The sequence below is a fragment of the Hymenobacter sp. FMD4 genome, from assembly GCF_058932745.1.
Map to the genome: position 1 here is coordinate 285682 of NZ_JBZYWH010000003.1, position 56961 is coordinate 342642.

The 56961-nt window shown below is 58.0% G+C and carries 54 protein-coding genes and 1 pseudogene (2 of these 55 cut by a window edge); 29 read left to right on the forward strand and 26 right to left on the reverse strand.

Features of this window, described 5'->3' with window-relative positions:
• Positions 1-314, reverse strand: partial view of a hypothetical protein gene (locus AC5FXY_RS05085; protein ID WP_493555554.1) — the 5' portion only. It extends 244 nt beyond the left edge of the window; only the first 314 of its 558 coding nucleotides appear in the window; the start codon lies at positions 312-314; the stop codon falls past the left edge of the window.
• Positions 315-423: 109 nt separating this feature from the next.
• Positions 424-999: a hypothetical protein gene (locus tag AC5FXY_RS05090; protein ID WP_493555555.1), complete on the reverse strand. Its 576-nt coding sequence runs from the start codon at positions 997-999 to the stop codon at positions 424-426.
• 190 nt (positions 1000-1189) lie between these two features.
• Between AC5FXY_RS05090 and AC5FXY_RS05095 the strand changes: the two genes are divergently transcribed.
• Positions 1190-3919 (forward strand): hypothetical protein, encoded by a 2730-nt coding sequence (locus tag AC5FXY_RS05095; RefSeq protein ID WP_493555556.1) that lies wholly within the window; start codon positions 1190-1192, stop codon positions 3917-3919.
• Between the two features lie 90 nt (positions 3920-4009).
• The gene (locus AC5FXY_RS05100) at positions 4010-4453 is read left to right on the forward strand and encodes an AAA family ATPase (RefSeq protein WP_493555557.1); all 444 of its coding nucleotides are present in this window, start codon (positions 4010-4012) and stop codon (positions 4451-4453) included.
• Between the two features lie 11 nt (positions 4454-4464).
• Here AC5FXY_RS05100 and corA read toward each other — a convergent pair whose 3' ends face one another.
• On the reverse strand, positions 4465-5694 hold the full coding sequence (gene corA / locus AC5FXY_RS05105; RefSeq protein WP_493555558.1) for a magnesium/cobalt transporter CorA: 1230 nt from the start codon (positions 5692-5694) through the stop codon (positions 4465-4467).
• 170 nt (positions 5695-5864) lie between these two features.
• Between corA and AC5FXY_RS05110 the strand changes: the two genes are divergently transcribed.
• Genes AC5FXY_RS05110 through AC5FXY_RS05120 form a run of 3 tightly spaced genes read left to right on the forward strand, consistent with a single transcriptional unit; the run spans position 5865 to position 9201 of the window.
• Entirely contained in the window at positions 5865-6887 is a 1023-nt protein-coding gene (locus AC5FXY_RS05110) for a GNAT family N-acetyltransferase (protein ID WP_493555559.1), read from the forward strand.
• A gap of 58 nt (positions 6888-6945) precedes the next feature.
• Positions 6946-8250, forward strand: a complete 1305-nt coding sequence (locus tag AC5FXY_RS05115; protein WP_493555560.1) for an MATE family efflux transporter — start codon at positions 6946-6948, stop codon at positions 8248-8250.
• Positions 8251-9201, forward strand: coding sequence for a glycosyltransferase family 2 protein (locus tag AC5FXY_RS05120; RefSeq protein ID WP_493555561.1), 951 nt, complete (start codon positions 8251-8253; stop codon positions 9199-9201). It abuts the gene before it with no gap.
• A 78-nt stretch (positions 9202-9279) separates the two neighbouring features.
• Here the strand turns inward: AC5FXY_RS05120 and AC5FXY_RS05125 are convergent, their stop codons facing one another.
• Positions 9280-10929 carry a glycosyltransferase family 39 protein gene (locus tag AC5FXY_RS05125; RefSeq protein ID WP_493555562.1) on the reverse strand — a complete coding sequence of 550 codons (1650 nt, stop codon included), beginning with the start codon at positions 10927-10929 and terminating at the stop codon, positions 9280-9282.
• A gap of 62 nt (positions 10930-10991) precedes the next feature.
• Here AC5FXY_RS05125 and AC5FXY_RS05130 point away from each other — a divergent pair, with 62 nt between their 5' ends.
• A complete protein-coding gene (locus AC5FXY_RS05130) occupies positions 10992-12623 on the forward strand; it encodes a hypothetical protein (RefSeq protein ID WP_493555563.1) in 1632 nt (543 codons plus the stop codon).
• Positions 12624-12750: 127 nt separating this feature from the next.
• On the forward strand, positions 12751-13728 hold the full coding sequence (locus tag AC5FXY_RS05135) for an acyl-ACP desaturase (protein WP_493555564.1): 978 nt from the start codon (positions 12751-12753) through the stop codon (positions 13726-13728).
• Between the two features lie 192 nt (positions 13729-13920).
• On the opposite strand, the gene AC5FXY_RS05140 is transcribed toward AC5FXY_RS05135, so the two are convergent.
• The 3 genes from AC5FXY_RS05140 to AC5FXY_RS05150 all read right to left on the reverse strand — a co-directional run bounded on the left by AC5FXY_RS05140 (position 13921) and on the right by AC5FXY_RS05150 (position 15730).
• Positions 13921-14550, reverse strand: coding sequence for a hypothetical protein (locus AC5FXY_RS05140; protein WP_493555565.1), 630 nt, complete (start codon positions 14548-14550; stop codon positions 13921-13923).
• A gap of 169 nt (positions 14551-14719) precedes the next feature.
• Entirely contained in the window at positions 14720-15361 is a 642-nt protein-coding gene (locus AC5FXY_RS05145; RefSeq protein ID WP_493555566.1) for a hypothetical protein, read from the reverse strand.
• Between the two features lie 87 nt (positions 15362-15448).
• Complete coding sequence (locus tag AC5FXY_RS05150; protein WP_493555567.1) at positions 15449-15730, reverse strand: DUF427 domain-containing protein; 282 nt, start codon at positions 15728-15730, stop codon at positions 15449-15451.
• A gap of 138 nt (positions 15731-15868) precedes the next feature.
• On the opposite strand from AC5FXY_RS05150, the gene AC5FXY_RS05155 reads away from it, so the two are divergent.
• Positions 15869-16972, forward strand: a complete 1104-nt coding sequence (locus AC5FXY_RS05155) for a vWA domain-containing protein (RefSeq protein ID WP_493555568.1) — start codon at positions 15869-15871, stop codon at positions 16970-16972.
• Positions 16973-17052: 80 nt separating this feature from the next.
• On the opposite strand, the gene AC5FXY_RS05160 is transcribed toward AC5FXY_RS05155, so the two are convergent.
• The gene (locus AC5FXY_RS05160) at positions 17053-18030 is read right to left on the reverse strand and encodes a c-type cytochrome (RefSeq protein WP_493555569.1); all 978 of its coding nucleotides are present in this window, start codon (positions 18028-18030) and stop codon (positions 17053-17055) included.
• 341 nt (positions 18031-18371) lie between these two features.
• Between AC5FXY_RS05160 and AC5FXY_RS05165 the strand changes: the two genes are divergently transcribed.
• Positions 18372-19901, forward strand: a complete 1530-nt coding sequence (locus AC5FXY_RS05165; RefSeq protein ID WP_493555570.1) for a sigma 54-interacting transcriptional regulator — start codon at positions 18372-18374, stop codon at positions 19899-19901.
• A 204-nt stretch (positions 19902-20105) separates the two neighbouring features.
• On the opposite strand, the gene AC5FXY_RS05170 is transcribed toward AC5FXY_RS05165, so the two are convergent.
• A complete protein-coding gene (locus AC5FXY_RS05170; RefSeq protein ID WP_493555571.1) occupies positions 20106-20564 on the reverse strand; it encodes a peptidylprolyl isomerase in 459 nt (152 codons plus the stop codon).
• Positions 20565-20936: 372 nt separating this feature from the next.
• Here AC5FXY_RS05170 and AC5FXY_RS05175 point away from each other — a divergent pair.
• Together AC5FXY_RS05175 and AC5FXY_RS05180 are read left to right on the forward strand one after the other, a co-directional pair.
• Positions 20937-21381, forward strand: a pseudogene (locus tag AC5FXY_RS05175) (fasciclin domain-containing protein).
• A 181-nt stretch (positions 21382-21562) separates the two neighbouring features.
• The gene (locus tag AC5FXY_RS05180) at positions 21563-22177 is read left to right on the forward strand and encodes a fasciclin domain-containing protein (protein ID WP_493555572.1); all 615 of its coding nucleotides are present in this window, start codon (positions 21563-21565) and stop codon (positions 22175-22177) included.
• Between the two features lie 13 nt (positions 22178-22190).
• Here the strand turns inward: AC5FXY_RS05180 and AC5FXY_RS05185 are convergent, their stop codons facing one another.
• The 6 genes from AC5FXY_RS05185 to AC5FXY_RS05210 all read right to left on the reverse strand — a co-directional run bounded on the left by AC5FXY_RS05185 (position 22191) and on the right by AC5FXY_RS05210 (position 28274).
• Complete coding sequence (locus AC5FXY_RS05185) at positions 22191-23084, reverse strand: NAD(P)-dependent oxidoreductase (RefSeq protein WP_493555573.1); 894 nt, start codon at positions 23082-23084, stop codon at positions 22191-22193.
• Between the two features lie 74 nt (positions 23085-23158).
• Positions 23159-24088: a ribosome small subunit-dependent GTPase A gene (gene rsgA / locus AC5FXY_RS05190; RefSeq protein ID WP_493555574.1), complete on the reverse strand. Its 930-nt coding sequence runs from the start codon at positions 24086-24088 to the stop codon at positions 23159-23161.
• A gap of 61 nt (positions 24089-24149) precedes the next feature.
• Positions 24150-25391, reverse strand: a complete 1242-nt coding sequence (locus AC5FXY_RS05195) for a 3-deoxy-D-manno-octulosonic acid transferase (RefSeq protein ID WP_493555575.1) — start codon at positions 25389-25391, stop codon at positions 24150-24152.
• A gap of 156 nt (positions 25392-25547) precedes the next feature.
• Positions 25548-26192, reverse strand: coding sequence for a peroxiredoxin (locus AC5FXY_RS05200; protein ID WP_493555576.1), 645 nt, complete (start codon positions 26190-26192; stop codon positions 25548-25550).
• Between the two features lie 94 nt (positions 26193-26286).
• The gene (locus AC5FXY_RS05205) at positions 26287-26745 is read right to left on the reverse strand and encodes a Fur family transcriptional regulator (protein WP_493555577.1); all 459 of its coding nucleotides are present in this window, start codon (positions 26743-26745) and stop codon (positions 26287-26289) included.
• A 224-nt stretch (positions 26746-26969) separates the two neighbouring features.
• A complete protein-coding gene (locus tag AC5FXY_RS05210; RefSeq protein ID WP_493555578.1) occupies positions 26970-28274 on the reverse strand; it encodes an aspartate kinase in 1305 nt (434 codons plus the stop codon).
• Positions 28275-28367: 93 nt separating this feature from the next.
• Between AC5FXY_RS05210 and fbp the strand changes: the two genes are divergently transcribed.
• Entirely contained in the window at positions 28368-29402 is a 1035-nt protein-coding gene (gene fbp / locus AC5FXY_RS05215; protein ID WP_493555579.1) for a class 1 fructose-bisphosphatase, read from the forward strand.
• Between the two features lie 72 nt (positions 29403-29474).
• Here fbp and AC5FXY_RS05220 read toward each other — a convergent pair whose 3' ends face one another.
• The 3 genes from AC5FXY_RS05220 to yihA form a co-directional block, all read right to left on the reverse strand.
• Positions 29475-30038 carry a DUF5606 family protein gene (locus tag AC5FXY_RS05220; RefSeq protein WP_493555580.1) on the reverse strand — a complete coding sequence of 188 codons (564 nt, stop codon included), beginning with the start codon at positions 30036-30038 and terminating at the stop codon, positions 29475-29477.
• Between the two features lie 33 nt (positions 30039-30071).
• Positions 30072-30554 carry an energy transducer TonB gene (locus AC5FXY_RS05225; RefSeq protein WP_493555581.1) on the reverse strand — a complete coding sequence of 161 codons (483 nt, stop codon included), beginning with the start codon at positions 30552-30554 and terminating at the stop codon, positions 30072-30074.
• A 74-nt stretch (positions 30555-30628) separates the two neighbouring features.
• Entirely contained in the window at positions 30629-31258 is a 630-nt protein-coding gene (yihA, locus tag AC5FXY_RS05230) for a ribosome biogenesis GTP-binding protein YihA/YsxC (protein ID WP_493555582.1), read from the reverse strand.
• Positions 31259-31780: 522 nt separating this feature from the next.
• Between yihA and AC5FXY_RS05235 the strand changes: the two genes are divergently transcribed.
• From AC5FXY_RS05235 to AC5FXY_RS05250, 4 genes are all read left to right on the forward strand, one after another.
• Positions 31781-34048, forward strand: coding sequence for an OmpA family protein (locus AC5FXY_RS05235; RefSeq protein WP_493555583.1), 2268 nt, complete (start codon positions 31781-31783; stop codon positions 34046-34048).
• A gap of 127 nt (positions 34049-34175) precedes the next feature.
• Entirely contained in the window at positions 34176-34901 is a 726-nt protein-coding gene (ubiE, locus tag AC5FXY_RS05240) for a bifunctional demethylmenaquinone methyltransferase/2-methoxy-6-polyprenyl-1,4-benzoquinol methylase UbiE (RefSeq protein WP_493555584.1), read from the forward strand.
• A 17-nt stretch (positions 34902-34918) separates the two neighbouring features.
• Positions 34919-35644 carry a type IX secretion/gliding motility protein PorT/SprT gene (gene porT, locus AC5FXY_RS05245; RefSeq protein ID WP_493555585.1) on the forward strand — a complete coding sequence of 242 codons (726 nt, stop codon included), beginning with the start codon at positions 34919-34921 and terminating at the stop codon, positions 35642-35644.
• A gap of 99 nt (positions 35645-35743) precedes the next feature.
• On the forward strand, positions 35744-36499 hold the full coding sequence (locus AC5FXY_RS05250) for an SDR family NAD(P)-dependent oxidoreductase (RefSeq protein WP_493555586.1): 756 nt from the start codon (positions 35744-35746) through the stop codon (positions 36497-36499).
• Between the two features lie 18 nt (positions 36500-36517).
• On the opposite strand, the gene AC5FXY_RS05255 is transcribed toward AC5FXY_RS05250, so the two are convergent.
• On the reverse strand, positions 36518-37180 hold the full coding sequence (locus AC5FXY_RS05255) for an alpha/beta hydrolase (protein WP_493555587.1): 663 nt from the start codon (positions 37178-37180) through the stop codon (positions 36518-36520).
• A 20-nt stretch (positions 37181-37200) separates the two neighbouring features.
• The gene (locus AC5FXY_RS05260) at positions 37201-37689 is read right to left on the reverse strand and encodes a cytidine deaminase (protein WP_493555588.1); all 489 of its coding nucleotides are present in this window, start codon (positions 37687-37689) and stop codon (positions 37201-37203) included.
• A 195-nt stretch (positions 37690-37884) separates the two neighbouring features.
• On the opposite strand from AC5FXY_RS05260, the gene AC5FXY_RS05265 reads away from it, so the two are divergent.
• Together AC5FXY_RS05265 and AC5FXY_RS05270 are read left to right on the forward strand one after the other, a co-directional pair.
• Positions 37885-39234, forward strand: a complete 1350-nt coding sequence (locus AC5FXY_RS05265; protein ID WP_493555589.1) for a saccharopine dehydrogenase family protein — start codon at positions 37885-37887, stop codon at positions 39232-39234.
• Positions 39235-39262: 28 nt separating this feature from the next.
• Positions 39263-39472: a hypothetical protein gene (locus AC5FXY_RS05270; protein ID WP_493555590.1), complete on the forward strand. Its 210-nt coding sequence runs from the start codon at positions 39263-39265 to the stop codon at positions 39470-39472.
• Between the two features lie 71 nt (positions 39473-39543).
• Here the strand turns inward: AC5FXY_RS05270 and AC5FXY_RS05275 are convergent, their stop codons facing one another.
• The 5 genes from AC5FXY_RS05275 to AC5FXY_RS05295 all read right to left on the reverse strand — a co-directional run bounded on the left by AC5FXY_RS05275 (position 39544) and on the right by AC5FXY_RS05295 (position 43191).
• The gene (locus tag AC5FXY_RS05275; RefSeq protein WP_493555591.1) at positions 39544-40266 is read right to left on the reverse strand and encodes a tRNA1(Val) (adenine(37)-N6)-methyltransferase; all 723 of its coding nucleotides are present in this window, start codon (positions 40264-40266) and stop codon (positions 39544-39546) included.
• Positions 40267-40283: 17 nt separating this feature from the next.
• Positions 40284-40754: a ribonuclease HI gene (rnhA, locus tag AC5FXY_RS05280; RefSeq protein WP_493555592.1), complete on the reverse strand. Its 471-nt coding sequence runs from the start codon at positions 40752-40754 to the stop codon at positions 40284-40286.
• 81 nt (positions 40755-40835) lie between these two features.
• The gene (locus tag AC5FXY_RS05285; RefSeq protein WP_493555612.1) at positions 40836-41399 is read right to left on the reverse strand and encodes a MarC family protein; all 564 of its coding nucleotides are present in this window, start codon (positions 41397-41399) and stop codon (positions 40836-40838) included.
• A gap of 114 nt (positions 41400-41513) precedes the next feature.
• Positions 41514-42584 (reverse strand): aminotransferase class V-fold PLP-dependent enzyme, encoded by a 1071-nt coding sequence (locus AC5FXY_RS05290; protein ID WP_493555593.1) that lies wholly within the window; start codon positions 42582-42584, stop codon positions 41514-41516.
• Positions 42585-42741: 157 nt separating this feature from the next.
• Positions 42742-43191, reverse strand: a complete 450-nt coding sequence (locus tag AC5FXY_RS05295) for a type II 3-dehydroquinate dehydratase (protein WP_493555594.1) — start codon at positions 43189-43191, stop codon at positions 42742-42744.
• Positions 43192-43262: 71 nt separating this feature from the next.
• Here AC5FXY_RS05295 and AC5FXY_RS05300 point away from each other — a divergent pair, with 71 nt between their 5' ends.
• From AC5FXY_RS05300 to AC5FXY_RS05350, 11 genes are all read left to right on the forward strand, one after another.
• Positions 43263-43847 (forward strand): Riean_0653 family protein, encoded by a 585-nt coding sequence (locus AC5FXY_RS05300; protein ID WP_493555595.1) that lies wholly within the window; start codon positions 43263-43265, stop codon positions 43845-43847.
• A gap of 9 nt (positions 43848-43856) precedes the next feature.
• Entirely contained in the window at positions 43857-44756 is a 900-nt protein-coding gene (gene xerD / locus AC5FXY_RS05305; RefSeq protein ID WP_493555613.1) for a site-specific tyrosine recombinase XerD, read from the forward strand.
• Positions 44757-44901: 145 nt separating this feature from the next.
• On the forward strand, positions 44902-46650 hold the full coding sequence (locus AC5FXY_RS05310) for a DUF6044 family protein (RefSeq protein ID WP_493555596.1): 1749 nt from the start codon (positions 44902-44904) through the stop codon (positions 46648-46650).
• A 71-nt stretch (positions 46651-46721) separates the two neighbouring features.
• Positions 46722-49691 (forward strand): FtsK/SpoIIIE family DNA translocase, encoded by a 2970-nt coding sequence (locus AC5FXY_RS05315; protein WP_493555597.1) that lies wholly within the window; start codon positions 46722-46724, stop codon positions 49689-49691.
• 113 nt (positions 49692-49804) lie between these two features.
• Positions 49805-50449 (forward strand): outer membrane lipoprotein periplasmic chaperone LolA1, encoded by a 645-nt coding sequence (gene lolA1 / locus AC5FXY_RS05320; RefSeq protein WP_493555598.1) that lies wholly within the window; start codon positions 49805-49807, stop codon positions 50447-50449.
• Between the two features lie 112 nt (positions 50450-50561).
• The gene (locus tag AC5FXY_RS05325; RefSeq protein ID WP_493555599.1) at positions 50562-51104 is read left to right on the forward strand and encodes a hypothetical protein; all 543 of its coding nucleotides are present in this window, start codon (positions 50562-50564) and stop codon (positions 51102-51104) included.
• Between the two features lie 28 nt (positions 51105-51132).
• On the forward strand, positions 51133-52437 hold the full coding sequence (locus AC5FXY_RS05330) for a DUF2851 family protein (protein ID WP_493555600.1): 1305 nt from the start codon (positions 51133-51135) through the stop codon (positions 52435-52437).
• Positions 52434-53708, forward strand: coding sequence for a hypothetical protein (locus AC5FXY_RS05335; RefSeq protein WP_493555601.1), 1275 nt, complete (start codon positions 52434-52436; stop codon positions 53706-53708). Before AC5FXY_RS05330 ends, AC5FXY_RS05335 begins: the two co-directional genes overlap by 4 nt.
• A gap of 153 nt (positions 53709-53861) precedes the next feature.
• Positions 53862-54494: a NeuD/PglB/VioB family sugar acetyltransferase gene (locus AC5FXY_RS05340; protein ID WP_493555602.1), complete on the forward strand. Its 633-nt coding sequence runs from the start codon at positions 53862-53864 to the stop codon at positions 54492-54494.
• A 101-nt stretch (positions 54495-54595) separates the two neighbouring features.
• Positions 54596-55552 carry an oxygen-dependent tRNA uridine(34) hydroxylase TrhO gene (gene trhO / locus AC5FXY_RS05345; RefSeq protein ID WP_493555603.1) on the forward strand — a complete coding sequence of 319 codons (957 nt, stop codon included), beginning with the start codon at positions 54596-54598 and terminating at the stop codon, positions 55550-55552.
• A gap of 159 nt (positions 55553-55711) precedes the next feature.
• Positions 55712-56584, forward strand: a complete 873-nt coding sequence (locus AC5FXY_RS05350; RefSeq protein WP_493555604.1) for a nucleoside phosphorylase — start codon at positions 55712-55714, stop codon at positions 56582-56584.
• Between the two features lie 104 nt (positions 56585-56688).
• On the opposite strand, the gene AC5FXY_RS05355 is transcribed toward AC5FXY_RS05350, so the two are convergent.
• A protein-coding gene (locus AC5FXY_RS05355; protein WP_493555605.1) for a hypothetical protein crosses the window boundary here: on the reverse strand, positions 56689-56961 show its 3' portion. Its footprint extends 27 nt past the window's final position; only the last 273 of its 300 coding nucleotides appear in the window; its start codon lies beyond the right edge, outside the window — the gene reads right to left on this strand; its stop codon occupies positions 56689-56691.

Genomic DNA, 56961 nt, shown 5'->3' on the forward strand with positions numbered 1-56961 from the left:
GTCACGTCCACGTCGCGGTTCCAGGAGCGGTCGGCGTTGGCCGCGAAGTCGCGGTAAGTGAAGGTGAAGCGGCGGTTGAGCAGTTGCCCGTAGAGCGTGGAGTCGCGCAGCTGATACGAGGCCCGGAACCGGTCGAAGAAGCCGCGCACCGTTACAGGGTTGCCCAGCAGCTGATCGGGGCTAGCCATTTCATCGTCGAGGCCCGGGGCAAATGGATTGCAAGCCGAAACCATGAGCACGGCGCCAAGGGCCCAATAACGGCGGCTGCGGGCAAGTGCGGCTTGGGCGAGCGGCGAAGTAACCAAACGGCTCATGATGAAGCGGATATCAACCGGGGCAAGCTAAGAAGTAGCCCGGTGCAGTGCAAATGCTCCGAACTGATGAGCTGAACAACGGGAGAGAATCGATTTTGTTAGCCCGCGGCTAGTTGCGAATGAAATATTTTTTGGCCTCGGTCCAGACCGGTCTGGTGGAGGTACCCAGGTCGCGCCAGGCAGCTATCTGCCACTCGTTGTTGCGGCGGCGTAACAGCAGGCGGATGTTGCCTTCGAGGGTCCGGAACCTGAAAGCCGTGTCCTGCTGCGCCAGCGTGAGCAAGTACTGCGCCGACACCTCAGCCGAATCGGGGCCAAAGAGTTGGTCGCGGCGGGCGGTGAGCAGTAGCTGATTTTGGGCCGCAGCGGGCGTGCGCTGCCGCAGCCGGTTAAAGTAATCCAGCTCCTCCCGGATGCCCCAGTTCGCAAACAGCGCCGCGTTGGTAGAGCCGGCGGCCGTCGGGTCGGGGTAGAAGCGGTAGCGGCTGGGCACGAAGCAGCGTTCATAGTTAGCTGCGTTCAGGCGCTGCACTGCCGTGGTAAAGTTGGTCAGCAACAGGTCAATGCTGGTGGGCGAAATCCACTCGCTTGATAGGGTAGAGGGCTCTGGTTCGCGCAGCTCAAAGCAACTTGGCAGCAGCAGGCACAGGGGAAGCAAAAGCGCAAAACGAAATCGAGCGACCATAGCAGGCTGAAAGTAAGCAATCAGCATGGATCTACCCGCAGGACGCAGGCTGCAAGACGCGCTGAGGGCCAAGCGGGCACCTATGTAAGTGGCGCAAGCCTAAAAAAGTCCGAACGGAGGTGTTCGGCGCCTGCGCTGCCGAGCCCGTATAGCTACCTTTGCCGACGTTTCTCCCGCTCGCCGCTCCTGCATGTCGCAACGTCTACTGGTACTGCTTACGGGTTTGTTGCTGCTTTCGGCGCTGGTATCGTACGTGTACTACCGGCGGGCCGTGGCCAGTGCCCCCGTTGATCCGTGGGCGCTGGTGCCGGAAGATGCTGTGCTGGTGGCTGCCACCCGCGACCATCCCACGCTGGTGCGGCATCTAAAGGAAATTCAGCTCTGGGACAACCTGGCCACGTTGCGCTACTTCCAGCAAGTGGAAGAGCACCTGACGCTGGCCGACAGCATCGGCAGTGCGCAGCACACCATGCTGGACTTCTTGGGCACCAAAACGGTGCTGACTTCGGTGCACGTTACAAGTCCGCGCTCCTTCGATCTGTTGTTTATCGTGCCAGTGGCCAGCGTGCGGGAACACCGCCAACTCCGGACCCTGGTGGAAGCGCTGGGCCGCGATGCGCGCTACCAAGTAAGCCAGCGCGACTACCAAGGGGAGTTGCTCACTACCATCAGCGAGAGTAGCTCCCAACTGGGCCTGACGTTTTACAACTACCGTAATACGTTGGTGATGAGCGCCAACCCGGCGCTGGTGGAAGCTGTGGCCAGGCGCATGGACGGGCCCGCGCAGCCTTCCATTGCGGCGGAATTTGGCGACACAGATTATTTGAAAATCAAGGACGTAGATGCTACGTTGCTCATAAACTACCGGCAACTGCCACCGTTTCTGGGCATGTTCTTTCAGCCGGCGTTACGGCCCGACTTGGAGTACCTAGCCAGCCTCTGCGATAAAGGCCTGCTGGAAATGAAGCTTTCCAGCAACCGCGTGTTGTTCAACGGCTTTTCTAACCCCGAGCGCGCCCGCGGCTCGCTGCATCAGCTGCTGCGTGGGCAGCACGCCGAACGCCTGCGCATGGCCGACGTCATCAGCAACCGTACGGCCCTGCTTGTGCACCTGGCCACCAGCCCCAGTATCCTGCGCAAATCAGCCGCTGCTCCCGACACGGTACACGCTGCCCTTGTCGACAGTGTGGCGGCTTCGCTGGCTCCGGAGGCGGCGCTTTGTTACCTAGCCGCGCCATCGGCGCGAGTGGTACCAGGCCGCTTGGCCCTAATCAGAAGCTCCAATCCAGCCCGAACTACGCAACTGCTAGGTCGCTTGCGCCGGGCATCGGGCACCAGCCCCAGTTTTGAGCGCGTTGGCAACTATCAGTTGCACCAGATAGGAGTGCCGCGCCTGGCCCAGCGAATCATGGGGCCGCTTTTTGAGCCGATTACCGCCGGTGTCACTGGTGGGGCCACGGCCATGGTGGGAGAGTACCTGGTACTGGCCGATGATGCAGCGGCCCTGCGTGCTTATTTGCTGGATGTCAGCTCCGAAGCCGTCTGGAGCCGCTCGCCTACACAGGTGGCTTTTCTACAAGAGACGACCCCCCTGGCCCGGGTAAGCATTGTGATAGACGCCCGCAACAGCTGGAACGTGCTGCTGCGGGCACTGGTAGAAGACCGCCGGGCCGGACTGCTGCGCAACGAAACCTTGTTCAAGCGCTTCCCGCAAGTGGCCTTGCAATGGGCGCCTGCGGATAATGGACAGTATTACACGCAATTGGTATTGAGGCATCCGCCCGTGGGGCCAGCCGTTGCCAGCCTGCAGAGCAGGGCCGGAATGGGAAGCACGCTTAGCTTTCAGGCTGGGCTGGAAAACCTGGGCCCCACGCTGGTACCGGCCAGTGGAAGTAAAACTCCTGCGGCCTTGGTACAGGATCGGCGCGGTACTGTGCATTACGTTACGCCCGATAACGCGGTGGGCTGGTCCGACTCGCTGGGTGGTCCGCTAATTGCGCCGCCGGCTCCGCTGCCGGGTATTTTTGGGCAAAACCAAGGCTTTTTGCTGGCTACCGCCAACCGCCTGTTTTTGCTGGATGAGCGCGGCCGCCCAGCCCCGAATTTTCCATTGAATCTGCCCGATACCGTACAGGCTGCTTCCATCAGCAGTTCGCCTCCCAACGAAGGCAAGCCCGCCCGGCTGCTCGTGGCCGACCGCTACGCCAATCTCTACCTCTACGACACGCGCGGCGATGCGCCCGCGGCGTGGCAGCCCAAGCGTTTGGATTTTGCCTTAGCTGCCCAGCCGCAGCTGTTGCGCGTAGGGACCCGTGATGTAGTGGTAGCCCTGCTCGAGAATGGCTACATCTTCGCCTATGATATTCAGGGCAACACCCTGCCCGGCTTTCCCATTAGCATCGGGGCGCGGCTGCATACGGGTGCGTTTGTGGAGGGCGGCCCCACACTACAGCGCACTCGCCTTACGGTGGTAAGCCAGCACGGTGAGTTGGTGACGTTCACGCTCAGCGGCGACATCCGCCAGCGTAAACGCCTGACTACCTGGAGCCGACTCAGCACTTTTCGGGTAGTGGCCGATCAGGAGCAGCGCCGGTTCGTGGTGGTGCGCGATGATGGCCAGGGCCGTATCACAGTGCTGGACCCTAGCGGCCGCCAGTTGGTGGACCGCCGGTTTGTGACTTCGGCGCCCAAGCCTGTGCAGCTCTTCGGCTTCGGAAACAACCGCAGCGCCTTGGTAATCACCGAAACTGGCCCCGGCAAAGCTTACATCTACGATACGGCTTTCCGTTTGGTGGGCGGTCAGCCCTTTGATAGCAACGCCCCGACCCTGGGCCTCACTTACGACGCCGATGCTGGAACTTACCACCTGTACCGCGTGGTGGGAGCAGAGCTACGGCGCCTGGCGCTGAAAATGAACTAACCGGCTGAAAACCCTGCATCAGCCGCGGTAGGGCTTGGTAGTCGGCAAGTCTACGCTTACAGCGGCGCTAGGGCTGCACTTCGGAACGACTTGGGTGCCGGAGTACGGCCCACGCTCTACGAAGAAAAGCAAGGGCAGCTAGTGTATGATGATCTGCTGCGCATCGCCCACCGCCATCGGGCGCAGGAGGACGATGCCCTGCCCGAAGTCCGGCATTTTCTTTTCGCCGATACCAATGCCGTGACTACGCTCTACTATTCCTACGCCTACTTCGGACGGGCCGAGGACGAGCTGCACGCCTTGGCTGCAGCGTGCCAAACGCGGTATCAGCACACTTTCGTGTGCGCCCCGGATTTCGCCTTCGAGCAGGACGGCACGCGGGCGCCGGCCGAGCTGCAGACCGTGCAGCAGCGCATGATACTAATGCAGCTACACCTGCTGGACATACCGTACACGCTGCTCTCAGGCAGTGTGGCGGAGCGCATCAGCCAGGTCGAAGCAGTGCTTAAAGTAGGAATTGAAATTAAACTATAAATGCCAATAAGTTAATTGGTTAACCAGCCTTTCTTGTAGAAATAGATTACCATACCGCCGGCCATCACGGCCATCACGGCTAGCACTATCGGGTAGCCCCAGGGCTCGTACAACTCCGGCATGTTCATCGGATTTACGCTCCCGTCGGGCCGCTCGCGGGAGAAGTTCATACCGTAAAGGCCGGCCACAAAACTCAGAGGAATGAACACGGCGCTGATCATGGTGAGTACCTTCATTACCTCGTTCATGCGGTTGCTTTGGTCCGACATGTACAGGTCGATCAGGCTGGATACCGATTCGCGGTAGCTCTCAGTCAGGTCCAGGGCCTGAATGGCGTGGTCGTAGCAGTCGCGGAAGAATACCTTGATTTCTTCGGGCACGATGTCCTCGCTCATGCGCAGCAGTTCAGCAATTTTCTCCCGCTCGGGGTACACCAGGCGCCGGAAGCGCACCACGTCTTTCTTGATCTGCAGGATGCGGGCTAGCAGACGCTTGTTGGGGCGCCCGCGCAGAATCACATTCTCCAGGTCCTCGATGTAGTCGCCGATGGCCGCCATGGTGGGGTAATAGTGGTCGAGAACCACGTCGGTGAGGGCGTAGGCGAGGTACAGCGGCGGGCGGCGCTTGATCTGGCTGAAGCCCGAGCGAATGCGGTTGCGCACAGCATCAAGGCAGTCCTCGTAATCGTCCTGAAGGGAGAGAACGTAGTTGGGACCGGTAAACAGGCTTAGCTGGTCATCTTCGATTTCGAGGGCGTTGGTGAACTCCGTCATGCGCGACACCATAAACAGCCGCCCGTCGCCGAACACCTCCACTTTGGCCCGTTGATAATCGCCGAGCACGTCCTCCATTTGCAATGGGTGCAGCTCAAAGTCGACCATGATGCGCTGCATGAGCTCCAGGTCGTTGTAGCCCCGCACGTCGATCCAGTGGCGCCGCTCGGGGTGGCTGCGGAAGCGCTGCATCAGCTCGGTGTAGCTGGCGCACTCGTACTCATCGAAAGTGGTTTCGTCGTAGCTGAAGAGGAACAGACGCGGTTTCAACGCACGCTCCGGAATGGTGAGCGTGCCGGGGCGGGCGCCTACGCCCTGGCTGTGGGCCTGGCGCGTGGCGTCGCGGTCGGAGACACTGTTGGGAATTACGTCATCGTCCTCATCTTCATCAAGATCAGGGGCAGGTGGCGACGCAACATGTGGCAAACCCGAGGCAGCAGGGCGTGAATCGGGAGCAAATTCGGACATGAGAGAGTAGACTGAATGGCGGCCTGAAAGCCGGCTTGTGCCGTAATGCTACGTAGCCGCGGGCAGAAATGTGCTAAGCAGGCCGTGCCAGACGCTAAATAGGGTGTGGCCACTAAGCCCGCAGGCGGCTGAATTTTGCTGTACCTTCGCGGACTTGCTGCTCTGCTTCCGTGACCATTTTTACCTCATCCGCACTGCTTTCACCTGCTCCCGGCAACGTCCTGACGTTGGTGGCGGGCCAGGGGCGTTACGAGACGCGGTGGCAGGAACAACCCACGCTGCGCCTGCCGTTTGCCAGTGAACCATACTTATATCAGCGGCCCGAGCAGCTGGAGCAAGTACCGCTGGGGCCGGGGCAGCGCCTGATCATCAGCCTGGAAGACACCCAGCGTGAGCAAACGGTAGGCTGGTGGCCCGTGTTTATCGGGGCCGACGGGCAAGGGCTCAGTCCCTGGATGGCGCCCCTGGGTGGTCCGCAACTGCTGGTGCCTCATGTGCCCGAGGCTGTGCTGGAGGAGTGGCTGGCCGTGGCCCGGCAACTGCTCACCAGCCACGGCGCCCGGCAGCTCACGTTGCGCTTGCCCCCTTTTGCCTACGAGCCGGCAACTAGCGGCCGGCTGGTGGCCGCCTTGCAACGCAATGGTTACGAAATTGAGCTGGCCGAAGTCGATACGTACCTGCCGCTCGACCGGAGCTACGAGGCCGGGCTGCACCCTTCGGAGCGGCGCCGCCTGCACAAGTGCCAGCGCCACGGCTTTCACTTCGAACAGGAGCCACCTTTGTTGCTGCCGCTGGCCTACGACTTCCTGCGCCGCTGCCGCGAGGAAAAGGGGCAAAGCCTGTCGCTCACGGAAGAGCAGCTAACGGCGCTGTTCCAACGCTTCCCCCGCGAGTACTTGCTGTTCTCGGTGCGTGCCCCCGATGGCGAATGGGTGGCTATGACGGTAGCCGTATTGGCCGGCCGAGGTGTGCTTTACAACTTTTACCCCGCCAGCCCACTGCGCTACAACGCCTTTAGTCCGGTAGTGCTGCTGAACGCCGGCTTGCACGCCTTCGGGCAAGCTAGCGGCCTGCGCTTACTCGACCTCGGCACGTCCACGCTCCCCACGGGCATCAACGAATCCTTGCTGCGCTTCAAGCGGCATTTGGGCGGCGTGCCCAGCCTGAAACTGACGCTGACGCAGCTGTTCTAACGCGCCGTGCGCTACTCCGCCTAGTACCCGCTACTTTGCCGTCTCGTTCCAAGCCTTCATGAGCTTACCCGCCGCCGAAGACGAAGCCACCGCCCCAAGCGTACCCGCACCAGCCAGCGGGCTGGCGCGCTTTGTGCGCGGATCATTGGGGTCAGGCGTATCGATGCTGGCGCGCACCGGTGGGGCCTTGACTTTGAATAAGTTGGTGGCCGTGTTTGGCGGCCCTAGCGGCCTCACGCTGCTGGCGCATTTTCAGAACCTGATGGCCCTGCTCACCACGCTGCCCAACGATGGCGTGCATGTAGGCATTGTGAAGTACCTGGCACCGCGCCAGCCAGGCTCTGCGGCGTGGCGGGCTTGGTTTGGGGCCGGCGTTGGGCTGAATGCGGCTATGCTGCTGCTGGGCTTTATAAGTTTGCCGCTGTTATCGGGGCCGCTGCTGGAAGCCTTTGCGCCCTCGCCCATTTGGGTGCTCGGGCTGATGTTGGGCATTTTGCTATTGACGGCCAACGCTTACCTAACTGCGGTGCTGCTGGCAGCGCAGCGCCTAGCCGCCTACATCCGCCTCACGGTGGTGCTGAGCGTGCTGGGTCCCGTTGCCGTCGGCGTGGCCTTCTGGCTGAGGCTGCCGTTGCCCTGGGTACTGCTGGTGTACTTAGTGGCCCAGAGCCTCACGGTGCTGCCCACAGCGTGGTACTGCCGGCGCTACGGCTTGCTGCCACGGTTACAACTAAGTGCGAGCCGCCCGGCGCTTCTGGGCCTCGGAAAGTTTCTGCTAATGGCCTTGAGTGTGCTGATATGCAGCAAGGCCGTCGATTTTGCCGTGCGCGACCTGCTCATCGAACGGTTCAGCCTGCAGCAGACAGGGGTGTGGCAGGCCGCTGCCAAGCTCTCCGACAACTACACCATGCTGTTTTCGGCTGTAATGGGCGCGGTGTTTTATCCGCGCCTGGCGGCTCTGGCAGCGCAGCCCACCACGCGGCGGGCATACGTTCGGGCCGTCTTTGGTCTCTTGGCCGGGGTGCTAGCTTTGGGGCTGGGCCTGATTTGGCTGCTGCGCGATTGGCTGCTACCGCTATTTTTCGATGCCCGATTTGCGGCGGCGCGCACCCTGCTCGGGCCGCAGCTGGCCGGTGACTGGGCGAAATTTCTGTCCTGGACGTTACTCTACCTGATGGTTGCCGAGGCGCGCGTAGGCCGTTATATGCTCGTTCAGATGGGGTCGGCAGTGGTGTACGTGGCCTTGTTAGTGGCCTTGTTGCCGGCCTGGGGGCTGTATGGCGCGCCCTTGGCCCACGCTCTACGCTTCGCTACCCTGCTGCTGTTTTGCCTGATTTACTTTCGAGCCTACCTCCGTCGTTAAATGCCCGACCCGGTTCCATATCAACCTCCGTCTGCTGCCGATCAGCCGCCCGTAACCATCGTGGCGCTGTGCCACAACCACGCGAAGTTTCTGGCCGAAGCATTGGACTCCATCGCGCAGCAAACCTATCCTAACCTCGACGTGTGGCTGGTAGACGATGCCAGCACCGATGGCAGCCAGGAACTGCTTCGACGGTACGCGGCAGCCAATCCTGGCTGGCATCTGCTGCTACTGCCTCACAATGTGGGCAACTGCCAGGCTTTCAACCAGGCCATGCGACGCAGCCAGGGCGAGTTTGTTATCGACTTTGCTACTGATGACGTGCTGCTGCCCGAGCGCGTAGCCCGGCAGGTCGCTTTTATGCAGGAGCAGGGTGAGCGGTGCGGCGTCGCCTACCACGACTGCGACCTAATTGATGAGCAGGGCCAGCACGTGCGCTACCACTTCCGCCGCGACGCCGCCGGCCGGCCCGTGCAGCCCGTACCCGCCAGCGGCGACGTCTTTGCCGAGGTGCTGCGCCGCTACTTTATCAGCACCCCCACCATGATGTTTCGCCGCACCATGCTTGATGAGCTTGGTGGCTACGATGAGACGCTGGCCTATGAGGATTTCGACCTGTGGGTGCGCGCCGCCCGGAGCTGGAACTTCGGTTTTCAGGACGAGGTGCTCACCCGCAAACGTCTGCATCCGCAGTCCATGTCGCGTAAGGCCTACCAGCCCGGCGACCCGTACGTGGCCTCCACCATCAAGGTCTGCGAGAAAGCCCTGGCCATGTGCCGGACTGCTGATGAACGGGCCGCCCTCGGTACCCGGGTGCGGTGGGAATTGCGCCAGGCCGTGCGGTTCCGGAACGGTGGGGAGGCCCGCAAGCTGTACCGATTATTGGAGCGAACCGGGCAGATTACGCTGCTAGATCGGGCGCTAGGTATAGCAGCCAAATTGGTGAAGTAGTAGTTTTAATAGTTTGGTTTAATACTATTGATTGCCAATACTATGAAGGTTAGATTAGCTAAACGCATTAGGCTATTTTTATTGTCGTAGTAAGTACAGCTCCACTGGGCCATCCTGCGCAATCAGCTCACGGCGCGGGTACCAACTCAGTACGCTATCCGAGGAGTAGCGCAGTAGCTTGCGCGTGAGTTCAGGGTTGCTCAACGTAGCCCGGTTCAGCAGTAGCCAAGCCTTTTCCGAAGCCGCCGTTTGCACCGAGTCCCGGGCCCAGTAGCGACGGAACTTCAGGCCCGCGGGAACCTCGTAGCCGTAGTAAAAGTCGAAGTTGCCAATCAGGTAATCATCGACAAAAACCACTCCGCGCTGTGGAGCCTGCAGGTGCTGACGGATGACGCGGTCCTGCCCAAAATGCCCCGATACACTTGGTTTGGTCATGAAGTACACGGGGCGCAACGTGAGCACAAGCGCCAGACCAGCCAGACCTAAGGCTACGAAGCGCGGGGAGGCTGTTCGGAACCAGCGCAGCTGCTGAGTCACCCCCAAGCCGCCTAGTACCAGTGCCCAACCGCCGTACAGTACTGACACGTTGCTGCGGTCGTACGCGGCAAGGGCTAGTAGCAAGGCTGCGTAGAGCAGCAGTCGGCGGCCACTGCGTAAGGCATCGGCCAGCCCGTAACCGGCGGCTAGGCACAGGGGAGGCAGCAAGGGGGTAGCCATACGCGGCAATAGCGTAATGGGATTGTATTGGCTGATGGAAGTGCTGCCAAACCAGTAAAAAGCGAGAGTGCTGAACGCCAAGCCTAGCCAAAAAGCCCGGTCGTCGGGCGCTGATGTGGCTGCGGCGGCTGGGCGAAACACACTGCCCACGGCCAGCAGCAAGGCTAACCCAAGCCCGGTGCCCAACAAAAACTGCAGCGGCCCGAAAGTGATGCGGTGCAGCAGCGCGGTCCGATTGCCAAGCAGGTAGTTGCCTTCTTTCAGAAACTCGTTGGTGTGCTCAATTAGGTGCACGCGGTAAAGCGCGTCGCCGGTCTGGTACTGGTAAAAAGCCAAGTAGGCAATTAGCACGGCCACCCCAGTTCCAAAGGCAGTCAGCCAAAACCGGCCGTGCTGACGGCGCCCCAAATCCAGCAGTAGTACGCTTAAGTAGAAGGGGGCATAATAGACCACTGTTTCCTTACAAAGCAAAGCTGCGAAATTCAGCCCCGCGAAGGCTGCACCCCAGCCCACGGACTTCCGGTCCGGCTGCCGCCCGATGTGCAACGCCAGCGCCGCCGCGAAGCAGGCCAGCATGTTGATGTTGTCGGGGTAGAGGTAGTTGGTCAGGTTCAGGGCAAAATAATGCAGCCCGAGCAGTAGCAGGGCGCCACTCACCATCAGTGGCTGACGCCGCCGGTAGTACCACCACATCAGCCCTAAGCACGTCAGCGTGGCTAGCAGCGGCCAGAGGGTGGTGCTCCAGATATTGACACCAAACACCGCATAACACACCGCTACCGGTCCAAAAATCAACCACCGTTCGTGCAGCGGGTCGTGGAGCAGTCCTTGTGGATCGGGACCGAGCGTGAAGGTGCCCGTAAGCAGCTGATGGGCGTAGCGGGAATAGTAATAGTCATCGAGGGCGTACAGGCCTTCGTGCGTCAGAATGAAATAGGCCACCGTGACCAGCACTACAAACCCGAACGCGAGGTCGGGCAACCGGTGGAGCAGACGAGCAGAAAGATTCACGGTGGCGAAGTTGGGGAGAATTCCGCAGCGGGCCGTGCTTCGTTTCATGTACCTTGCGCGCCATGAATAGTGCCCGTTGGGGAACATGGCTGCGCATTGTGGGCTTGCCGCTGGGTTTAGTGTTGCTCGTGGTGTTGGGCCTGGGCTGCTACTACGAGACCAACGACGACCTGGTAATTACGCTGTTGCTGCGGGGCCGTACAGCCGCCGCACCGGTTACCAATCTGCATTTATACTTCCACGGCTGGGCCTGGTTGCTGGCCACCTTGTATGCGGAGTGGGCGGCCGTGCCTTGGTACGGACTGCTGCTGTACGCGCTGCTATTGCTTGCCTTGGTACTGCTGACAGCCGTCTTGCACGAACTGCTGCGCCCGCATAGTACCACCCGGCAGCGCACGGCTTGGCTGACGGCGTTTCTGCTGGTGGCGTGCTTGGAGCACGTGTTCTGGTTCAACTACGTGCGCGTGCCGTTGCTGCTGGCCGGAGCGGCCGTGCTGTTCGGCGCCTTTGGAGGAGCAGGCAACAAAGGAGCTTTTGGCTTAAGCTGGGGCTCCATAGGGCTGGTAGCAGCGGCGTTTGTAGCCGCGTGGGCCGTGCGGCCGAGTGCCGCGCTGCTGGGCGCGGCGGCCGTGGCGCCCGTCGCATTAGGCCTGGGTGGCCGCGCCGGCTGGCGCACCGTGACGTTGCTGGCGGGGCTCGCGCTGGCAGGTGGGGTAGGCCTGCAACTGGGGCGGACGCCTGAAGCTGCGCGCTACCGGCAGCTAGACGTGCTTAAGTCTAACCTAAACGACTACCAGCTATACCGCCCGCAGCCTCGCACCGCCGCTGATAGTCTGGGGGTGGAGGCCGTACAGCAGTGGCTGCTCGGCGATTCCACGCTGGTCAACGAACAGCTGTTTCAGCGCGCCATGCCTTTTGATCAGCAGTTCTTCACGCGCAACGCGCCGGCTAAGCTCTCGGCGGCTCTGCTCCGGCTCCCCCGCGACTATTTTCCCATGCTGCTTTTTTGGGGGTGGTTGCTATTTGCGCGACGGCACACCGTGCCGCCGCGGCGTCGGGTATGGTGGTTGCTTTACACTGTAGGAGCTGGGCTGGCACTGGTAACCTTGGCCGTAATCCTGAAGCTGCCCCCGCGCGTGGCCGGCCCCTTGCTCACTTTGTTTACCCTCGGGCAGGTGACTTTCGCTTTCTTCGGTGCCTACAAGTCAACTCACGAGCTTACTGCCTCATTCCGACGTGTGAGTTTAGTACTGGCCGTAGGGCTAGGTGGGTTATACACTTTCAAAGTGCTGCACCGGCGCCAGTTGTTGAGTGCTGAGCAAGACCGCAACAGTCAATTAATAGAGCAAATACAACAGCAGGCCCAGGCGCACCAAGTACTCGTTGCCGCCGGGCTGGAAACCGCGTTCAAATCATTATCACCTTTCCGCTTGTATATCCCCGCTGCCGGCCCACCTTGGCTGATGCTTACGGGCTGGCATACGCTGGATCCTTCCCAGACCCAACTACGCCAGTACCTCACCGGTACCCGCGCCCAGCCTGATGCTTTGCGCCGTCTTCTCCAACGGCCTGATGTACGCCTGTGGATAGCCGGCGATACCTCCCTGGTGAAAGTAATCAGGCACTATACCCTTCATCACCAACTTAACACGCCTCCGCCTTTGGGACCCGCGAATATGTTGTTGCTGAGGTAAGCTTTTCTTGACAGGATTACGTATATAGATTCAAATTGGATTCCGGCTGGAATTTACCGCGCCCGAATGCCTACTTTTGAGTTTTCCCCGCTCTCGTTTTCCTTTACTCACCTTTCCCCATCAGCGCATGATTGCCACCATGACTTCCCGCGCGGAAGTACTTCAGCATCTCGAATCCTTTTTACGTGAGAACATTGGAACGTTTCTCAAAAAGGTAGATGAAAGCTGGCAGCCTTCCGATTTCTTGCCTGACCCCCGTCTCGATACTTTTTTTGACGAAGTAAAGGCACTTCGCGAGCGGGCCAAGGAGCTTAGCTACGACCTGCTGGCCGTGCTCATCGGTGATACCATCACGGAGGAAGCGCTGCCCAATTACGAAGCTTGGTTTCACCAACTCGACGACCTGAACCGCGACCCCAACAACGGCTGGGCGCAGTGGATTCGGGGCTGGACTGCTGAGGAAAACCGCCACGGCGACTTGCTCAACCGCTACCTCTACCTTTGCGGCCGCGTAAACATGCGCGAGTTCGAAGTAAGCACCCAGTACCTGATTGCCGACGGCTTCGATCTGGGCACTGCCCACGATCCGTACCGCGCTTTCATTTACACGAGCTACCAGGAAGCCGCTACCAACCTCTCGCACCGCCGCGTGGGTACCCTGGCCCGCAAGGCTGGTGACGGCGCCCTGTCCAAGCTTTGCGGCATGATTGCCGGCGACGAAGCCCGCCACGCCCGCGTGTACCAGACGTTCGTGGAGAAAATCTTCGAGGTAGATCCATCAGAAATGATGCTTGCCTTCGAAGACATGATGCGCAAGAAAATTGTGATGCCGGCGCACTACATGCGCGAGATGGGCGTGGAAATGGGCAAGACCTTTGGTCACTTTACCGATGCAGCCCAGCGTCTCGGTGTGTACACCAGCCAGGACTATACCGACATTCTGGAAAGCCTCATTAATACCTGGAAAGTGGATCAAATCAGCGGCTTGAATGGGCAGGCTGAAAAGGCTCGGGACTACATCATGGCCCTGCCCAACCGCTTGCGCCGCGTAGCCGACCGCATGCCCGTTCCCAAGCTCGAGTACAAGTTCAAGTGGATTGAGTAGGTAGCATACCTTTACTGCTGCTTTCCGCTAGCTACTGAAGCAAAAGGCCGACCCTTCTCGGGGCCGGCCTTTTGCTTTTAAGTAGTCGACGCTTGATCTGGTATCGGTACAGCATTAGTTATAACTGCCTTCTCACCTTTACGGAAGTTCGAGTGCGTAAGGAGAAGCGAGGGTGAATCAAGTCTCTGTGAGCTAAGGCATATCCTGATGCCCAATCATACTTATCATGCCTTCCTTTTTAGGCATTTCGTACTCGATGATGCGCGTGCCGCCCGATGGAGTACTGTTCGGGCCGTCGGGTCGGTAAATAGGGAAGGACCTGATGATTTTGCGGCCATCCACGCGAAACTGATCGTGGCCCTGGTAGCCATCGGCTGCGGGGCCGTCGAGCTGGGGCAAAGCGAGGTCCCGGCGGCCGCGGCTCAGGAACTCATAGCCGATCAGCTGGCCGTAGGCACCGCTGCCCGCGCCGTTTACAAAAACCAAGAGCTCAGGATAGTCGTCGTTGTTTAGATTGGTGACTACGGCGTCTTGCACCACTCCCTCGATGTTGGCGGTGGTAGCGGCCAGCTCTCGGCCTAGCCGCTCAGCGCGCATATGGAGCTGCCGCTGACTGCCCGTGCCCATGGTGCGCACATTAAAGTTATAGTCGCCGCGACTCAGTTCTTTCCGAAAACTTATACCCGCGGCGGGTACTGCCGTGTTAGCCGTGGGATTGGGGTCGGCCGCTTCGGAAATGGTACGGGGCGAGTCGCAGCCGATGGCAAGGGCCGCGCAGCAAAGTGCTGCCATCGAGGGCAGATGTAGGTGCGGTCGGGTCATGGAGCAAGCGAATGGTTCTGGGGCCACCCGAGCAGCGGCCTCTTAGTTGCACAAACGCCACACGCCGCATGAGGTTACGACGGCACCGGAGGAAAGCTGGCTGGGCGAATAGTGCACAAAAAAACCCGCTGAATAGCGGGCTTTTTTGTGCCTTAAAAGGGCTTCGTGACTAGCGCGAAGTGGTAGTGCCCGTGCCGGTAGCAGTAGGAGTGCTTACAGGCATGAGCATGCCTTGGGTGTTCAGTGTGTATTCCACGGTGCGAGAGGTGCTGGCATTGGTTGAATCCGTCACCGGGAAGGTGCGCACCAAGCGGTTGCCGCTTATCTGGTACTTGTCCTTACCCTTGTAGCCGGCGGCCAAGTCGTTGCTCAGCTTGGGCGGAGCCGTGAGGGGGCGGAAAGCGCGGTCTACAAATTCGTAGGCTTCTATGCCGCCGAACGACTCAGTGCCGGCACCGTTGGTCACCACGTACAGTTCAGGGTTACCGTTGCCATTCAGGTCGCCCATCACTACGTCGGTTACGTCGCCGCGCACGTTAATGCGAATCGGGTCAGTTACCAAAGCGTCGCCGCGGCGGGTACGGATGGTGAGCTGTTGGCCGTTTTCGGAGGTGGATTGCTGCACCTGGAAACGGTACTCACCTTGGGTTAGGTCGCGGTTGAAGGTCACCGACGAAGGGGCAGTTTCAATAGCAGTAGACACTGCAGCGTCGCTCGTCGCGTCGTCGGTAGCCGTACGGGCAGAGTCGCAGCTAGCCATGGTAAGCAAAGCAGCGGCGCCAAGCCAGCAAGCCGAAGGGAAGAGTTTCATGGTCGTTGAGATGGAGTGGAGGAGGACATATCGTATTCTTCCTATGCAAACGCGTTCAAACGCTTCGGGTTACAAATTGTTGTACAATTAGGACACAATTTGTACCCCTTTCCAAAAGGCCACCCGTCCCCGGATGTTTTCGGCTGCGGGTTTGGGGTCGGCATAGTACCAGGCAGCGTCTTTGTTCAATTCGCCGCCTACGCGCACCGAATAATAGCTGGCCCGCCCTTTCCACGGGCAGGTAGTGCCGGCAATACTATCTTCAAAATATTCGCGGTGCAACGAATCAGCCGGAAAGTAATGGTTGTTTTCGACCACCACGGTGTCAGTGCTTTCTGCTAGCACGGCGTTGTTCCATATGGCTTTCATAACGTTGGGTTGTGGTGATGGGGGTTTGGGTGTGAACTTGAAAGCGTGCAAAGCGTCCGATAAAGCCCGCAATCAAAAATCGTCAACGAAAAACTAACCCGGCCCGGCCGTTGTTTTCGCTTTCAATTCCCCTGAATTATGGCTGTTGGTTTCCGCTTCCGCGATTACGTGCCCGAAGAATCTTCCGAGAAAGGCTTCGACACGCTTTTTAAGCTATTCATGCAACTGGTTACCATCACGTCGGGCGACGTGGCGGAGGCCCTTTCCTGGCTCAACGAACTGGATAAGCAGTACGGCCTCACCGACGATGAGTACGGCATGGGCGACTTCATCGAGGACCTGAAGCGCAAGGGCTACATCGATGAAAACGAGCAGCAACTCGGTGAGCTGAAGATTACGGCCAAGTCGGAGCAGCTTATCCGCAAATCGGCGCTGGAAGAAATCTTCGGCAAGCTCAAGCGTGGCACCCAAGGCAACCACCGCACCCCGCACGCCGGGCAGGGCGATGAGCTGACCACTGACCTGCGCGACTACCAGTTCGGCGACACCATCGAGCAGATCGAAATGACCGAGAGCTTGCGCAATGCCCAGCTTAATCACGGCCTGGAAGGCAACTTCTTGCTCACCGAAGGCGACCTGGAAGTGCGCGACACCGAGCACAAGACGCAGACTTCGACGGTGCTGATGATTGACATCTCGCACTCCATGATTCTGTACGGCGAAGACCGTATCACGCCCGCTAAGAAGGTGGCTATGGCCTTGGCCGAACTGGTAAAGCAGAAGTACCCCAAGGACTTCCTTGACATCATCGTGTTCGGCAACGATGCCTGGCAGATCGAGGTGAAAGACTTGCCATACTTGCAAGTCGGCCCCTACCACACCAACACGGTAGCGGGCCTGGAGCTGGCTATGGACCTGCTGCGCAAGCGCAAAACGGCCAACAAGCAAATATTTATGATTACTGACGGCAAGCCCACTTGCCTGAAAGAGCCCGGGGGCTATTACAAAAACTCCTTCGGGTTGGACCGCAAAGTGGTCAACAAGACCCTGAACCTGGCCGCCGCTGCTCGCCGCCTCAAGATTCCGATTACGACCTTCATGATTGCTTCGGACCCGTACCTGCAACAGTTTGTGCGCGAGTTCACCGAAACCAATCAGGGCAAAGCTTACTACAGTTCGCTCAAGGGCTTGGGTGGTTTGATCTTCGAAGACTACAAGCGTAACCGGCGCAAGAGCTTATAACGGCGAACAAACATGCCCACAAAAAAGCGGCGGTTCCCGAATTGGGGCCGCCGCTTTTAGTTAGTGGCACTCGATTTTCCCTAACGCGTAGCCACTACGCTGGTTGAGCCGTCCTCCGCCGTAGCGTGCTTCAGCTTGGGTATTGTTTGCAGGTAGGCAAAGATGGCTTTGGCCTCTTGGTCACTCATCACCGAAAACTTTGGCATGGGCAGGCGCAAGGTGCCGTTGGGGCCCTGGCCATACTTCACCGCTTGCACAAATTGCGCTTCCGTCCAGTCGCCAATGCCGGTTTCGGGGTCAGGCGTTAGGTTGCGCGATTCAATGGTTTCGCCATTCTTGGCAATGAATTTATTGCCACCGCCCATATAACCTTCCGACAACTCGGGCTTCATCACGTTGTTGGTCTTGAAATCGGCGGAGTGGCAGTCGTAGCATAGGTAGCGGCCCGTGACGAGGTAGCGGCCGTGCGCAATCTGATCGGTAGCGGCCGGCTCCACAATGGCCGCCGTGGGCAGCGGTGTGGGCTTCATTACCGTGTTGGTGAGCACCTTAGCCAAGAAAGAAGGTTCCTGTGGGTGCGAGGCTACGGCTTTGGCCTGCACGAGGGCGTTATTGGAGCGCAGAAAAGCCACTACGCTGTTAATGTCTTCGTCCGACATATGCACGAACGTGGGCATCACAGCCCGGTAGCGCCCATCGCGGCCGATGCCGGTTCGGAACAGGCCGATCAACTGCTCATCGGTCCAACTGCCGATGCCATGTTCTTTGTCCTGGGTAATGTTGGCTGAATACAGCCGGCCAAACTCCGGCGGTAGGTCGTCCATGAGTTTGCCCGTGAAGGCGCCGGTGCCACGGTCGAGGTGGCAGTCGGCGCACATCGAGAGGGCAATCTTTTCACCGTGAGCAATACGCTCGGGCGTAACGGCCACCGTTTGGGCCGGTAGCTTGGGCGGATCGTAGCTAGGTATACCGCGCACGCTGATAAAAGTGGCGGCGCACACCACCAGAAACACCACGGCAGCCAGGGCTACCCCGATGTATTTAAGTACTTTTTTCATAGCTCAGAAAGGCGTCGAGAGAGTGTGACAAAAGTAAGTTTTCATTGTGCTTAAGTCACTCGCATAATCATGTGGTGGTACCGCAGGCAGTTTGGCACGGTCACCATTAAATCTTGAAAACTTTCCCTCAAAACCCGGTTTCTGAGCCTCTGATGGGCTGTGTTACAGCAAAGTCGGATAGAACAGGAGTCAGTAGATGCCGTCGGCAAGCCGGCCGGATACCCAATGATGTGAGGGGGAGTTGAACGTAATGTTTGCCTAAACTCAACTCGCTTCGAACCTCAGTGCCCGCGTAGCGGTTTAACCTCCGGGCTCTTATGCCCAGCTATTCCTCCTTCCTGATGAACCACGAACAAATCAGCACCCTGGGCCAGCTAAAGGCGGCCGGGTACCGGTCGCGCTCCGTGCGCGAGGAGCTGCGCGATAATTTGATTGAGAAGCTACGCCGCCGCGAAAACGCCTTTCCCGGCATTCACGGCTACGAAGAAACCGTTATTCCTGACCTGCAGCGCGCTATCCTGAGCCTGCACCACATCAACCTGCTCGGCCTGCGCGGTCAGGCCAAAACGCGCATTGCCCGCCAGCTGGTGCAGCTGCTTGATGAGTACATTCCCGTAGTGGAGGGCTCCGAGCTAAACGACGACCCGCTGCAGCCGCTGTCCCGCTTTGCCCGCGACCTGGTGGCCGAGCGCGGCGACGAAACGCCCATTGCGTGGCTGCACCGCGACGAGCGCTACACCGAGAAGCTGGCCACGCCCGATGTATCCGTAGCCGACCTTATCGGCGACGCCGACCCCATCAAGGCCGCCACGCTCAAGCTGCCGTACTCTGATGAGCGCGTAATTCACTTTGGCTTGATTCCGCGGGCCCACCGGGGCATCTTCGTTATCAACGAGCTGCCCGACTTGCAGGCACGCATTCAAGTGGCGCTGTTCAACATCCTGCAGGAAGGCGACATTCAGATTCGCGGCTTCAAGGTGCGCCTGCCGCTCGATCTGCAGTTCGTATTCACGGCCAACCCCGAGGACTACACCAACCGCGGCTCCATCGTGACGCCGCTGAAGGACCGCATCGACGCGCAGATCATCACGCACTACCCCAAAACGCTCGAAATTGGCAAGCGCATCACCCGGCAAGAGGCCCGCATCCGGCCCGAGCAGCAGGAGCGCGTGCGCGATAATGAGGTGATTTTTGACCTCGTGGAGCAGGTAGCCATCGAGGCCCGCGGCTCGGAGTACGTCGATGCCAAATCCGGCGTATCGGCCCGCCTTACCATCTCGGCCTATGAGCAGGTGGTAGCTGCTGCCGAGCGCCGCGCCATCATCAACGGCGAAGAGAAGACCCGCGTGCGAGTGGCCGATTTTCTAGCTGCCGTGCCCGCCATTACCGGCAAAGTGGAACTGGTGTACGAAGGCGAGCAGGAGGGAGCTGGCATCGTGGCTGAGAAGCTGATGGGCAAGGCCCTGCGCACGCAGTTCCTGCAGTACTTCCCCGACCCTGAAAAGGCCAAAAAGCAGAAAGACAAGCCGAACGCCTACAAGCCTGTGCAGGACTGGTTTGGCGCCCACACCGTGGACGTGCTGCACGATGCTTCCGAAGCCGATTACCGCACTGCCCTCGACGCCGTGCCTGGCTTGCGCGACCTGACCACCGCCAGCGTGCCGGCTGAGTTAGCCAAGGACGACCCGTACTTCTGGATGGAGTTTGCCCTGCACGGCATGGCCGAGATGAGCCTTATCTCGCGCAACCGCCTCACCGGCGGCACCCAGTTCAAGGACCTGTTCTCGTCGATGTTCACGATGCCTTCATTCGGAGGCGATGACGACGAGGACGAAGAAGACTACGGTTCCCGCAAGCGGAAGCGCCGGTAGGGGCCCCGCAATAATCAGAGAAAAGTCCTGGGCAGAGTAGCCCAGGACTTTTTTGTGTTTAATGAAAAGTCGGTTTGAATTGCTTCGCAAATAAGCAACTGGCCCAATTCATACTTTACTCGAACAGGCCTAATGCAACAACGGGGCCGGTGGATTTTCCACCGGCCCCGTGTCTTTTTAAGCAAACGAATGCCTGAGCAGGGCTTAAGCTTCGTTCACCACGATTTTGTCGATGCTGTCGTTGGGGCGAATCTGGTCGATGACGTCCAGGCCTTCTACCACTTTACCGAATACGGTGTGCACGCCGTCGAGGTGCGACGTTTGGTCACGTGAGTGGCAGATAAAGAACTGCGAGCCACCGGTATTGCGGCCGGCGTGGGCCATGCTCAGAATGCCGCGGTCGTGGCGCTGGTTGCCGCCCGAGGTTTCGCAGTTGATTTTGTAGCCGGGGCCGCCGGTGCCGGGCATGCCTTTGGCGCCGTCGCGGGTGTTGGGGCAGCCGCCCTGAATCACGAAGTTGGGCAGAACGCGGTGAAACTTCAGGCCGTCGTAGAAGCCTTTCTGGGCTAGGTCAGTGAAGTTCTTAACGGTGTTGGGAGCGTCTTGCTCAAAGAACTCAACCTTCATTACACCTTTATTGGTGTGGATTTCAGCGGTTTTCATGAATAGGAAGCAAAAAAGAGGTAAGCGCAAGGCCGGTGCTTGGCCTTTGCGGTGGGTACAAAAGTAGTTTTTTACGCAGGGCGCAACAATCTGGTGTTAGTTGAGCTTCGTATAGCGCATCGGCTATGTGAAATAAGCCCTTGACACCTAGCACCTACCACTCCCTTCCCATTCCAAACACTTCTTTCATTCCGCATGAGAAAGACATTCACTTCCGTTGCGTTGGCCCTGCTGGCTGTTGGTTCGCTCACGCTTAGCAGCTGCGGCGACAATAAACCCACCGAAACTACCGAGACTACGTCCAACGCTGCCGAAACCACCACTATGGAAACGCCGGCAGCTACCGGCGCCGGCGCTGGCGCCGGAGGCGTGATGGTAGGTGGTGCCATGATGACGCCCGACAAGGACATCGTCGACAACGCCGTCAACTCTGCTGACCACACTACCTTGGTAGCCGCCGTAAAAGCCGCGGACCTAGTCGGGACGCTGAAAGGCATCGGGCCCTTTACCGTGTTTGCGCCCACCAATACGGCCTTCAATGCTCTGCCCGCCGGCACCGTTGACAACCTGCTCAAGCCTGAAAACAAGCAGAAACTGTCGGGGTGTGCTTGCCTACCACGTAGTGCCCGGGGCGTTGCGCGCCGCTGAGCTCATGGATGGCCAGGAACTCACCACGATACAGGGGGAAAACCTGAAAGTCTCGAAGAAAGACGGCAAAGTGATGATTGGCGGGGCCACCGTTACCACCGCTGATGTGGTTTCGAGCAATGGTGTGACACACGTAGTCGACAAAGTGCTGTTGCCCTCCAACATGTAAGCTGGTGCTTGCGCTATTTGAAAACCGCTCGGCCTGAAAGCCAAGCGGTTTTTTTGTGGCTGATACGCTATTGGTTCGCACCTACAGTTCTATCAGTGCCCGGACCTTGTGCCGCGTTGCTCTCAACCTTAGGCTCTCAAACAACGTCTGCTAGCTTTGCCTTCTCAATCCACGACTATTCATGCGTTACCGCTTCTTCTCTTGGCTAACTGTGCTGCCCCTGTTGGCCGCTTGCAACTCCCAACCCGCTGAATCGGATAGCACTGCCGAGCCCGGCGCTACCGTAGCCGATTCCGTGGCCTACGACCCGAATGCCAGCGCCGACTCGGCGCGCATGGGCAAGGCCGGTGGGGTGATGGTAGGCAACGTAGCCCTGACCTCCGATAAAACGCTGGCCCAAAATGCCGCGGCAGCTCCCGAACTGAGTCAGCTACTTCAGGCCGCAAAGCAAGCGGAGCTGGCCGATCGACTGAGCGGGGAGGGGCCATACACGGTATTTGCGCCTTCCAACGCCGCTTTTAAAAAGCTTCCCTACGGCGCAATGGCTGGCCTGCTCAAGCCTGAGAGCCAAGACAAGCTAGCCGGCCTGGTGGGCTACCACATCATTCAAAGCCGCTTGCTGGCCATGGACCTGCGCGACGGCCAACAGCTCACCACCATGAATGGGAAGAAGGTCACCATCGGGGTGAAGGGGGCCGATATTACCATCAACGGCGCCAAATTAACTACCACCGATGCCGTGTCGAGCAACGGCGTGCTGCACGTGGTAGACCAAGTTCTGTTGCCCCCGCAGTAGCACTTGGCCAGCGCTAACGGCTGAGGCCGGCACCTTCCGAGATGCGCCGCGCAAACGACGTCCAGTCCTCTTCTGCAGATTGTTGCTGTTCCACCGTGGCGGTGAGGTGGTCCAGGATGATGTGACCCACGGGCATGGGCACTTTGCGGGCCCGGGCCTCGGCCAGTACCAGCTTCAGGTCTTTCTGCAGCAGCAGTGGCGCCGCCCCAGCCGGTTTGTAATCCTCCGTCACGATCATCTGGCCGTAGCTTCGGTAGGCCGGGCTGTGAAAGAGAGTGGTAGTCATAATATCGTAAATCTGTTGCCGGCTCACGCCACTTTTTTCGGCCAGGGTAAAGGCTTCAGCCATAGCTTCGATGGCAGCCCCGATCATGAAGTTGCCGCAGAGTTTCACGATGTTGGCAGCACCCACCTGCTCGCCCAAATCAAAGCTGCCCTGGGAAAGCGGCAGCAGTAGGGGCGCCAGGCGAGCTTTGGCTTCGGCGGGGCCGGCTAGGCATATCCACAGTTGCGCCGTAGCGGCTGCAATGGGCTTACCAAATACCGGCGCTGCTACCAGGGAAGAGCCGCGCTCGGCGTGGGCCTTGGCCAGCTGTTCATTGGTGCCAGGGGCCACCGTGCTGCAGGAAACGTGTACCGCACCGGTCGGTAAGGTTTCCAGTATGCCGTCGGGTCCCGTGGTTACCTCCTTAAGGGCCTCGTCGTCGGTGAGCATGGTGAATACCACGCCGGCATCTTGCGCGGCCTCCGCCGGCGAATCGGCAACGCGGGCACCGCGGTCCTGCAAGGCTGTGGTTTTACCGGACGTGCGGTTGTACACCGTCAGCTGGTGGCCCGCCAGCAGTAAGTTGGTGGCCATGGCCTGGCCCATATTGCCCAGGCCAATAAAGGTAATCCGCTCTTTCATAGGTGCGATGGAGACCCAAAAGCCGCCTCCTCCGTATTCGCACTTCCGTTGAATAGAGTTGTGCCTTTTCGGGTTTATCGCCGATTGTCTTCGTCAGCCAGCATGCTGAGGTAGCTGTCGTAGCGTGGCAGGGCAATTTTGCCCTTCTCTACGGCCTCGCGCACGGCGCAGCCCGGCTCTTCGGCGTGGCGGCAGTTGTGGTAGCGGCACTGGTTTAGCCGTTGGCGCATCTCGGGGAAGTAGTGCGCCAACTCCTGCGCCTTCATATCCACCAGGCCCAGTTCCTTGATGCCGGGCGTATCAATTAGGTAAGTGCCGGCCCGCACCTCCAGCATTTCGGCGAAGGTGGTGGTATGCTTGCCCTTATCAGAATACTCGCTGATTTCGGTAGTCTTTAGGTCCAGATCAGGCACCAGCGCATTGATGAGCGTGCTCTTGCCCACCCCCGAGTGACCCGAAAGCAGGCTGGCCTTACCATCCAGCAAAGCATCGACGGCCGCCACGCCTTCGCCGGTTTGGGCCGAGCAGCGCAGGGTGGGGTAGCCGGTGCGCTCGTACATGTTCTGCACCTGCCCAAGGTAGTCGATCAGTTCCTCGTCGTAGAGGTCTACTTTATTGAAGATGAGGGTTGCCGGAATACTGTAGGCCTCGGCGGTGACCAGAAACCGATCAATAAACCCAAAAGAGGTAGCCGGTGAAGCCAGCGTAACTACCAGCAGGGCTTGGTCCAGGTTGGCCGCCACAATGTGGGAGTGCTCGGACTTGTGCACCGAGCGGCGGATGATGTAGTTGCGCCGTGGTTCGATGTGGTCAATCACACCCGTGCCCACGTCGCCGTCGGCATCGGTTTCAAACTCCACCACGTCACCCACCGCAAGCGGGTTGCTCACCTTTAGCCCCTTATGCTTAAAGCGGCCGCGCAGGCGGCAGCGGTGCAGCTGTTGGGTGGCATGGTCGCGCACCACGTACCAGGAGCCCGTAGATTTGACGATGGTGCCGGTCATAGGGTAGAATGAAGGAATCGTGAGTTATGAATGGCGAATTGATCAGAATGGAGAAGGTAAATCACCATTTGATTACTTCGCTGATGATGCGGGCAGTGGCGCCGGCCTGCTCCTGCACATACGTACGGGCTTGCTGGCCCAGGCGCTGCCGATATGCGGCATCTGCTAGGAGAGGAGTTAGTGCCTGCTGCGCCTCCTTGGCGTTGTGCACCACGGAAGCGCTACCGCTGGCTACCAATTCCCGAGCTTCGCGGAATTTATCGTAGCGGGGGCCGAACAGCAGCGGCAAACCGAAGGCCGCGGCTTCCAAGGTATTGTGCAGGCCCTTGCCAAACGCCCCGCCAATGTAAGCCAAGTCGCCGGCGCGGTATAGCTCGCGCAGCAGGCCAATGTTGTCGATGAGCAGCACGCGGGCCTGCGCCACTGTATCAGGCTGGGCTTGAGAGTAGCGCACTACCCGGCCGGGCAGCGCGGCTTCCACCTGCTGCAAATGCGCCTCGCTGATTTCGTGCGGCGCCACGATGACGCGCAGTGCATCGGCCCACTGCTGAAGTGCAGGCGTGAGCACGGCTACATCGGGCGGCCACACACTGCCGGCTACCAGCACGGGCGCGCCATCGGCTCGGAACGCCGCCACGATGGGTAGTTCACGGGCTGGAGCGGCGGCTGTGGCCGCTACCGTATCGAAGCGCGTATCACCTGCCACGGTTACTTGCGTCAGCCCAATACCACGTAGCAGTTCGGCGGAGGCCTCATCCTGGGTGAAGATGCGCGTCAGTTGGCCCAGTACCCGCCGGAAAAAGCCGCCCCAGGGCTTAAAGAAAGCCTGCTCCGACCGGAAAATGGCCGACACGCAGCAAGTAGGCACCTGCTGCCGTCTCAGCTCCGCTAAGTGGTGGTACCAGAATTCGTACTTAACAAACACGGCCAGCGAGGGCCGCACCGCCGTCACGAATGCGCGGGCGTTGGCCGCTGTATCGAGCGGCAGGTAAAAAATGTAATCAGCGCCCGGCCACTGCTGGCGCACCTCGTAGCCCGAAGGCGAGAAGAACGTCAGCACGATCTTGTGCTGCGGGTACTGCACCCGCAACGCTTCCATCAACGGCCGACCCTGCTCAAACTCACCGAGCGAGGCGCAGTGCACCCACAGGCGCGGCGCCGGATCCGAGGCTAGTGCCTGCCGCACGCGGCTAAGCAAGTCGTGCCGGCCGGTTACCCACTGCTTGGCCTTGGGGATGAAAGGCGCCACCAGCCGCAACAGCAGGCCGTACAGGTGAATGGCGAGGGAATACAGAAAAACCAAAGGTCGTGCTGGGGGTATGGTGCCGTAAGGGCCCGGGCCCTAAACTGAACGGAAGCTGCAAAAGTAGCAGGTACAGTTTCGACCGCAGAAAAAAAGCCCCGACCAAACGGACGGGGCTTCTTCATTGGAGTGCCTTACTTACATTGCACCAAGCTACTAGCGCGAAGCTTCCTGCTTGGAGAGGTAGTTAGCTACCCCTTCGCGGGTGGCAGTCATGGCTTCCTGGCCTTGTTCCCAGTTAGCGGGGCATACTTCGCCGTTCTTTTCAAAGTATTGCAGGGCATCTACGAGGCGCATGGCTTCGTCGATGGAGCGACCGAGCGGGCCGTCGTTCACCAGCTGGTGGCGCACGATGCCATCTTTGTCGATCAAAAACAGACCACGGTAAGCTACTGGCGAGCCAACGTAGGTCATTTCGCCAGCGTCGTTGTAGTCGTAGTGACCACCGAGCACGTCATAGTTAGCGGCGATGGTTTTGGTGGCGTCGGCTACCAGCGGGTAGGTAATTCCGGCAATACCACCGTTTTCGCGCGGCGTTTGCAGCCAGGCAAAGTGAGAGAAATGCGAGTCGGTAGAGCAGCCTACAATGGCTACGCCTTTGGCTTCGAACTCAGCCAGACGCTCTTGGAACGCAATGATTTCAGTGGGGCAAACGAACGTGAAGTCAGCCGGGTAGAAGTAGAAAATGACGTGCTTCTTGCCCAGGTAACGGTCGAGGCTGAAATCTTCTTCAAACTCTTCACCGTTTACAACGGCCGTAGCCTTGAACGAGGGGGCACGCTTGCCTACGAGAACTGCCATTAGAAAATGGAATTTGGGGATGGTAAGAAAAAGGAAAGAAACATGGTGCTGAGCCCAGCCAGTGGCTAGGCAAGGCGCAGTACCACCGGAAAGCTCAACGGGTGGCGCCTTTTTTGGCAGGGATTCCTGCTTTTCTCACGCCGCTAATGTGCAGTGAGAAGGAGCGAGGCTGAAAGTTCTCAAAACCCCGGGCGGCAAAGAACTCCTGCAGCAGTTGGTCCAGCTTTGGGTCGCAGTAATCAATAATTTCCTGCGTGTCTTGGCAAAACAAATGGTGGTGACTGGAGCAGTCGGTGTCGTAGCGGCGGCGCGTGCCGTCGGCGTCGGCCACGCGCTTCAGCAGGCCAGCGGCCACAAAGGCATCCAGCGTCTTGTACACGGTGCCCAAAGATACCGTGGGGTTGTCCGGACGAACCTGCTTAAACACCTGCTCGGCAGTGGGATGGCCCGGCAAGGTCAGCAGGGCTTCCAAAATGACGATGCGCTGCTGCGTAGCCCGCAGCCCTGCCTGGGTCAGGCGGTGGTGCAGTTGGTCGCGGTCGGGAGCAGACATTAAAGCGGAATGGCTCACAGATAGGAATGATTCTCTAGAGCAAAAGTACTCCTATAAGCGCTTGCCAAGCAAAAAGGTTTGATTTTAGGAAGTGACAAGTAGGAAGTGACAGGTAATAAATAAAATCGGCAAGTCAACGGAAGCGAATTTTAATCGCCGCTACGCATCCCGAACTCAGCTCACAAGTTCCAACCTGTCACCTGTCACCTGTCACCTGTCACCTGTCACCTGTCACCTGTCACCGCTCTCGCCACAAATTGAAACGTTTGGCGGGTGCGCTGCTCCAGCAGCAGCTGCCGGCCAGCGGTGAGTTGCGTTATGGCTTCGGGCGTGTAATTTTTGATGGTGTACAGCTCCAAGCCGGTGTTGTAGTAGATGGTAAAATGCTCGCGCAACTGTTCCAGCAGCTTGCGTAGCCGGTATTCGTGCCAGTCGGTACACACCGAAAAGGAGATGGCCGAGTTCTGCATCAAATTGATCTTGAGCCGCACCTGAGCCAGCGCCCCAAATATTACTTCTAGGTTTTCTTCGGAAATAAAAGTCAGATCCTTCGACTCAAAGGAGAGCAGGCATTGATTGGTCTTCAGGATAAGGGCTGGGGCCAAGGTTCCATGCTTGCAGTCGTGGATTTTGGTTCCCTCCGCCTCGGGGGCTACAAACGACTTCACGTAGAGCGGAATGTGGCGCACCGCCAAGGGCTTGATGGTCTTGGGGTGAATCACTGAAGCCCCGTAGTACGCCATTTCGATGGTTTCCTGATAGCTGATTTCGGGGTAGCGTACCGTGTCAGGGAAGATTTTTGGGTCGGCATTGAGCAGGCCCGCTACGTCTTTCCAAATGGTAACGGACTCTGCGCCAAGGCAGTACGCCAAGATGGCCGCTGTGTAATCGGAGCCTTCGCGGCCCAGCGTGGTGGTCTGCCCGCTGGCCGTGCCGCCCAGGAAGCCTTGCGTTAGCACCACGCCACGCTGCAGCAAGGGTAACACCTGGTCGCGCACGTTACGCTCGGTGGTGGCCCAATCTACTCGGGCTTCGCGCCAACTGTGGTCGGTGCGAATGAGCGGGCGCACATCCAGCCACTGCGCCTGTACGGCCGCCGCCACAATGCAGGTCGCCAGCAACTCGCCGTAGCTTACCACTTGATCATATTGTCGGTCGTACTCGCCTTTGCTGAGCGTGGCCAGCTTATCTCCGAGTTCTTGCAGCAGGCACTGAAGCGAGCCGCCGCCTTCGCCGCACTCCGGAATATTATCAGCGTTACGCGGCGTATCGGGCAGCAAGCCATCGGCCACGGCGATGTGAAAGCGCTGCAGCTCTGCTAGTTCGGTCGCATAGTCTTCTCCGTTGTGGGCCAGATGAAAAATCCGCTCCAAAGCATTGGTGGTCTTGCCCATGGCCGATACCACCACCAACAAAGGCTGCTCGGCGGGGCGGCAGCGCACAATAGTTTGGAGGTTGCGAATAGCGGCGGCGTCTTTTACCGATGCGCCACCAAACTTGTACACGCGAAGCGAATGCGAAGAATGCATGCGCCAAAAGTAGAAAGCTGCCGCTAACTACGGGCGAAAACGCTTAGTTTTGCTAGCTGACTTTATCCTGCCCTGTTTTTCCTTCCCATTTTTATGGAACACAACCCTGACCGTCTCGCGCTACCCGTCGGAACCACCCTCGACCGGTTCATCATGCGCAAGCAGGAGGATTTCCCCTATGCCACAGGTGAGCTTTCGCAGTTGCTGCGCGACATCGCACTGGCCGCCAAAATCGTCAACCGTGAAATCAACCGTTCTGGTCTGATCGACATTGCCGGCGCCTACGGCCAGCAAAACGTGCAGGGCGAAGACCAGCAGAAGCTTGACGTCATTGCCAACATCCGCTTCATCCGCGCCCTGCGCAATGGGGGCGAGGTTTGCACGGTTATCTCCGAAGAGGAAGAGGACATGATCCAGACCGGCAAAAACCAAGGCAAGTACGTGGTGGCCATCGATCCGCTGGACGGTTCGTCGAATATTGACGTGAACGTGTCCATCGGTACCATCTTCAGCATCTACCGCCGTCAGTCGCCTATTGGGCAGGAGGGCACTACGGAGGACTGCCTGCAGAAAGGTATTCACCAGGTGGCCGCTGGCTACGTCATCTACGGTTCCAGCACCATGATGGTGTATACCACCGGTGCAGGCGTGAACGGCTTCACATACGAAGCGTCGTTGGGCGAATTTTTCCTTTCGCACCCCAACATCACCACTCCAAAAACTGGCACGATTTACTCCATCAACGAGGGTAGCTCCAATTCTTTTCCGCAGGGCGTAAAGGACTACGTGCAATACTGCAAGGATCAGAATTACTCGGCCCGCTACATCGGTTCGCTGGTAGCCGATTTCCACCGCAACCTGCTGAAGGGCGGTATTTATATCTACCCGCCCACGGCCAAGGCGCCCAATGGCAAGCTGCGCCTGATGTACGAAGGCAACGCGTTGGCTTTCATCGTGGAGCAAGCCGGCGGCAAAGCCAGCAGCGGTGCCAAGCGCCTGATGGAAATTCAGCCCACCTCGCTGCACGAGCGCTGCCCGCTGTTTATCGGCTCTACCGAGCTGGTAGAGAAAGCCGAAGAATTTTTAGCCAAAGAGCGTCAAGCGGTTTCGGCAGCTCAGGAAGCTTAATAGAAACCATGGACTAGCCCAACAAAAAAGCCCGGAGCAACTGCTCCGGGCTTTTTTGTTGGGCTAGTCCGATTAGTTGTTGACCTGTTTGGACTTGTCGCCAGCAGCCTCAGGGTTGCCTTCGGCATCGTCCGAGTCAGCAGTTTGCGCCGGAATGGCGCCAGCTGTGCTGAGCGTATCGGTCGTCGCATCGGTTTCTTCGGCCAGGGCTGCCGCTTCGTCACCCAAAGCCGCCTCGGCCGACTGGTATTCCAAGCGGTTGCTTACGGCGCCGTACCAGCTGATGAGCTTACGAATGTCCGACATGTATACACGCTGTCGGTCGTACTCAGGCATGATATCGGCCATGAAGCTGCTTAGAGTTGCATCGTCTGATTTGTTGGTGACGGGCAGCTCTTTGCCATGCTTTTGGTAGATGCGGTCGAACACCTCCGTCAGCGGCACCGTCTGGTCCGGGTCTTCGGTGTAGATGGAAATTTCGTGCAGCAACGATACCTTATTACGGGCCGAAGCCACTGAGCGGCGGGCCTGCGCGTCCAGGGTTTCCACCAGCACGCCGTTATTGGCCGGGCGTACCAAGCGGTACAGGCCGCTCATGCCGCTGATGGCGGCAATTTCCCTCAGGTCGTAGGGCATAGGAACGGAAAAACGGTTAAGAAAAAAGCAGAACTATTCAGTAGCATTGGAGGTAGCCGCGCCCAGTTTGAAAGAGATGGGCAGGCTCGTCAGGATGGGGTACTCGGGCTTTTTGAACTGCAGCAGCTTCACGAGGCGCAATGCTTCCTCGCCGCAGCCTCCACCGATGTTCTTGATCAGCTTTACTGCGCTAAGGCTGCCATCGGGGTTCAGGGTAAAGCTTACAATGCAAGTGCCTTGTACCCGGTTGCGGCGGGCCAGCAGCGGGTATTTCATCTCTTTATAGATGAAATCGTACATGGCTTCTTGGCCGCCTTCGTAATACTCAGCCACGGGAATGCTCTTGCCCGCGCCAGCCGTAGCCGGGTTAGGAACCGAGGCTTCAACCGGGGCCTCCGGTGCCGGGGCGGCGTCGCCTTCGGTCTTGGTTTTCACTTTCACTTTCTGCTGCGCCATGGCTGGCACAGCCGCCAGCGCCAGCAGTGCCACAGCCAGCATGAAGGTGGTCTTTTTCATATTCAATGAGGAGAAAGAAGGAATTAAACGAATAGGGTGGGCGTAAGCCGGCTGTTGGCAATTACGAGGCCAATCTACGCATTCCCACCCGCATCATCCGTTTGCTCCTTTAACTGTTGGTTTACTTCGTTAATAAAGTCGAGAACTTCCTCGCGACCTTGCCGGGCAGAGGAAGAAGTAACGAAGTGACGGGGGAGTTCGTCCCAGCTTTCTCGCATTTTATCGAGAAAGGTTTGCACATTCTGTGCTGTCTTTGAACCTGACTGTTTATCGGTTTTGGTAAAGGCCAGTACGAACGGCACTCCCATCTCGCCGACCATGGTAATGAACTCTAAATCTACTGCTTGCGGTGGCAGGCGGGAATCAATTAATACAAATACGCACGTCAAATTTTCGCGTTTGGTCAAATAAGCGCGAATCATTTTGCCCCATTTTGCCCGCGACTCTTTGCTTACTTTCGCATATCCATAACCCGGTAAATCCACCAAGTACCATTGATCATTTATAATGAAATGGTTGATGAGCTGGGTTTTACCAGGCAGCGACGATGTCTTGGCTAAGCCTGTACGGCCCGTAAGCATGTTTATAAGTGAAGACTTACCCACGTTGGAGCGCCCGATGAAGGCATATTCGGGCATTGTGGGCTCCGGGCACTTGTCTACCTGGGTGTTGCTGCTCAAAAAACGGGCGTCGCGAATAATCATATGCAGCAATACAAAAGTGAATTTCTGAATGCAAAAGTAGAATCTATCCGGCAATCGAATTGAAGTCGTACTTTTTCACGTTTTGAGTCAGTTTTTTTTGTCGGCTTCCTTGCATTTATTATTGCGCTTATATATTTGTGCGGCTCCTGCTGAGTAATTTCAACTTTTTGCGACCGGCAAAAGCATTGGAAATACTCATCCAAACCGCCTAGCGGATAGGATGCGACTAAGGTCGTATTATAAAATTTTTATCTTTGCCCACGGTAAACCCGTTTTTTGGGTGTTTTTGCTTCGTTTTGCAAGAGTGGAATCTACTTTTCGTAGCCTGTTCTTTTGCAAAATTCCCCGAGTAGCAAACCAACCTTGATACGGGTTTTGAGTATATAGGGACGCTTTTGCCACCCCTACACCTATTAAAATGGTTAGGGCTGGTAGCAAACATCCCTTCTCTGCAACTCCTTATTCCAAACTCCCCTTCAAATGGACAACTTCGTCAGAAGGTTACTTCAGGCCTCTTGCGCAATGGCTCTGGCCGCCGCCGTGGCTCAGCCTTCGATGGCCCAAAGCACTCGTAAGCAGCTAAAGACCGCCAACAAGTTCTTTGATCAAGAGAACTACCGGGCAGCTATTCCTTACTACGAGCAAGTGCTGGCCAAGGAGCCCAACAACGCTCAGGCACTGTTCCGCGCCGGTATTTCCTATATGTCTTTTGACAAGGAGAAGGCCAGCGACTACATCTACAAGTCGCAGCGTTTAAAAAAGAACGTTTCGAAGGATGTTGAATATTGGCTCGGCCGCGTCGACCACCTGAACTACAACTTTGACGAGGCTATTGCCCATTTCCAGGCTTACAACGTGACCTTGAAAAAGAAGGACACGCGCAAAGCCGAGCTAGCCCAACTGATTCAGCACGCCAAAAACGCCAAGATTCAGTTCAACAGCCCGAAGGACATCTTCGTGAAAAACCTCGGCCCGACGATTAATACGTCGTACTCTGAGCACAGCCCGGTAATTTCGTCGGACGATAAGATTCTGCTTTTTACTTCGCGTTCCGAAAACGTAACTGGCTCTAATGCCAGCGGCGGCGCAGCCTCGGGCACCACGAAGAAAAAGGACAACGTGGCGGCTGATGGGGAGTACTTTGAGGACATCTTCGAAGCACGCCGTATCGACGATGACGAGTGGGAAAAGCCCCGTTCGCTCTCGGGCGTGCTGAACGGCAAAGGCCACGATGCCTCCATTCAAGTCTTCGATAACGACACGAAGATGCTGATGTACCGCCAAGATGAAAACGGCGACATCTTCTACACGGAGAAAACGGGTGGTGACTGGAGCCAACCAAAAAAGTTGAATGGCAACATCAACTCCAAAGGTTTTGAGTCGGATGCTTTTATTACTCCGGATGGCTTAACTATCTACTTCTCGACGAGCAAGTACTCGGAAGACAACACGTTGGATATCTACTACGCTACCCGCCAGCCGGGTGGTGACTGGGGTCCTGCTAAGTCTATCGGTAGCCAGATCAACACCAGATACGACGATGATAGCCCTTACCTGAGCCGGGATGGCAAAACGTTGTACTTCTCGTCGCGTGGGCACAACACCATGGGCGGCTACGACATCTTCAAGTCGGAGTGGGATGATGTAGCTAAGAAATGGGGCCGGGCTGAAAACATGGGTTATCCCATCAACACGCCGGACGATGACACTTACTACCGCCTCTCGCCGGATGGCTCGTACGCCTACTTGTCGTCGTACCGCATCGGTGGCTACGGTGAAAAGGACATCTACACTATCAACTATATCAAGAATGTCACGATTCGCGGTAAAGTCTTCTCGGCTCGTGACAGCATCTCGGTAATTCCGGGCGTAGAACTGGTATTCAGCGGTACGCAGGCCGACAAAACGGCTATCAGCTTCCGCGACGTTACGAAGCCGGAAACCGGTGACTATTCGGTGAGCTTGCTCTCGGGCCGTACCTACCAGGTAGCCGTGTCGAAGGATGGCAAGAACATCACGACTGAGGAATTTGCCGTGCCAGTGGTAACGAATGATACCACCAGCATCGTGAAAAATTTCTACGTGCCCTACGTAGACACTATGTCGATAGCCGACAACTTGTTCAAGAAGATCTACTTCGATACCGACAAGTACAACTTGCGTCCGGAATCGGTGCGCGAGCTGAATCAGGTGGCTACCGTACTAAAGGCCAATCCCGGTCTGAACATTTCGATTGAAGGGCACTGCGACTCGCGCAACACGGATGAGTACAACATGGTGCTCGGTCAGAACCGCTCGAACTCGGCTTACAACTACCTGAAGCGTAACGGCATCAACGAAACCCGCATGGTAACCGTGAGCTACGGCGAGCGTCGTCCGGCGGCCCCGAATGATTCGCCGGAAAACATGCAGCTGAACCGCCGCGTGGAATTCCGCCCCATTCTAAAGGAAGGTCAGACCCTACGCGACGTAATGAGTGGTGGCACTAGCAACTCAGGTGGAACCGGCGCCGGAACGGGCACTACTGGCACTCGCGCTACTGGCACGAGCGGTACTACTGGTACTTCTACCCGCACTACGGCTCCGCTGCAACCCGGCAAAACCAAAGTGAAAGCTGCTGATGGCACCAAGGTGAAAACCAAAGTGGATGAAGACAGCGACAAAGTGAAAATCAAAACCGAAGGCCCCAGCGGCGAAAAGACCAAGACCGTAACCAAAGACGGTGAACTGGACTCGAAAGCCAAAGATGCTGCCGGCGATAAAACTAAAGTGAAGACCAAGAACGACTAACCACCGATTTTGGCACCAGAAAAAACGGGTGCGGCCATTGGCCGCACCCGTTTTTTTTAACATTATGCGGCTTAGCCCGTTCTTATTGGGCAATTTGCGGCCCCTCTGGCCGTTTGTACCGCAACCCATGACCGTAGTACCCTACAAAGACGACCCCAACAGCAAGAAGTCACAAGTCGCGCAGATGTTTAACAGCATCGCGGGTAAATATGACTTCCTAAACCACTTCCTGAGCGCCGGAACCGATATTTACTGGCGTCGCAAAGCCGTGGGTGAACTGCGGCAACTGCGTCCGGCTCGCATTTTGGATATTGCCACCGGTACCGGTGACTTCGCTTTTGAAACGCTTCGGCTTGGCGAGGAAGTGAAAGTAACGGGCGTCGACATTTCCGAAGGCATGCTGGATGTGGGGCGCCGCAAAGTGCGGGAGCGGGGTTTGGGCCACCGCGTGGAGCTGCAACTCGGCGACTCGGAAAACCTGCCGTTTGAGGATAATACCTTCGATGCCGTAACAGCGTCGTTCGGAGTACGTAACTTCGAAAACCTGCAGCAAGGACTAAGCGAGATGTACCGTGTACTCAAGCCTGGTGGCAAAGTGGTGATTCTGGAATTCTCGAAACCCCGGTCTTTCCCCTTCAAGCAGGCCTACAATTTCTACTTCCGGCATATCTTGCCGGTGTTTGGTAAACTGATTTCCAAAGACCGCGCTGCCTATTCGTACCTCCCCGAATCGGTGCAGGCTTTTCCGGATGGTCCGGCATTCCAGGCCATTCTGAAGCAGGTCGGTTTTAACACTCCCCAATGGCAACCGCTCACCTTCGGCATAAGCTCCATATACACCGCCACCAAATAAAGCTTCGTCTCGCAGCCATGTTGCTGCTCGCCTTGCCCACTGCGGCGCTGGCTCAAAAGAAAAGCTATACCGCCGCCAACCGAGGCAAGAACGGTCGGGTAAAGTCCGTAACGGTAAATAACCTGACGGGCTACGACGACCGATGGTTTCACCCAGGCTTCTACATCGGGCTGAACGCCTCGCGCTACCGGTTGGAGCATTCCCAGACCTACGTCAACAACCTGAACGGCGGGCAGGCAGTGGCTGCCAATGCCCGCGTTAGCCCGGGTTTTTCCGTCGGCTTTGTGGGCGATGCCCGCCTAACTGATTACCTGAACCTGCGCTTTACGCCGGGAGTTTCGTTTCTGACGCGCCAAATAAAGTTTGAGGCCCTAGGCGGCCAAGAGGGTATTGTCGATCAGGAAATCGGCACAACCCAGCTGGATTTGCCACTGCTGTTTAAGTTCAAATCGGAGCGGCGCCGCAACACCCGCGTGTACATGGTGGGCGGGGTGCGTCAGAGCTTTAATGTGGGTTCGCGCAAGCGTGACCCGGAACGCAATCAACTACAGGTAGGTAGCTCGGATTTTGCCATCGAGTATGGGGTCGGGCTGGACTTGTTTTATCCTTTCTTCAAATTCGCTCCTGAATTGCGCTTCTCGCACGGTTTGCCTAACCTGATTCAGCCGGGCACCGACATATACACCAACAGCTTTCAGCGCATTCGGAGCAATACCGTGACGCTGTACTTCACCTTTGAGTAAATCTGCTAAGTGTTAAATGGCTGGGCGTTGAAATGAGAGGTCGTTCATCAGTGAACAATCAATCATTTCACCTCCCAGCCATTTGCTTGGAACGCAACTATGAAAACTGCCTTAATCACCGGTGCTTCATCCGGAATTGGCCGGGCTACGGCCGTGGCGCTGGCTCAGGCCGGCTTTAAGCTGATCATAACCGGCCGACGCCGCGAACGACTGGAGGAGCTGGCGCAAGAGCTGGCCGCAGTGCCAGTGCATATCTTAACCTTTGACGTGCGCGACCGGTCCGCGGTAGATGCCGCCATTGGCAGTCTACCCGCTGAATTTCAAGCGGTGGATGTGCTGGTCAACAATGCCGGCAATGCCCATGGCCTAGCACCTATCCAGAGTGGCGACCCCACAGATTGGGACCTGATGCTAGACAGCAATGTGCGGGGCTTGCTAAACGTGACGCACGCGGTGTTGCCGGCCATGCAGGCGCAGCGCAGCGGCTTCGTGGTAAACATCGGCTCGGTGGCCGGGCACGAGGTATACGCTAACGGCAACGTGTACTGCGCTTCCAAGGCTGCGGTGGCCGCACTCAGCAAAGGCATGCGGCTCGACCTGATCAGCCTGGGCATACGCGTGGCGGAAGTGAATCCGGGGGCCGTAGAAACGGAATTCTCGGAGGTACGATTCAAAGGCGACAAAGACCGGGCGGCCAGCGTATACCAAGGCTTTCAGCCGTTGCGCGCTGAAGATGTGGCCGACGTCATCCAGTTTATGGTGACCCGGCCGCCGCACGTCACCATTGCGGAGGTAACTATTCTGGCCGGAGCTCAGGCCGCAGCCACCGTTATAAACCGACAACAGCCCGCTTAACGGCGGGCTGTTGTCGGTTTAGCGGGATTCAGCAAGTTGCTGAAGCAATTGGGCATTGAGTTCGTGGCCGCCGGTAAAGCGCAGCACCTTCGGGGCGGCACCGAACCGATCCAGTAGGGTTAGCTGCTCCTGAATACGCGGTGCTGAAACGTAAGCATCAGTGTCGCCGCAGACGTATGTAATATCCGGTACGCGCTGGAAAAGCTCCTGCGCGGCAGCTGGCTCCGCGTCTTCCGGAAATGCGCCGGCCCAAAGGATCAGCCGGGCTGGGGCAAAGGACGAACGCAAAAGCCAGCGGCTAAGGGTAGTGGCACCCTGCGAGAAACCAAGGAGCGTGACTTGAACCCCAGTAGGTGGACAAGCAGCTAGTAATTCCTCGAGCAATTGCTCCAGATAAGCCGAGTAATCTTCGATTTCCGTCAGGCGGTCTTCGCGTGTCATCCAGGTGGCACCTACCCGGCCGCTGGTGCCTTGCAGGTAAAATCGGGACAAGCCTTCCGGCGCGACAATCACGGTACCGGGCGCGTATTCCGGTATCGAACGAAAGTGGCGAATGAAGTACGAGGCTAACTGCCCGTAGCCATGGCAAACCACCCACAGCCGTTTGGCAGTGGCCAAGTCACCAAGCTGGTAATAACGGGCCGTGCGCGGCACTACCATGCGGCGTTCCGAAGCATCCATGAGCAAGTCAGCTGCTGTTCTTACCCGCGAGACGGCAGCACGTCGGGAGAAAACTGAAAGGGAAGTAGGTCGGCCAGGCGCTTGAAGCGCCAGATGGTGCCATCGGGACCGGCTAGTAGCAAAGGGATTGGCTCCGGCTGACGGTTTTCGAACTCGATCATGACCTGACGGCAAGCGCCGCAGGAAGTCACGGGCACAAATTCGCCGCCGAGTGGCCGGGCGGCCACGGCCATGTACCGAATGCGCCGGCCGGGCTGGCTATTCAGGCCAAATAGCACTGTACGCTCGGCGCACAGACCGGAAGGGTAAGCAGCATTTTCCTGGTTGGTGTTCCACGAGATGCTGTCGTCATCAAGCAGCAAAGCCGCGCCAACGTGGAAATGGGAATAAGGTGCGTATGAATGCTCGGTAGCAGCTTGGGCAGCTTGCCAGCAACGGGCTTCTTCGGCGGTTAGCTCGGCTTCCGTCAGGACGTCGGCGCTGATGGTCAGGTTCAGGGTTTGGGCCATTGGCGGCACAAAAACGGCAGAAAAGAAGAGTAAATAGCCACCTGACGGCGGCCCCGTTGGGCCACGGGGGACGAAAATAGTACATTTCGTCCAAAAATCAGCTGTTAGCTACGCCCAGCCCTTCTCAATACCCTAGTAACTGGGATGGGCTTTCAGTTGCCAATGCCCCCGACTTTCCACCCGTACCACTACCTAATGACTCGTATTCTGTTGCTTGGCGCTGGACGCTCGGCTTCCACGCTGATTCAGTATTTGCTGCGCCAGAGCCAGGCGCACTCCTGGCTCCTCACCATTGCCGACGTCAACCCGGAGCCCTTGGGGCCCTTGCTGGCTGCGTACGCGGGCACAGCCAAAGCAGTGGCTTTCGAAATCAGCGACAAAGAACTGCTGCATCAACTGGTAGAAGCGCATGACATCGTTATTTCCATGCTGCCGGCGCTGTTTCACCCGCTGGTGGCCAAAGCCTGCCTGCAGCACCGGCGGCATCTGGCCACAGCCAGCTACGCTACCGATGAAATCCGGGCCTTCGATGCCGAGGCGCAGGCAGCCGGCCTGACGTTTCTGATGGAATGCGGCCTCGACCCCGGCCTCGACCATATGTCGGCCATGCCGGTGCTGGAAGAAATTAGGGCACAGGGCGGGCGCCTGACCTCGTTTAAGTCGTACTGTGGCGGGCTGATGGCACCGGATTCCGAGGGTGACAATCCGTGGCGGTACAAGTTTACCTGGAACCCGCGCAATGTGGTGTTGGCCGGGCAGGGTACGGCGCGCTACATCGAAGCCGGGCACCCGCGTTTTATTCCATACCCGCACCTGTTTCGGCGCGTGGAGCAACTGGAAGTACCGGGCTTTGGCGAGTTTGAGGGCTACGCCAACCGCGACTCGCTCAGCTACCGCCCGCTCTACGGCTTGCAGGACATTCCCACCATGTTGCGGGGTACCCTGCGTCGCCCGGGCTATTGCGCGGGCTGGCAGGCCCTCGTAAGCCTGGGTCTGACCGACGATTCTTATCGGCTAGGGAACAGAGCGGAGTTACCGTGGTCGGCGCTGGTGGAATCGTTTCTACCGCCGGCTACTACCCAGGCTGCCTTGGCCGAGCAAGTAGCCAATTACCTCGGTCTGGATCCGGAAGGAGAGGAACTGCAGCGCTTGATGTGGCTGGGCTTGTTTTCGGATGAGCTAGTAGGCTTGCCCGATGCCACCCCCGCGCAGCTATTGGAGTACCTGCTCACCGCGAAGTGGAAGCTGCAGCCCAACGACCACGACATGATTGTGATGCAGCACTTGTTTGAGTACGAGCTGGAGGGCGAGCGGCGGCAGCGCACGTCTTCGCTCGTAGTAATCGGCGACGACGCGGTGCACACGGCCATGGCCAAAACAGTAGGGCTGCCCTTGGGCATGGCCGTGCGGCGCCTGGCTCTCGGGCTGGTAAGCCAGCACGGTGTGGTGGTGCCGGTGCACGCCGATCTGTACGAGCCAATCTTGGCGGAGCTGGAGGCTGGCTATGGCATTCGATTCTTGGAAGTGGAGCAGGCATTGGCCTAGCTCACTGCTGCGTATCAGGAATAAACCCATGCTAAGGCACCGGCATCCTGCTCACTTCGCATACTCTGACCTCGCTAACCGAAACCTGCGACGAAATACCGTATTGGCCGATGGCCGCGTCCAGCGTCACTATTGGGCCCACGAGTTTGTCGAACTCTCCCGCAACATGCTCAAAGCCATTCCCCAAGAAATGCTTGAGCACCTGAGTTTGTTGCTGCTCGATAAGCAGGCCCACTGATCAGTACCTAACGGTTCGGTAGCCGCGCTTACTGGCCCTTCATCACGGCATGTAAAAGGCTGACTGATGGCTCAAAAAGCCAGGTAAAAATCACGGAGCAGAGCTCGGAACTCCACCGTGTATTCTGGGCCTTCGGGAGCATGCATGACCAACGTTTGCTCCACGAGTTGGTTATTGTATCGACTGAAGGTGGTGATGTGGCGCAACGGGCGGGTATTGGCGCGGTGCCGGGTGATTAGCCGATAAGTGGGGTAGAGGCCCGCCAGTTCCGCCTCGCGCTCAAACGCCTGCATTTCGGGCAGCGGCAGTAATACGGTTAGCCGGCCATCCGTCGTAAGGTGCTGCCCTGCAAAGGCGGCCAACTCGGCAAATGACAAAGTGTCTTCGGCCGCGTGGCGAGCCGTGGTGCGGGCTGCATCAGGCGAACGAAGCGAGCTGCGAAAGAACGGGGGGTTACAAAGAATATGGTCGAAGGGGAGCGGCCGCGTGGCTGCGTAAGCGGCCAGGCTAATGGCGTGCACCCGAATTCGGGTGCCCCAGGGGCTGGCGGCTACATTCTGAAGGGCTTGGGCAGCGGCCGCCGCGTCTATTTCTACCGCCTCGATGTGAGCCGCTGGGAAACGCTGCGCCGCCATAAGGGCCAGCAACCCGGTGCCGGTGCCCACATCCAGAACGCGGGCCGCTCCCCCTAAGTCAGCCACGGCCCCGAGCACGCAGGCATCGGTGCATACCTTCATGGCGCAGCTATCCTGCTGCACCCGAAAATTCTTGAACTGGAAGTAGTCGTTAGGCACAAAGTTGGTAAAACGGGCTACAGGATTCGGGCGGCCTCGATGCGCTCGTAGCCCTCGTCGATCAGCAGCGGTCCTTGCAAGGCACTGCGCACGGCCAGTTGGTCGCACCGTTCGTTTTCGCGGTGGCCGGCGTGACCTTTGATCCACTTAAACTGCACTGTGCGCTTGCGGTAAACTTTCAGGAAGCGGCGCCACAGGTCTTCATTGGCCTTCTTGCCGAAGTCAGCCTTCTTTTCCCAGCCAAACACCCATTTCTTTTCCACGGCTTCCACCACGTACTTGGAATCCGAAACCACCATGATAGGCAGTTCGGGGCGGGTAATGGCCTCTAGGCCGACGATGACGGCCAGCAGCTCCATGCGGTTATTGGTAGTGAGGCGAAAGCCCTGGCTAAGCTCTTTCTCGTGCGGACCAAAGCGCAAAATAGCGCCGTAGCCACCCGGGCCCGGGTTGCCCCGCGAGGAGCCGTCGGTAAACAGGTAAATCATGCGGTAACTAATGGCCCAACGGGATGAAATAGGCTGGTGACTGATCTTTGATTAGCCTAATTCATCCCGTAGGGCCATTTATCAGAAGTTTGATTTGAAAAGTTTGATGGCAATGGCCAGCAGGATCAGGCCGAAGACGCGGCGCAGGATGTCTTCGCCGGCTTTACCGAGTTTGCGCTCAATCCAGGAGCTGCTTTTGAGCACGAGGTACACGAAGAGCAGGTTCACCACGATGCCCACCAGCACGTTGGGCAGCGAGTAAGCCGCCCGCAGCGAGAGCAGCGTGGTCATGGTACCGGCTCCCACTATCAGCGGGAATGCCAGCGGTACGATGGAGCCCGTGCCGCTGGCCAGCGGATTCTGACGGAAAATCTCGATGCCCAGAATCATTTCCAGGCCGATGAGAAAGATGACGATAGCACCGGCCAGGGCAAACGATTGGTAGTCGACCCCAAACAGCGACAGGATGCTCTGGCCCAGAAACAGGAAGACCACCATGAGTACCCCAGCTACCACCGTAGCTACTTCCGAGTGAATCTTGCCTTCGCGCTGCCGAATCTGGATGATGATGGGAATGGAGCCCAGGATGTCAATGACGGCAAACAGCGTCAGGGTAACCGACGAAATTTGCTTCAGCGAAAACAGGGACACAAACTCAGACATAAACGAAAAGCGGGCAGCCCCAGCAACGGTGAATAGCCTGCCAGGCTGCGCGGTGGAGGAAAGTGAGCAGGAAATAAACAGTTGATGCTGGCCCACTTACCCGGCCACGGGTTGCAGGGCGGCCAGCAGCTGCGACACCTGCTCGTAGGCCACATCGGGCAAGGCCGGGAAATTGGCGATGCGGAAGGTCGTTTTGGCCCACGGACCGTAGCCACTGCCCAGGGTAAGGCCCGCCGCCGCGGCGCGTTTTTTGGCTTCATCGACGAGGGCGGGTGGGCCCTGCAGGGCAATAACCGTGGTGGAGCGGGTATCAGGATTCTGAATCAGCGGATTAAACTGCGTATTCTCCTCGAAAAACTGGTACAACCGCGCCGACCGGTCGCGCAGGTGCTGGTCGATGGCCTTGATGGGGGCGCGGTCGAGCAGCACGCGGCAGAGCAGGTAGATAGCCAGAACGTTGGGCGTATGCGTGGTCTGGTGGTTCAGCATCTTTTCGTACTGATTCAGCAGGCTGTTGTAGTGACCTTTTTCGCCTAGCTGTCGGGCCCGCGCAATGGCGCGGGGCGAGCAGATGAGCAAGCCTAGGCCAGCTGGCAGCCCGAAGCATTTCTGCACCGAGGCAAACCACACATCGGCTTTGATGTGCTTGAGTTGAATGCCGCCCAGCGACGAAGTAACGTCTACGGCGAGGAGCGCCCCGATCTGCTGGCAACGGTTGTACAGGTTTAGCACGGCCCCGTCGCGCAGCTGCGTAGCCGTGCTGGTTTCGTTTTGGGTGATGCAAACCAACTCCGCGTCATCGGGAATGAGGCCCGGGTCGGGCACTTCCTCCAGCTCGAACTGGTGGCCGCTGCTTTCGGGGTGCACGGCCTGGGCATAGTCCATCCACTTCTCGCCGAAGGAGCCGTTGTAGAAGTGGTAGCTGCGTCGTTCCGTCAGGCTCTGGGCAATGATTTCCCAGCACTCCGTGGCCGACGACGTGAAGAACACAAAGTAATCCTGCGGGATGTTGAGCTTGGTTTTGAGCTCTGCTACCGTTTGGCGCACCAGCGCCGTAAACCGGTCGCCGCGGTGCGGTGCCGACAGCCAGCCCTCGTCAAATGCTGCCGCGAGGTACTGCCGTACGGCGGGATACACTTGGGAAGGGCCGGGATTGAACGTATACATATCGAGAAGAAGCTAGGTTGGAAGCCGCCGCGAGGCGGGCCCTGCAAAGGTAGACCGCGGCGGCATCGAATGGAGGCCCGTTCTAACGAATTCTGCGCGCCCGCTCATACGCGGGTGCCCTAAAAGTCCTTGAGCAGCAGCTTCCGCCCTGGCTCCTTTAGCTCACTTTGAACCCCACGCGCTTAGGCCGCAGGTTTTGAAAATACTGCAGCGCCAGCCGGTAGCTCTCCAGCTTAAAGCCGCTAATGGCCCCCACGCAGTTGCGCCCGATCAGGCTGCGCTGACGAAAGTCTTCACGAGCCGAGAGGTTGGATAAGTGCACCTCCACCACGGGTGTGTTGATGGCCGCAATGGCATCGGCCAAGGCCACGCTGGTATGGGTGTAGCCGCCGGCATTCAGCACCACGCCGTGGTAGCTAAAGCCCACCTCGTGCAGCTTATCGATCAGCTCACCTTCGTGATTGGATTGGAAGTGCACGATGGTGAAGTCGGGAAAAGCTTCCTGCAACTCCGGCAGGTAGTCTTCAAACGAACGGGTACCATATACGCTGACTTCGCGGCGGCCAAGAAGGTTGAGATTAGGGCCGTTGATAATGAGAATTTGCATGGTGCGAAGATGCGCCTAACCACCCAAAAATGTGAGCTGAACAGTAAGCCAAATTTCTAACTTGCACGCTTATGAACATCATCCACCGTTTGTTGCGCCGCGTTGGGGCAGCCTTATCGTTAGTGAGTTTGATAGCGCTGACAGCAGCATGCGGCGAGGACGAGGCACAGCCCAAGTTGCCTGCTGCTACGCAGGAAGGCAAGGGTACCTTTGGCTGCCTGCGCAATGATGCCGTTTGGCTGCCACATACCCGGGAGTCTCTTGATTCTAGTTTGGAACCCACCTACAACCGCCAAAACGGAACGCTGGAACTACGGGCTGAGCGCGAAAAATCTCCCGATGAGTTTATTTACCTTCGCCTCGGGCGCTCTGGCGGCTTAGTGCCCGGGACCTATATCATCAACGGGGGCGGGTTTGAAGGATGGTATCTGACCGACGCTGACATGACCTCAGGCCAACGCAGCCTGTATACCACGGCATCCACCGGCAGCAGCGGCAGTGTGGTCATCACCAAAGTTGAAGACGGTGTAACGGGCCCGCCTCTGTCGCAACCGTATACCATCATTTCCGGCACTTTCGAGTTTAAGGCTGGTGCCAATGGCAAAACCGTTACCATCAGGGATGGACGGTTCGATATTAAAAGCTTTAGTCAGTAATCAGTGTCAATAAATTGGTCCATTGCGCTTAGGCAGTTTGAAGGCTACCTGCGTCTAGAAAAGTCGTTGTCGGGCCATTCCATTGAAGCGTACAGCCGCGACGTAGATAAGCTGCGTCAGTACTTGGAAATCAGCAAGCTGCCGGCCCGGCCGGATCAGGTAACCACGCGCATTATTCGCGACTTTCTGGGGTGGTTAAGTGAGCTGGGACTTTCGTCAACCTCGCAGGCGCGTACGCTTTCCGGGCTGCGGGCTTTCTACAAGTTCCTGCTTATCGAGGACTTGGCCACTCAAGACCCTACTGATACCATCGACTCGCCCAAGCTAGGCCGTAAGCTGCCCGATACCCTCAGCTACGAGGAGGTGGAACAGCTGCTCGACGCCATCGACCTGAGCACCAACGAAGGAACTCGCAACCGCGCCATGCTGGAGGTGCTGTATTCTTCAGGCCTGCGCGTATCGGAACTCATCGGACTCAGGTTGTCCAATATTTACGTCGATCAGGGCTTCGTGCGGGTGCTTGGCAAGGGCTCCAAGGAACGACTGGTGCCCATTGGCCGCGATGCGCTCAAGCACCTCGGCTTCTATCTGGAAGGAGTGCGCTGTCACCTAGAGGTGCAGCGCGGCGCTGAGGACACGGTGTTTTTGAACCGGCGCGGCTCGGGGCTGTCGCGGGTGATGGTGTTCAATATCATCAAGGATACGGCGGCCAAGGCTGGCATTCGCAAAACCATCAGCCCGCACACGTTCCGACACTCATTTGCCACGCACCTCATCGAAGGCGGCGCCGATTTACGCGCCGTGCAGGAAATGCTGGGCCACGAAAGCATTACCACCACCGAAATCTACACCCACCTCGACCGCGACTACCTGCGCCAGGTTATTACGGCTTTCCATCCGCGTAGCTAGTGCCAGGTAGTAGGAAGGCTGTAAGGTAAGGCAGTGGTGCATCAGCCTCAGAATCGTATAGCTGCTCAGGCAAAGTCGCAGGCATACCGAATTCCAGCGTCGCTTAGGAGAAAGATTCAACTGCTCCCCGACATTTGCGGGGTACATGTTCCTTACTGCTTTCTTTTCCCGGCCGGGTCGGGCCCTTGGCCTGGCCGCGGCGCTGCTGTTGCTGCTGTTGCTGCCTTGTCTGCTGCGCGGCCCCGATAGCTACGTGCTGCTCGACGATAACCTCGACGCCGAGCTCAACATTCCCTACCTGCTGCACCGCTTCGGGGTGGTATTCAATTACCAACCGGATACAACGGTTCCGGCCATCATGAATGGCCTGCCGCGCAACGCCGTTAGGCCGGGCTTGAGTTTGACGGTGAGCCTATTTGGCCCGCTGGAACCCTTGTGGGCCTACTGGCTAAACCAACTGCTGGTGCGGTCGGCGGCCTTGGTGGGAATGTACCTGCTGCTGCGCCGCTACGGACTGACCCAAGCCGGAGACCAGCTACTGGCGGCTGCGGTGGCGCTGGCTTGGGCCGTATTGCCCGCTTACACCATGTATGGGCTATCGGGCCTGGGCACGCCGTGGCCGTTGCTGGCTGTGCTTAACCTGCACAGCCGCCGCGGCCACTGGCATGACTGGCTGATTTTGGCAGTTTTTCCCATGTGGTCGCACTTCGTGCTGGGCGGTTTCTTTATTGTCGTCGGCTTGGGTACCATGCTGCTCGTCGACGGCATCCGAAACCGTCGGGTGGTGCTGCCTGCCTGGGGTGGGGTAGGGCTTTTGGGACTGAGCTATGTGATGGTAGAATGGCCGTTGTTTAGCTCTGTACTGCTAGCGCCCCAGTTTGTGCCGCACCGGGTAGAGTTTCAGCTGGCCGAACTGGCGCCTAAAGGTCTGCTGGCGGGCCTGCGCAGCTCCGCGCAATACTTTGGCTGGGGCCAATACCACAGTAGCCGTTTTTTCCGCGGCGGCATCTGGCTAGCAATGCTAGCGGCTGCCTGGTACCTCCGCCGCCGGCGCGATGCAATGGCTTGGCGCCGCTGGTGGCTGCCAACTGCCACTGTCTTGTTGCTACTCCTAACGCTTGCGGTATTCTGCGGCTTTTACCCGCAACTGATGGCCCCAGTGCAGCGGGTGGCGCCTGCCCTAGGCGCGTTCAACCTGACCCGATTTCACTTTCTGACGGGCTTTATGTGGTTTGGCCTGTGGGTGCTGGCCTTGCGTCAATTGCCGACCAGCAACTGGCGAAGTGCATTGGTTTGTGTGCAACTCATAATCGGGTTGCTGTCAAACACCGAATGGCTGCAAAACCTACGATTGTGGGCCGGTAAACCCGCCGCTCACGAACCTACCTGGCGGCAGTATGTGGCTCCGGATCTGCTGGTGCGGGTGCGCACAGCATTGGAGCAGCGCAGCGGCCAGCCGGCGTCGGCATGGCGGGTGGCTTGCTTAGGCCTGCCGCCCAGCGTGGCCCATCTCAATGGTTTTTACACGCTGGATAGCTACCAGAACAACTACCCGCTGTCCTACAAACACCAGTTTCGGCCGATCATAGCAGGAGAGTTGGTCAAAAGCCCAGAGCTGCGCTACTACTTTGATCTGTGGGGCAACCGCTGCTACGTGCTGTCGGCTGAGCTAGGCCGCAACTTTCGGGTAGGCAAAGCCGACAGCGCCGTGGTGCAAGACTTCCGCTTCGACGCCGATGCTTTCCGAGCAATGGGCGGTCGTTACCTCTTGTCGGCAGCACGGCTGGCCCACCCCGAATCCACCGGGCTGCAGTCAATTGGTCATTTTGATAGCCCTTCGGCGTACTGGCGTCTGTATATTTACGAAATACGGCCCCTGCAACCCAAGTTGTAAGGGCCCTGAACGGTCCTTTCCTCGCCGGTGCCCGGCGAAAAACCTATAATTTTGGCCTTTTGGTGCGTCAAATGGCAAAGAATACTTACAAACCCGCGAACGGCTCCGCTCCCCGGGCCACGAACGAACCCCGCCCGGCGCGCAACCAACCCAAAGCTGCCGCTCCCGAACCCGCTCCGGCTCCTCGCGAGCCGCGCAAAGCGGCTCCGCCGGCCGCTCCTAAGGCGCCGCGTAAGCCTCTCAAGCTGCCTGACTTTGGCGGGGTGCTCAGCTTCCTGACGGATCGGCGCTTCCAGTTATTCGTCGGCTTTTTCTTCCTGCTGTCTTCTCTTTACCTGACCATTGCCTTCTTCTCCTACCTGTTCACCGGCCATGCCGATCAAAGCGTGGTGGAGAGCATGGGGCAGACGCCGGTAAAGGAAGCCGGGCAGGAATCCGGCAACTGGCTCGGCCTGCTTGGGGCATGGTTGTCGCACGTCCTGATCCTGCAAGGTTTTGGCATTGCGGCCTTCGCCATGATTCCGGTAGCGTTTGCGGCCGGTTATAAAATTGTCTTCCGGCGCAGTGAAGTTTCCTTGAGTTTCGTGCTGGCCGTGTGCCTTTTCGCCATGCTATGGTTGAGCATGCTGCTCGGCTACTTGGTGCTGAGCCTGCAAACGCCCGGCGCCGATCCGCGCGTGGCGCACAGCTTGGATTTTCTCTGCGGTAGGGTAGGGTTCGAAGCTGCCTTGTGGCTCGATAGCCTTATCGGCTGGGGCACCGTGCTGCTGCTGGCTTTCCTGTTGATATCCTTTGTGGTAGGCTTCTTCAACGTCACCACCCTGAACCTGCCCCGCCGCATGGGCGCCAGTGCCGATGCCGACGAAGACTACGCCGACGACGAGCAGCCCGCAGTAAACCGGCAGACGGCCAACGGTGGCAACTACTTCGCCGACCACGGCAACACGCCGAATGGGGAAGAGAAAGAAGACGATACCATGGGCTTTACGCTGCGTCGGGTCGGGCCTTTGGCGGAAGCCGAAAAGCCGGCTGCGGCAAAGAGCAAACCCGAGCCCGTAGCGCGTCCCAGCGTGGCCTTCGACCTCGATGAGGAAGATGATGCTACTTCGCTGGATCTGAGTCCGGCTGCAGCTGCTGCTTCGGCTGGTGGCTCGCTGGCCATGGGCGGATTGACGGCTGCCGCGGCGCCCGCTGCAGCGCTGGCCACGGCGGCTACGGCCGCTGCCGCCGCGCCCATCAGTGGCCCTAGCTTCTCCTTTGAAGCCCCGGTGGCCGAGCCCGAGCCTGCTCCTGTGCTTACCTCGCGCGTGCCTACACCTTTATCGTTGGCGGATCTGGCCGACGACAACACGCCGCTGCCCACGCCTGTGGTCGTAGCGCCCGCCGCCCCGAGCAAAGGCCCAGCCTTTGAGGTAGAAATACCCCAAGAGCCGGTGTTGGAAATTGAAACCACCACTGAGCTGGACCCTGCCGCCGGCCCCGATATTGCCTCTATTGTAGAGGAAGACGCCGAAGCCATGCCGATGGTCAACTACGACCCCACGCTGGATTTGCCACGCTATCAGTACCCGACCTTTGAGCTGTTGAACGATTACGGGCAGGCTAAGGCGCAGGTGAGCAAAGAGGAACTGGAAGCCAACAAAGACCGCATTGTGGAGACGCTGGGTCATTACGGCATCAACATCGCCTCCATCAAAGCCACCATCGGCCCCACTGTCACGCTCTACGAAATCGTGCCCGATGCCGGGGTACGCATCAGCAAAATCAAGAGTCTCGAAGACGACATCGCCTTGAGCCTTGCGGCCCTCGGCATTCGCATCATTGCGCCAATTCCCGGTAAGGGCACCATCGGTATCGAAGTGCCTAATACCAAAAAGGAAATGGTGTCGATCCGCTCGGTGCTAAACACGGAGAAGTTCCGCGGCACCGAAATGAGCCTGCCCATCGCCTTCGGCCGCACCATTACCAACGAGGTATTTGTGGTCGACCTGGCCAAAATGCCGCACCTGCTGATGGCCGGTGCCACGGGCCAGGGTAAATCCGTAGGCCTGAACGTAATTCTTGCCTCCCTGCTTTACAAGCGTCACCCTGCTCAGCTGAAGTTCGTGCTTGTCGACCCGAAAAAGGTGGAACTGAGCATTTTCAACAAGATTGAGCGTCACTTCCTGGCCAAACTGCCCGACACTGAAGAGGCCATTATCACCGATACCAAAAAGGTGGTGAACACGCTGAACTCGCTGTGCATGGAGATGGACCGCCGCTACGACCTGCTGAAGGACGCCGGCTGCCGTAACCTCTCCGAGTACAACCGCAAGTTCACGGAGCGCCGACTGAACCCCAAGAAAGGCCACCGCTACATGCCGTTCATCGTGCTGGTAATCGACGAATTGGCTGACTTGATGATGACGGCTGGTAAAGAGGTGGAAACCCCGATTGCACGCCTGGCCCAGCTGGCTCGGGCCATCGGTATTCACCTGATTGTGGCCACGCAGCGCCCATCGGTAAACGTAATTACCGGTATCATTAAGGCCAACTTCCCCTGCCGTATTTCCTTTAAGGTGACGTCAAAGATCGACTCGCGCACCATCCTGGATGCCGGCGGCGCCGATCAGCTTATTGGCCAGGGCGACATGCTGATTTCGCAGGGTTCCGACATCATCCGCGTGCAGTGCGCCTTCATCGACACGCCCGAGGTGGACCGCCTCTGCGACTTTATTGGGGAGCAGCAGGGCTATTCCGAAGCCTACGCGCTGCCAGAAGTGGCTGGGGAAGACGGCGGCAACGGTTCAGCCGAGGACATGGACCCCGCCGACCGCGACGTTATGTTTGAGGAAGCAGCACGTGTCATCGTCTTACATCAGCAGGGGAGTACTTCGCTTATCCAGCGCAAGCTCAAACTGGGCTACAACCGGGCCGGCCGTTTGATCGACCAATTGGAGCACGCCGGCATTGTCGGACCCTTCGAGGGCAGCAAGGCTCGCGAGGTACTTATCCCGGACGAATACGCTTTGGAACAGTTGTTGAATAGCCTTCCAAAGTAACCGGGTAACGATGGAGAAAACGGCAAAAACAGGTTTTACGGATTTCTTTTAAACAAACCGCTGTTTTGTACGTCTCTTAGTTGCCGCATCTCCCGAACACCTCTTTCCCTCCCATGAAAAAATTTGTTGCCCTGTTGGCGTTAACCGCTTTCCTCGTTCAGTCGGCCGTGGCGCAGCAGGACCCTAAGGCCACCAAGATTCTGGACCAGATGAGCGCCAAGTATCAGGCCATGAAAGCGTTCCGCGCCACTTTTACTCAGACGCTGGAAAACCAGACGGCCAAGGTGAAAGAGAATATCAATGGCGACATCATCGTTAGCGGCACCAAGTTTCGCTTGAAACTCAGCGGTCAAGAGGTCATCAACAATGGCCAGACGATGTGGACTTATATGAAGTCTGAAAACGAGGTCAACATCTCGGACTACGACCCGGAAGACCAGGAAATTTCGCCCTCGCAGATCTATACGCTCTACAAAAAGGGCTATAAGTACGCCTACGCCGGCGAAACGGTAGAAGGCGGTGTAGCCTGCGACGTGATTGAACTGTCGCCGGAAGACCACAACAACCAAGTGTACAAAGTGCGCCTGAACGTGAGCAAGGCCGATAAGTCGGTAAAGAGCTGGAAGATGTTTAAGAAGAACGGCAACCGTTACACCTTCGCCATCAAGAAGTTCGAGCCGAACCCGACGGTGGATGCCACTACCTTCAACTTTGACAAAGCCAAGTACAAAGGCGTAAAGGTGATTGACCTGCGCTAACGCAGATTACTTCGAATCAAACGGCCCGCTTCTGCCACTTCGGCAGGGGCGGGCCGTTGTGTTTCGTCTCAGCCAAATTCGTAGCTTGTCGCTACAATCAATTTATAGTTAAATGAAACCTGCTTTTATCAAGGAACAGCTATTTGTAACGCATGCTATCGGACTTATGCGACAATACTTGGGAACCGCTGTTTTTCTAACTATAGGTGGCATTTTTATTTTATTCAAATCGGCTTTTGATGCTGATTGGAAGGGAACCGCTTTAGCCCTAGTGTTTATATTGATGGCCCTCTTATTCGGGTGGGTCAGCAGCCGCTTGGCGCAGGTCACTTTGGATTCAGAAGGTATCAAAATCCGACGTCTCTTTGAGAGTAAAGTCAAGGCAGCAGCTGAATTTGAACGAGTAGAAGCTTTTGGGTCGACATTAATTGTAATTCGGTTCAGGGATGGGGAAAATGTTTACGGTATGGAGAATCCGAATTTTGTTTATGAAATGATTCCGGCCGAATTTTTTGAAGCTGCCGACAAGGAATGGAAGGGTTGGATGCCTCGTTCTCTTCTGCGTCAGCACCGGGCGTACTTGGAGTTACGACGCAACAGGGCTGATATAGAGTTAATGAATCAAAAAATCAGTGCTTGGGCGGATAGTTATTAAGTGCAAGCATCATTACTCTAACCCGGCTATGCAAGAAGATTTCCTCCAATACGTCTGGCAGCATCAATATTTCGACAAAACCAACTTGCGCACCGAGCAGGGGGAAGAAGTCATCGTGCTACGTCCAGGCTTCCGAAACTCCGACGCCGGCCCGGACTTTTTGAACGCCCGATTGATGATTGGGGAAGTGGAATGGAACGGCGCCGTAGAAATTCATCTGCGTGCCTCCGACTGGCACCGCCACCAGCACCACGTGGATAAGAAGTACGACCAGGTGGTGCTGCACGTGGTACACACCGCCGACAAGCTCGTGAGCCGCACCGACGGATCAGAAGTGCCTGCTTTGGCACTGGCACCACGCCTTGCGCCTACGTTGCTGGCGGCTTACTCTGCTTTAACAGTAGCCCCTGCACCGGACCTGCTGCCATGTGCCGGTGCACTGCCCGCCGTGCCCGAACTCACACGCTTGATGATGGTGGAGCGGGTGCTTCTGGAGCGCGTGGCCGAAAAGGCAGCAGCTATACAGGCGATTTACGAACAGAGCGGGCAGGACTGGGAGGTAACCGCCTGGCAGGCCACGGCTGCTGGTTTTGGCTTCAAGAAAAACACCGAGCCCCTGGCTCGGTTGGCACAGGCCCTGCCGCTGGCCGTACTGCGCCGGCACCGACACGATGCGCTGCAAATCGAAGCTTTGCTGTTTGGACAAGCAGGTTTACTACCCGCCGTCGGCGCTGTAGCCGATGAGTATTGCGCTCGGCTTCGGCAGGAATACGATTTCCTAACCCACAAATACCAACTGGCGGCTAGCGCGCTGGCCGCTCACGAGTGGAACTTCCTGCGGTTGCGGCCGGCCAATTTCCCGACGGTGCGCCTCGCGCAACTTGCCGCCTTAATGCACGCCCAGCCCCGTTTGTTTCGCCCCCTGCTGGATGCTCCCGATGTAGCCGCTTTGGAGAAAGTGCTGCTGGCACCGGTTAGCGTTTACTGGCAGCAGCATTACCGGCCCGGTGTACCGGCTGCGCGGGTGCCCGGCTTGGGCCGTAGCAGCGCGCATTTGCTGATCATCAACGTGGTGGTGCCGCTGCGGGTCGCTTACGCCCGCTCGTTGGACAACCAGGTGGGAGTAGAGGCCGCCATCGATTTGCTAATGCAGCTGCCACGCGAGCAAAACAGCATAATGGCCACCTACGAAGCACTGGGGTTCCGGCACCGCACCGCCGCCGATTCGCAGGGGCTATTAGCTTTGCACCGCGGTTACTGTGAGCCGCGCCGCTGCCTGCACTGCGCCATTGGTAGCCGTATTCTACAACGCAACGTGTTGGCCCCTGCGTGAAGCTGTTGGTACTGGTAATCGGCAATGCGCTTGTGCTGTGGGGCCTTTGGCGGTGGCTGCGGGCGCAGCGCCGGGTAGCAGCCTTAAGGCAATTCGTGCTGCCGACTTTGGCATTGCGCTTGGTGGCTGGGGCTGCCAGCGTCGTACGCCCCACGGGTGATTCTACCTACTTCCATTATTGGAGCCGGCTCTTCACCAAGCAGCTGTGGGCTGATCCACCGCAATGGCTGCATACCCTGGCCAGCGACGAGTTTCACTTCGCAGGGAAGAAGCTCATTTTCCATGGCTACTCGAATACCCTGTTTCTCATCAAACTACTATCGGGGCTGAATCTGCTGACTGGAGGCTCCATGCTGGTCACGGCGCTGTACTTATCGATACTGAGTTTTCTGGGATGCTGGGTTCTGGTACGTAGCCTCAGTCAACTGTTTCCTGGTTCGCGCGGAGCCGCCATTATTGCATTTCTGATCTGGCCATCGGCCATGTACTGGGCATCGGGAATTACCAAGGAAAGCCTGCTGCTGGCTAGTGCTGCCGGACTGCTGGCCGCCGGGCTGACGTTGCTTTACGGGTCTTATCCTCGTCGTTGGGTTTGTGTGCTGGCCTGTTTGTTATGTGCTTGGCTCAACTTCAAGATGCGCTTCTTTTTCGGCGGGGCGTTGTTGGCCGTGCTGGGCGCGCTTACGTTGGTGCGTATAGGTCAGCTGCTAGGCGTTTTAAAGCAACGTCGCTGGCAGGTAGTGGCGTTTGCGCTGGTTTTGGCAAGTGGTGCTTGGCTGGCTGGAGAAATAAGCCCGGTATTTCGCTTTAATAAATTCGCCAGCCAGCTTACGCGTACCTACACGGAGTTACGCGAAAAGTCCCTGAGCCGGCCCCACATTGCGCTGCCAGAACTGGCTCCTACGGCCAGCAGCATGTTGCGCTATACGCCCAAAGCTGTAGCTAGCACATTGTTTCGACCCTTTGCCTGGGAGGGGGATACGGTGTTTTATGGTTTTGCCGCTTGGGAAAACCTAGCCCTACTGTTATTTACCTGTGCTGCTTTCTGGGATGTTCTGCACCGTCGGTCCGGTCCTTTGCCCTTTGCGTTGGCTCTGGCGCTACTGGTTTACTGCCTGGGGTTGGCTGCCTTACTTGGGCTGAGCACCCCCAACCTTGGTACCCTAAGCCGCTACCGGGCGCCCTGGCTGCCCATGTTGGTTTATGTGCTGGTGAGCCAGCCTACGGCGGCCGGCTGGCTGCGGCGCCTACGCGTTTTGGGTATCAAATAGCGACTCGCTACCTATGTATTAACGAAGGATGCCTCCATGCCCCGGCAGCGCCTTGTGTACCTACCGGTCTAGAAGGCGTCGCTTTACTCGTTTGGTGCCGTATCTTTGCGGCTTACAGCGCCCACTACAGGCGCAATCCGAGAAGTTTCGCGCATGGAAAATCCCGTTATCATCCTCGGTGCCCAGAACGTTGGCACCGCCGCCCTCGATGCATTCAGCAGCAACGACGTGGTGGTGTACTGCCTGCTCGATGACGATAAAAATCTGGTAAATACTGATCTGCACGATGTGCCCGTGATGGGCTCGACCGAAGACGAGCAGTTTCTGAAGCTGCTCGGCAAGAAGTGCGAAGTATTCGTGGCTACGGAAGACACTGCCAGCCGGCGGGCCCTTACCAACATGCTGCGCGAGGAATACGAGCAGGTGCCTGTTAACGCCATTCACCGCGCTGCCAGTATTTCGGAACACGCATGGCTGGGCCACGGCAACCTGGTATCAGCCGGGGCGGTGGTGGCTTCCGATGCCAAGGTTGGGAATGGCTGCCTCATTGGGCCGCGGGCAGTGGTGGATGTGCGTGCACAACTGGCCGATTACGTGCAGGTAGGCGCGGGAGCCATCATCAACAGCGAAGCCGTAGTGGAAGAGCAAGCCTTTATCGGCTCGGGAGCAATCATTGTGGGCGGCGTCAAAATCGGAGCCAAAGCCCGGGTAGGCGCGGGGGCCGTGGTAGTGGCCGATGTGCCCGCTGGTCAAACGGTATTCGGCAACCCCGCGGCTAAGATTTAAACCCACGACACAGGTACAAAGAATTGAATGGCAATCGGAAAGTGGCTCCGAACTTCCGGCTGCTCCCCAATGTCTCAGTACTTAATACCGACTACTCAGCAATGAACTACCGCGTACTGCTTTACTACTGCTACACGCACATCGAGGATCCGGTGGCTTTTCGGGAAGAGCATCACCGCCTGTGCCTGAGCCTGAACCTGCTGGGCCGCATTATTGTGGCGGGCGAAGGGCTCAACGGCACAGTTTCGGGAACGGTGGCTGACTGCGAGGCGTACATGCAGGCCGTGAAAGCCGATCCACGCTTCGCCTCGCTGGAATTCAAGGTGGAAGAAGCACCGGCGCACACCTTTCAAAAGCTGCACGTACGCATCAAGCCCGAAATCGTGCACGTGGGCCTACCAGCCATCAAGCCTTACGAGCGAACCGGCGTGCATTTGTCGCCGCAGGAATTCCGCGAGATGAAAGACCGCGACGATGTGGTGGTGCTGGACGTACGCTCCGACTATGAACACCACCTAGGCCGCTTCAAAAACGCCGTCACGCTGGACATCGGTAACTTTCGGGAGTTTCCCGATAAGGTAGAGGAGCTGCAGCAGTACAAGGACAAAAAAATCCTGACTTACTGCACAGGTGGCATTAAGTGCGAAAAAGCCAGCGCCTTTTTGCTGGAGCAGGGCTTCGAAAACGTGTACCAGCTGCACGGTGGCATCATCAAATACGGGCTGGAAGCGGGCGGCGAAGACTTCGAAGGGAAGTGCTACGTCTTCGATGGCCGCGTAGCGGTGGACGTGAACACCGTCAATCCGACGGTCATTGCCCAATGCACCCACTGCGGCAAGCCCGATGAGCGGATGGTGAACTGCGCCAATCCGCACTGCAACGCTCACGTAGTACTGTGCGAAAGCTGCGCCGAGCAGTTGGACGGGGCCTGCTCCACCACCTGCCAGCAGCACCCCGAAAAGCGCCCGTACGACGGAACGGGCACGTACCCCAAAAACAGCAACCACTACAATCCGGAGCAAGGATTGTATTCCTACCGCCCACCGGTGCTGTCATAAGCCCTTCAGCGCCACACGCGTCCTCAGAATATTGCCAAAAACCTCGGCTGCGGCCGAGGTTTTTTCGTTTTTTACCCGACGTTTGTCCTGATTCCGTACTAGCTACGGGTTTGGCTTGCCCACCGAAACTTATTGTCCCACCGACCCCCATCTACTGCTATGCCGATTCCTTCGTCGGAGCTCATCCTGAACCGCGACGGCAGCGTCTATCACCTGAACCTGCTGCCCGACCACATTTCCGATACCATCATCACCGTTGGCGACCCCGACCGTGTGGCGCTGGTCAGCCAGCACTTCGATTCCATTGAGACGGAAGTGGCCAAGCGGGAGTTTGTGACCCATGTGGGCTACTACCGCGGCAAGCGCCTCACTGTGCTGTCCACCGGCATCGGCACCGACAACATCGATATTGTGCTCAACGAATTGGATGCGCTGGTTAACATCGACTTTGTGACGCGGGAGCCCCGGCCACTGGAAGAGCGTATTTCCCTGCGCATCGTCCGGGTAGGAACCAGCGGTGCCTTGCAGCCCGATGTGCCCATTGGTTCGCATCTGGTAACCGAGCATGCCATCGGGCTGGAGTCGTTAATGCAGTTCTATCCGCTTGTAGAAACGGGCGCCGAAGTAGAATTCGCCACCACCGTGCAGCAGTCCGTGGGATTGGAATACCGCCCGTATTGCGTGCTAGGGTCAGATCTGTTGCGCGAACAGCTAGGTGCCGGTATGATTACCGGCAACACCGTTACCTGCCCTGGATTCTACGGACCTCAGGGCCGCACGCTGCGTTTGGAGCTACGCTACCCCGATCTGCTGGAGCGCTTGCGCAGTGTGCGGTTCAGCAACCCCGAAGGCACCTTCCGCCTGACCAACTTTGAAATGGAAACGGCTGGTTATTACGCGTTAGGCCGGATGTTGGGCCACGAAGTAGTATCGCTCAACGCCATCGTGGCCAATCGTGCTACAAACGAATTCGCCGAGAATAGCGACCAGATTGTAAATGACCTGATTGCTAAAACTCTGGAGCGCGTTTGATAGCAGAAGCGCCATTGCCTAGGCATAACGACAACAAGAAAGGCCGCCCTCAATGGGCGGCCTTTCTTGTTGTCGTTGACTGGTTTGCACGTACTAAGTTGGCCTTAGTAGAAGTCAAAGCCGATAATGGCGTGCAGAGGGATGGTGATGCCAGCCTTTAGCGTAACGTAATTTTCGTGCACCCCCCAAACCGTAGTTTGTACCCGGTTGGTGTGGCCATCGGCCGTCTGGAAATAGATATCCAGCTTGCCGTGGTAATTGTTGCCCAAGGCACAGGCCCGCTCGGCATTATGTCGGCGCCGCTTTTGCTCCTCTGGGGTGGTCAGCACATCTTCCTGCGGAAAGTGAAGGGTCGGAATCGTTTCTTTCGCAACGGT

Coding starts and splice junctions, on each gene's coding strand:
- AC5FXY_RS05090 (WP_493555555.1), bottom strand. CDS start 999: ATGGTCGCTCGATTTCGTTTTGCGCTTTTGCTTCCCCTGTGCCTGCTG.
- AC5FXY_RS05095 (WP_493555556.1), top strand. CDS start 1,190: ATGTCGCAACGTCTACTGGTACTGCTTACGGGTTTGTTGCTGCTTTCG.
- corA (WP_493555558.1), bottom strand. CDS start 5,694: ATGTCCGAATTTGCTCCCGATTCACGCCCTGCTGCCTCGGGTTTGCCA.
- AC5FXY_RS05115 (WP_493555560.1), top strand. CDS start 6,946: ATGAGCTTACCCGCCGCCGAAGACGAAGCCACCGCCCCAAGCGTACCC.
- AC5FXY_RS05120 (WP_493555561.1), top strand. CDS start 8,251: ATGCCCGACCCGGTTCCATATCAACCTCCGTCTGCTGCCGATCAGCCG.
- AC5FXY_RS05130 (WP_493555563.1), top strand. CDS start 10,992: ATGAATAGTGCCCGTTGGGGAACATGGCTGCGCATTGTGGGCTTGCCG.
- AC5FXY_RS05135 (WP_493555564.1), top strand. CDS start 12,751: ATGATTGCCACCATGACTTCCCGCGCGGAAGTACTTCAGCATCTCGAA.
- AC5FXY_RS05140 (WP_493555565.1), bottom strand. CDS start 14,550: ATGACCCGACCGCACCTACATCTGCCCTCGATGGCAGCACTTTGCTGC.
- AC5FXY_RS05145 (WP_493555566.1), bottom strand. CDS start 15,361: ATGAAACTCTTCCCTTCGGCTTGCTGGCTTGGCGCCGCTGCTTTGCTT.
- AC5FXY_RS05150 (WP_493555567.1), bottom strand. CDS start 15,730: ATGAAAGCCATATGGAACAACGCCGTGCTAGCAGAAAGCACTGACACC.
- AC5FXY_RS05155 (WP_493555568.1), top strand. CDS start 15,869: ATGGCTGTTGGTTTCCGCTTCCGCGATTACGTGCCCGAAGAATCTTCC.
- AC5FXY_RS05160 (WP_493555569.1), bottom strand. CDS start 18,030: ATGAAAAAAGTACTTAAATACATCGGGGTAGCCCTGGCTGCCGTGGTG.
- AC5FXY_RS05165 (WP_493555570.1), top strand. CDS start 18,372: ATGAACCACGAACAAATCAGCACCCTGGGCCAGCTAAAGGCGGCCGGG.
- AC5FXY_RS05170 (WP_493555571.1), bottom strand. CDS start 20,564: ATGAAAACCGCTGAAATCCACACCAATAAAGGTGTAATGAAGGTTGAG.
- AC5FXY_RS05180 (WP_493555572.1), top strand. CDS start 21,563: ATGCGTTACCGCTTCTTCTCTTGGCTAACTGTGCTGCCCCTGTTGGCC.
- AC5FXY_RS05185 (WP_493555573.1), bottom strand. CDS start 23,084: ATGAAAGAGCGGATTACCTTTATTGGCCTGGGCAATATGGGCCAGGCC.
- rsgA (WP_493555574.1), bottom strand. CDS start 24,088: ATGACCGGCACCATCGTCAAATCTACGGGCTCCTGGTACGTGGTGCGC.
- AC5FXY_RS05200 (WP_493555576.1), bottom strand. CDS start 26,192: ATGGCAGTTCTCGTAGGCAAGCGTGCCCCCTCGTTCAAGGCTACGGCC.
- AC5FXY_RS05205 (WP_493555577.1), bottom strand. CDS start 26,745: ATGTCTGCTCCCGACCGCGACCAACTGCACCACCGCCTGACCCAGGCA.
- AC5FXY_RS05210 (WP_493555578.1), bottom strand. CDS start 28,274: ATGCATTCTTCGCATTCGCTTCGCGTGTACAAGTTTGGTGGCGCATCG.
- fbp (WP_493555579.1), top strand. CDS start 28,368: ATGGAACACAACCCTGACCGTCTCGCGCTACCCGTCGGAACCACCCTC.
- AC5FXY_RS05220 (WP_493555580.1), bottom strand. CDS start 30,038: ATGCCCTACGACCTGAGGGAAATTGCCGCCATCAGCGGCATGAGCGGC.
- AC5FXY_RS05225 (WP_493555581.1), bottom strand. CDS start 30,554: ATGAAAAAGACCACCTTCATGCTGGCTGTGGCACTGCTGGCGCTGGCG.
- yihA (WP_493555582.1), bottom strand. CDS start 31,258: ATGATTATTCGCGACGCCCGTTTTTTGAGCAGCAACACCCAGGTAGAC.
- AC5FXY_RS05235 (WP_493555583.1), top strand. CDS start 31,781: ATGGCTCTGGCCGCCGCCGTGGCTCAGCCTTCGATGGCCCAAAGCACT.
- ubiE (WP_493555584.1), top strand. CDS start 34,176: ATGACCGTAGTACCCTACAAAGACGACCCCAACAGCAAGAAGTCACAA.
- porT (WP_493555585.1), top strand. CDS start 34,919: ATGTTGCTGCTCGCCTTGCCCACTGCGGCGCTGGCTCAAAAGAAAAGC.
- AC5FXY_RS05250 (WP_493555586.1), top strand. CDS start 35,744: ATGAAAACTGCCTTAATCACCGGTGCTTCATCCGGAATTGGCCGGGCT.
- AC5FXY_RS05255 (WP_493555587.1), bottom strand. CDS start 37,180: ATGGATGCTTCGGAACGCCGCATGGTAGTGCCGCGCACGGCCCGTTAT.
- AC5FXY_RS05260 (WP_493555588.1), bottom strand. CDS start 37,689: ATGGCCCAAACCCTGAACCTGACCATCAGCGCCGACGTCCTGACGGAA.
- AC5FXY_RS05265 (WP_493555589.1), top strand. CDS start 37,885: ATGACTCGTATTCTGTTGCTTGGCGCTGGACGCTCGGCTTCCACGCTG.
- AC5FXY_RS05270 (WP_493555590.1), top strand. CDS start 39,263: ATGCTAAGGCACCGGCATCCTGCTCACTTCGCATACTCTGACCTCGCT.
- rnhA (WP_493555592.1), bottom strand. CDS start 40,754: ATGATTTACCTGTTTACCGACGGCTCCTCGCGGGGCAACCCGGGCCCG.
- AC5FXY_RS05290 (WP_493555593.1), bottom strand. CDS start 42,584: ATGTATACGTTCAATCCCGGCCCTTCCCAAGTGTATCCCGCCGTACGG.
- AC5FXY_RS05295 (WP_493555594.1), bottom strand. CDS start 43,191: ATGCAAATTCTCATTATCAACGGCCCTAATCTCAACCTTCTTGGCCGC.
- AC5FXY_RS05300 (WP_493555595.1), top strand. CDS start 43,263: ATGAACATCATCCACCGTTTGTTGCGCCGCGTTGGGGCAGCCTTATCG.
- AC5FXY_RS05310 (WP_493555596.1), top strand. CDS start 44,902: ATGTTCCTTACTGCTTTCTTTTCCCGGCCGGGTCGGGCCCTTGGCCTG.
- AC5FXY_RS05315 (WP_493555597.1), top strand. CDS start 46,722: ATGGCAAAGAATACTTACAAACCCGCGAACGGCTCCGCTCCCCGGGCC.
- lolA1 (WP_493555598.1), top strand. CDS start 49,805: ATGAAAAAATTTGTTGCCCTGTTGGCGTTAACCGCTTTCCTCGTTCAG.
- AC5FXY_RS05325 (WP_493555599.1), top strand. CDS start 50,562: ATGAAACCTGCTTTTATCAAGGAACAGCTATTTGTAACGCATGCTATC.
- AC5FXY_RS05330 (WP_493555600.1), top strand. CDS start 51,133: ATGCAAGAAGATTTCCTCCAATACGTCTGGCAGCATCAATATTTCGAC.
- AC5FXY_RS05340 (WP_493555602.1), top strand. CDS start 53,862: ATGGAAAATCCCGTTATCATCCTCGGTGCCCAGAACGTTGGCACCGCC.
- trhO (WP_493555603.1), top strand. CDS start 54,596: ATGAACTACCGCGTACTGCTTTACTACTGCTACACGCACATCGAGGAT.
- AC5FXY_RS05350 (WP_493555604.1), top strand. CDS start 55,712: ATGCCGATTCCTTCGTCGGAGCTCATCCTGAACCGCGACGGCAGCGTC.